Origin of the sequence: Streptomyces hokutonensis (assembly GCF_042751305.1) — a bacterium.
In the GTDB taxonomy this organism is placed as follows: Bacteria; Actinomycetota; Actinomycetes; order Streptomycetales; family Streptomycetaceae; genus Streptomyces; species Streptomyces hokutonensis_A.
Window position 1 is genome coordinate 290999 of record NZ_JBHYWD010000003.1, and the last position, 57671, is coordinate 348669.

A 57671-nucleotide genomic window follows, 5' to 3' on the forward strand; every position below is an offset into this window, starting at 1 on the left:
CGACGGTCGAGCAGAAGATGATCGTGCTCGACGTCGAGGAGAGCCGGATCGACTCGCTGGTGGAGGGCCTGGAGGCGCTCGGCCTCACCGCGAAGCCGTCCCCCTTCCGGCGCGGCACGATGGCCTGCACCGGCATCGAGTACTGCAAGCTCGCGATCGTCGAGACCAAGCAGCGCGGCATCACGCTCATCGACGAACTGGAGCGCCGCATCCCGGAGTTCGACGAGCCGATCACCATCAACATCAACGGCTGCCCGAACGCCTGCGCCCGTATCCAGGTCGCGGACATCGGCCTCAAGGGCCAGTTGGTCCTCAACGACAAGGGCGAGCAGGTCGAGGGCTTCCAGGTGCACCTCGGCGGCGCCCTCGGTCTGGAGGCCGGCTTCGGCCGCAAGGTCCGTGGCCTGAAGGTCACTTCGGAGGAGCTGCCCGACTACGTCGAGCGGGTCCTCACCCGGTTCCAGCAGGAGCGCGAGGACGGCGAGCGCTTCGCCACGTGGGCCACGCGCGCCAGCGAGGAGTCACTGTCGTGAGCGAGCGCGCCGCCCCCTTCTACTGCCCCTACTGCGGTGACGAGGACCTGCGTCCGAGCGAGCAGGGCCATGGCGCATGGGAATGCGCGGCATGCAATCGGGCCTTTCAGCTGAAGTTCCTCGGGCTCCTCGCCCGGGGTCTCCAGCAGACCGACGCAGGGGGAGAACAGATATGACGACGACTCAGAAAGCGCGCCCCACGGACGACTTGAAAGCCCTCGCCGAGCAGGCGGGCCGCGACCTGGAGGACGCCTCCGCGCTGGAGATCCTCCAGTGGGCGGTGAAGACCTTCGGCAAGCAGTTCTGCGTGACCTCCTCGATGGAGGACGCGGTGGTCGCCCACCTGGCCTCCCGCGCCATGCCCGGCGTCGACGTGGTGTTCCTCGACACCGGCTACCACTTCCCGGAGACCATCGGCACCCGTGACGCGGTCGAGGCCGTGATGGACGTCAACGTCATCACGCTCACCCCGCGCCAGACGGTCGCCGAGCAGGACGCCGAGTACGGCCCCAAGCTGCACGACCGCGACCCCGACTTGTGCTGCAAGCTGCGCAAGGTCCAGCCGCTTGAGCAGGGCCTCACCAAGTACGCGGCCTGGGCGACCGGACTGCGCCGCGACGAGTCCCCGACCCGGGCGAACACCCCGGTCGTCGGCTGGGACGAGAAGCGCCAGAAGGTCAAGATCTCCCCCATCGCCCGCTGGACCCAGGACGACGTGGACGCCTACGTCGCCGAACACGGCGTCCTCACCAACCCGTTGCTGATGGACGGCTACGCGTCCGTCGGCTGCGCCCCCTGCACCCGCCGGGTCCTGGCGGGCGAGGACGCGCGCGCCGGCCGCTGGGCGGGCCGCGGGAAGACCGAGTGCGGGCTGCACGAATGACCATCACCGAGAAGGAGTCGCACGTGACGACCGGAGCCACCGTCTGGCTCACGGGTCTGCCGAGTGCCGGCAAGACCACCATCGCGTACGAGCTGGCCGGCCGGCTGCGCGAGGAGGGCCACCTCGTAGAGGTGCTCGACGGCGACGAGATCCGCGAGTTCATCTCGGCGGGCCTCGGCTTCAGCCGCGAGGACCGGCACACCAACGTGCAGCGCATCGGCTTCCTCGCCGAACTGCTCGCCCGCAACGGCGTCAAGGCGCTGGTCCCGGTCATCGCGCCGTACGCCGACAGCCGCGAGGCCGTCCGCAAGCGGCACCAGGAGAGCGGCGCCGCCTATGTCGAGGTGCATGTGGCGACCCCGGTCGACGTGTGCTCCGTACGCGATGTGAAGGGTCTCTACGCCAAGCAGGCCGCCGGCGAACTCACCGGGCTCACCGGGGTCGACGACCCGTACGAGGAGCCCGAGTCGCCGGATCTGCGGATCGAGTCGCAGCACCAGACCGTGCAGGAGTCGGCAGCGGCACTCCACGCGCTGCTCACCGAGAGGGGACTGGCATGACGGCGACCGTCGCCACGACCGACGAGGGTACGGACACGCCGTACGCCCTCTCGCACCTGGACGCTCTGGAGTCCGAGGCGGTGCACATCTTCCGTGAGGTGGCGGGTGAGTTCGAGCGGCCGGTGATCCTCTTCTCCGGCGGCAAGGACTCCATCGTCATGCTGCACCTGGCGCTGAAGGCGTTCACGCCGGCGCCGGTTCCCTTCTCGCTGCTGCACGTGGACACGGGACACAACTTTCCCGAGGTCCTTGAGTACCGCGACCGTGTGGTCGCCGCACATGGGTTGCGGCTCCATGTGGCCTCCGTACAGGACTACATCGACCGCGGTGTGCTGCGCGAACGGCCCGACGGGACCCGCAACCCGCTCCAGACCGTGCCGTTGACGGAGAAGATCCAGAGCGAGCGTTTCGACGCCGTGTTCGGTGGCGGTCGCAGGGACGAGGAGAAGGCCCGCGCCAAGGAGCGGGTGTTCAGCCTTCGTGACGAGTTCTCGCAGTGGGACCCGCGTCGGCAGCGGCCGGAGCTGTGGAACCTCTACAACGGGCGTCACGCGCCCGGCGAGCACGTCCGCGTGTTCCCGCTGTCCAACTGGACCGAGCTGGACGTCTGGCAGTACATCGACCGCGAAGGCATCGAGCTCCCGCAGATCTACTTCGCCCACGAGCGTGAGGTGTTCAACCGCGGTGGCATGTGGCTGACCGCCGGTGAGTGGGGCGGGCCGAAGGCGGACGAGACCGTGGAGAAGCGGCTCGTCCGGTACCGGACCGTCGGTGACATGTCCTGCACCGGCGCGGTCGACTCCGACGCGGTGACGCTGGAGCAGGTCATCACCGAGATCGCGGCCTCCCGGCTGACCGAGCGGGGCGCCACGCGTGCCGACGACAAGATGTCCGAGGCCGCGATGGAAGACCGCAAGCGCGAGGGGTACTTCTAACCATGAGCACCATCACGGAACTCACCGAGACGACCCTCCTGAGGTTCGCGACGGCCGGCTCCGTCGACGACGGCAAGTCCACCCTCGTAGGACGGCTGCTGCACGACTCCAAGTCGGTCCTCACCGACCAACTGGAGGCGGTGCAGCGGGTGTCGGCCGACCGCGGCCAGGACGCGCCCGACCTCGCCCTCCTCACCGACGGCCTGCGCGCCGAGCGCGAACAGGGCATCACCATCGACGTGGCGTACCGCTACTTCGCCACCCCCCGCAGGCGGTTCATCCTCGCCGACACGCCCGGTCATGTGCAGTACACCCGCAACATGGTGACGGGTGCCTCCACGGCCGAGCTGACGGTGATCCTCGTCGACGCCCGCAACGGTGTCGTCGAACAGACCCGCCGCCACGCGGCGATCGCCGCGCTGCTGCGCGTCCCGCACGTGGTGCTCGCGGTCAACAAGATGGACCTCGTCGAGTACAAGGAGTCCGTCTTCGCGGCGATCGCCGAGGAGTTCACGGCGTACGCGAGCGAGCTGGGCGTCCCGGAGATCACCGCGATCCCGATCTCGGCGCTGGCCGGGGACAACGTGGTGGAGCCGTCCGCGCACATGGACTGGTACGGCGGGCCGACGTTCCTGGAGCACCTGGAGTCGGTGCCGGTCGCCCACGATCTGAGCCACTGCCACGCGCGGCTGCCCGTGCAGTACGTGATCCGGCCGCAGAGCGCCGAGCACCCCGACTACCGGGGGTACGCGGGTCAGATCGCGGCCGGCACGTTCCGCGTGGGTGAGGCCGTGACGGTCCTGCCGTCCGGACGGGCCACGAGGATCTCCGGCATCGACCTGCTCGGCAAGCCGGTCCGGACCGCCTGGACCACGCAGTCGGTGACCGTCCTCCTGGAGGACGACATCGACATCTCGCGCGGCGACCTGATCGTGCCCAGCAAGGACGCCCCGGCGACCACGCAGGACATCGAGGCGACCGTCTGCCATGTCGCCGACCAGCCGCTGACCGTGGGCCACCGGGTGCTCCTCAAGCACGGCACCCGCACGGTCAAGGCGATCGTCAAGGACATCCCGTCCCGCCTCACGCTCGACGACCTGTCCCTGCACCCGCATCCGGGACAGCTCGTCGCCAACGACATCGGCCGCGTGAAGATCCGCACCGCGGAGCCGCTGCCGGTGGACTCGTACGCGGACTCGCGCCGTACGGGCTCGTTCATCCTGATCGACCCGGCGGACGGCACCACGCTGACCGCCGGCATGGTCGGCGAGTCGTTCGCGGCGCCGGAGCCCGTCAAGGACGGTACGGACGACGACGGTTGGGACTTCTGACATGACGTCCAGGGACTTCTACTCCACGTTCGCGAAGGAGGGCGGCCGCGTCGGCAGCGGCGCCCTCGGCAGCGGGCAGGGCGGAGTGGCGCGATGTGCGGGCTGACGTACGCGCACCGCTTGCGCGCCCCGTCCCCCCACCCGCCGTCCCGGACACGACGAAAACGAAGACCTGCCGACCTCCCGGCCACGAACTGAGACCGTGACCGCCGGGCCAACGAGAGGAACACCTCCCGTGCCTGCCAACCGCTCAACACTTCTGCGCCGCGGCATAGCCGTGGTCGCCGCGCTCCCCCTGCTCACCCTCGCCGCCTGCGGCTACGGGTCGGACTCCAAGAGCACCAACTCCAAGGAGAAGGTCGCCGCCGGGTCCTCCAAGATCGACGGTCTCGCCTCCGTGAAGATCGGCTACTTCGGCAACCTGACCCACGGGACCGCCCTCGTCGGCCGTGAGCAGGGTCTGTTCCAGAAGGAACTGGGCGCCACCAAGGCCGAGTACGCCACGTTCAACGCCGGCCCGTCCGAGATCGAGGCGCTCAACTCGGGCTCCATCGACATCGGCTGGATCGGCCCCTCCCCCTCGATCAACGGCTACACCAAGTCCAACGGCAAGAGCCTGAAGATCATCGGCGGTTCGGCGTCCGGCGGGGTGAAACTGGTCGTCAACCCGAAGAAGATCAAGTCCCTGAAGGACGTCAAGGGCAAGAAGATCGCGACGCCCCAGCTGGGCAACACGCAGGACGTGGCGTTCCTCAACTGGATCGCGGACCAGGGCTGGAAGGTCGACGCGCAGAGCGGCAAGGGTGACGTCACCGTCGTCCGCACCGACAACAAGATCACCCCGGACGCCTACAAGGCCGGTTCGATCGACGGCGCGTGGGTGCCGGAGCCGACCGCGTCGAAGCTGGTCGCCGAGGGCGGCAAGGTACTGCTCGACGAGTCGACGCTGTGGCCCGACAAGAAGTTCGTGATCACGAACATCATCGTGTCGCAGAAGTTCCTGAAGGCGCACCCGAAGGTCGTCGAGGCGGTCCTGAAGGGCTCGGTCGCGGCCAACAAGTGGATCAACGCCAACCCGACGGAGGCGAAGGCCGCGGCGAACAAGCAGCTGGAGGCCGACTCCGGCAAGGCGCTGAAGGCCAACGTCCTCGACCCGGCGTGGAGTTCGATCCAGTTCACCAACGACCCGCTGGCCTCCACCCTCAGCACCGAGGCGGCGCACGCGGTGAAGGCCGGTCTGCTGGCGAAGCCCGACCTGAACGGCATCTACGACCTGACGATCCTCAACAAGGTCCTCAAGGCCGACGGCGAGAGCACGGTCGACGCCGCCGGTCTCGGCACGAGCTGATCGAGGGATCCCGATGACTTCCCAGGAGGTGACGACCATGGCCACGACCTTCGCCAAAGAGACCACCGAGTCGGTGGAGCACGCGGCGCGCCTTGAGCATGTCTCGAAGTCCTTCGCGACGCCGGGCGGGCAGCAGCTCGTCCTGGACGACATCACCATCGATGTCGCGCCCGGCGAGTTCGTCACCCTCCTGGGGGCCTCGGGCTGCGGCAAGTCCACCCTGCTGAACCTGGTGGCGGGCCTCGACAAGCCCACCACCGGGTCCATCACCACGGACGGCCGCCCCGCCCTGATGTTCCAGGAGCACGCCCTGTTCCCCTGGCTCACCGCGGGCAAGAACATCGAACTCGCCCTGAAACTCAGGGGAGTTCCGAAGGACGAGCGGCGCGGCCGGACCGAGGAGCTGCTCGAACTGGTCCGGCTGCCGGGCGCGTACGGCAAGCGGGTGCACGAGCTGTCGGGCGGTATGCGTCAGCGTGTCGCGATGGCCCGCGCGCTCGCCCAGGAGAGCCGCATCCTGCTGATGGACGAGCCGTTCGCGGCGCTCGACGCCATCACGCGGGACGTCCTGCACGACGAACTCACCCGTATCTGGGGCGAGACGGGGCTCTCGGTCCTGTTCGTCACGCACAACGTGCGGGAGGCGGTACGGCTCGCCCAGCGGGTGATCCTGCTGTCCTCCCGGCCCGGCCGGATCGCCCGCGAGTGGACGGTCGACATTCCGCAGCCGCGCCGTATCGAGGACGCGCCCGTGGCCGAACTGTCCCTTGAGATCACCGATGTACTGCGTGGGGAGATCCGCCGTCATGGCCAGCACTGAGACGACGACGGTCAAGGACGGCGGGAGCGTCGAGGCGGGCCTCGACGCCCTGGAGACCACGGTCACCGGCCGCCCGACCTTCCGGCAGACCTTCGTCAACAAGATCTTCCCGCCGATCGTCGCCCTCGCGGTGGTCATGGTCGTCTGGCTGATCCTGACCCCGGTCGTCGACGACCCGAGCAAGCTGCCCTCGCCGGGCGCCGTGGGCACCGAGTTCAAGAACGCCTGGCTGGCGGGCGATCTCCTCGGCTACATCTGGACCAGCGTCTCGCGCGGTCTGCTGGGCTTCTTCTTCGCGCTGCTCATCGGTACCCCGCTGGGCCTGGTGGTGGCGCGGGTGAAGTTCATCCGCGCGGCGATCGGCCCGATCCTGTCCGGCCTCCAGTCGCTGCCGTCGGTCGCCTGGGTGCCGCCGGCCGTGATCTGGCTGGGTCTGAACAACTCGATGATGTACGCGGTGATCCTGCTCGGCGCGGTCCCCTCGATCGCCAACGGCCTGGTGTCCGGCGTGGACCAGGTGCCACCGCTGTTCCTGCGGGCGGGCCGCACGATGGGCGCGACCGGCCTCCAGGGCATCTGGCACGTCACCCTGCCCGCGGCGCTCCCCGGCTATGTGGCGGGTCTGAAGCAGGGCTGGGCGTTCTCGTGGCGCTCGCTGATGGCGGCCGAAATCATCGCGCAGTTCCCGGACTTGGGCGTGGGCCTCGGCCAGCTGCTGGAGAACGGGCGCACCAACAGCGACATGGCGATGGTCTTCGAGGCCATCATCCTGATCCTGTTCGTCGGTATCGCCATCGACCTGCTGATCTTCAGTCCGCTGGAGCGGTGGGTGCTGCGCAGCCGGGGTCTGCTGGTGAAGAGCTGACGCCCATGTACGAAAGGCCCGTTCTCCTCGTCATCGCCCACGGCAGCCGCGATCCGCGGCACGCCGCGACCGTCCACGCCCTCGTCCGGCGGGTACGGTCGCGGCGGCCCGGGCTGCGCGTGGAGGTCGGCTTCCTGGACTTCAACGTCCCTTCCGTGCAAGGGGTGTTGGAGTCACTGGCGGCGGAGGGCGTCCGGGACGTCGTCGCCCTCCCCCTCCTCCTCACCCGCGCGTTCCACGCGAAGGCGGACATCCCCGCGGTCCTCGCGGGCGCGCCGCCACGGCTCAGGATCCGGCAGGCGGAGGTACTGGGACCGTCGCCGCTGCTCCTGTCAGCCCTCGAACGACGGCTCTACGAGGCCGGGTTGACGCCCGCCGACAAGTCCACGACCGGGATCGTGCTGGCCTCGGCGGGGTCGACGGACCCCGAGGCGATCGCGGTGATCGCGGACATCGCGCGGGAGTGGTGGGACACCGGCTGGTGTGCCGTGCGCCCCGCGTTCGCCTCGGCGGCCCTGCCCCGCACCGAGGACGCGGTCCGTGAACTGCGGTCCCTGGGCTGCCAACGGGTCGCGGTCGCGCCCTACGTCCTGGCCCCCGGCTTCCTCCCTGACCGGATCGCGCGGGGCGCGGCGGACGCGGATGTCCTCGCCGCTGTCCTGGGCCCGGCGCCGGAGGTGGCGCGGGTGCTGCTGCAGCGCTACGACGCGGCGGCCCTGGCTCCGACGCTCACGGCCGTCGGCGCGTAGCGCGCCCACGGTCCGACCTGCCCGGTTTCGCGAAAAAGGGTCCCCCTGGGGCCCCGGATCTGCTGGGATGGTTCCTCGCGGAGCTAGCGGGGGAGCAGTACACGTGACGGGTCGGGACTTCGGGCATCACTTGGGGCTGCCCCGGGCGCTGTCCGGTCTGCCGCTGAGCCCGCTCGTCGCGTCCTACGGCGAGCTCGTGGCCGCCCAACACGCGGCGGGGTTACGGCACTTGGGCGAGGTTCTGGTGCCGGCGGGCTCCGGCGGGCTGGGCGTTCTCGACGGGCTGTACGTGCCCTCCGGCGGGCGTGGCCGCCGTCGGGTGGACGTCCCGTACCTGGAGGACCTCGCCCGCGCCCCGGCTCCGGGCGCCGGACTCGCCCAGTTGCTGGCCGAGGTGCACCGGCACGATCCGCAGGCGCTGCGCCGGGTCGTGCTGTACCAGCTGATCGGGCTGCTGCAGGACCTGCCCGTGAAGCAACGACCGCGCGCGGCGGCCCAGTTGGGGGTGCGTGCCGACGAGGTCGCCGGGCTGGTGGCGGCGGCCCGGCTGCGGCCCCGCCTCGACCAGCGCGAACGACAGGCCGCCGAGTCCCTCGCCGGAGCCCGGGACCGGCACCGGCTGCACCGGGTCCGCACCCTGCTGGAACGGCTGCCGGCGGGTACCGACGACCCGGCTCTACGGTCGCTGCGCGCCGAGTTGGCCGCGCGGTTCGCGGTGGTCGACGCGGCGCTGCTCACGGCGCGGCGGGCCGAGGAAGCGCGGGACGCGGAAGCCGCGAGCGCCGAGTATCTGCGGGCGTTGCGCGAAGTCGCCGACGACCGGCGGGCGTTGCGCGGGCTGGTGCGGGTGGGCCGGCCCCGGCGTGCTGAGCGGGCGGCGCTGGATGCCGAACTCGGCCTGGATCATGTGCGGTTGACCTGGGACGAGTCGGGCGCCGACGACGGCTGGCGGCTGGTGTGTCTGCACCGCGACGAACAGGGTGCGCCGACCGTGCGCGAGGTCTCCGCGCGCGACGACGCCCTCGTGCTCGGGAGCACGGTCCGCTACGCCGCCCTCCCCCTGTCCGGCGGACTCGTGGCCGGCCCGCCGCTCGTGTCGTACCCGTTGCTGCTCGCCCCGGAGGTCGGCGAACTCACCCTGACGGACGGCCCGGAGCGCATCGAGGGCACCTGGAAGAGACCGCCCGGCGCCGCCGACGTCACGGTCGAGCGCACCGGACCGGACGGCGCCGTCGAGCAACTGGGCGCCCGCGAGGGCGGGTTCACCGCGAAGGGCCTGCCGGCCGGTACCCACACCCTCCGCGTCGTCTGCCACTACCGAACCCCCGGCGGACAACCGGTCGCCTCCCCCGGCATCCGCGCCACCCGCACCGTCCACCCCTGGCCCGCCCTCGTCCGCACCCTCACCGCCCAACCCCAGGGCGACGCCGTACGGTTCGCCTGGACCGGCGCCGAGGGCGCGGACGTCCGGCTGGTGGAGTGGCCCGGCGAGGCCCCGGCCCCCGGCACCGAACTGCGCACCCGGGACCTCCCGGCCGGGCTCGGCTGGCCCGAGCGGGACGGCGCGCTGTGTCCACCGCCCGGCCGGCATCTCCGGGTCGCTGCCGTCGCCGTACTCGGGGAGCGCGCGCTCGCCGGTCCCACGGTCGAGGTCGAGGTGCTCCGCCCGGTGACCGGGCTCGACGCGCGGCGGCTGCCGGGCGGGGAGGCGGACGTCACCCTGGAGTGGCCCGACAACACCGGCCATCTCAGGGTGAGTTGGGACACCGGCGAGCGGAGTGTCACCGCGCACGCCTACCGGCGGGGTGGGCTGCGGCTGTCCGTGGGTCCGGGGGCCGTACGGATCCGGGCCGCCGCCGTGCCGCAGGCGCCCGGAGCGGTCGTCGTGGCACCGGACGCGGCCGAGGTGCTGCTGCCGCCGGACACCGCCGTCGGCTATCAACTGGTGCGCCCGCCCCGCCGGTTGCTCGGCCGGGGCCGTCCCCTGCTGCGGGTCACCCTGTCGGCGCCGGAGGGCGGGGACCAGCACGGGGCCCCCGAATTCGTGTGCGTCGCGCGCAGCGGCACGCTCCGGCCCCGGAGCGCGGCCGACGGCACGACCCTGGTGCGGATCCCCGGCACCGACCTGCTCCGACTCGGCACGGTGGAGCGGGAGTTGCCCGCCGCGCCCTGCCCGGCGCCGTACACGCTGCGCGGCTTTCTGCTGGGCGAGCACGCGGCCTCGGTACGACTCGAAGAACCGTCCCCCGCGACCCTGGTGGTGCGCTGAGCCATGACGACCGTCATCTGCCCCTACTGCTTCGCCCGCACCTCGGCGGCCAAACTGCCCTACCGGTGCCTGATGACCCCGAACGGGGTGCGCGGGGGCTCGCCCTGCGGGCCCGAACGGGACGACGTCTGGGCCGGGTTCGTGGGCCCCGGCGTCAATCCGGCGGCCCTGCTGCGGGGGCCGGTGTTCGCCCCGGCACGCGGGATGGCCTCGCTGGCGTCCGGGCTGCGGCCCGGCTCCGGCAGCAGCGTGCCGTGTCCGGACTGCGGGGTGACCACCACGGTCCGCGTCTGCGCGTCCTGCCACAGCGACCTGCCCAGCGACTACTGCGACCAGGACAGCCGCATCATCGCGCTGGTCGGCGCGAAGGCCTCCGGCAAGAGCACCTATGTGTCCGTGCTGGTCAACGAGTTGAACCAGCGCGTGGGGCAGGCCTACCACGCCTCGCTGGCGGCGATGGGGCAGTCCACGCAGCAGCGGGACCGGGAGATGGCGGAGGACCTGTACGAGCGGCTGCGGCTGCCCGACGCGACCCGTCCGGCCGCGCTCGGCTTCAACGACCCGCTCCTGTACCGGCTCAGCGTGCCGCGCCGCAGCAGACTCGGCAACGGCACCCGGCACACCACCCTGGTCTTCTTCGACGCGGCGGGCGAGGACCTCGCGGGCGCCGAGGCGATGGACCGCTACACCCGCTACCTCAGCGCGGCCGACGGCATCGTCCTGCTGGTCGACCCGCTGCAACTGGGCTCCGTACGGGACCGGTTGCCGCTCCAGGACGGGCCGCCGCTGCCCATGGTGGAGACACCGCCGCAGCAGATCGCCGCCGATCTGGCGGCCCAGCTGCGCGCCCACGGCAAGGGCGGCGCGCGCGGCCGGGTGACCACGCCGATCGCGGTCGCGGTGACGAAGACGGACATGCTGAAGCCGCTGCTCGACCCGCACTCGCCGGTGCTGCGCAACGCCCCGCATCCGGAGGGCACGTTCGACGAGGACGACCGGCTCACCGTGCACGAGGAGATCCGGTCCCTGATGGCGGACTGGGACTCGGGCGCGCTGATGCGCCAACTGGAGCTGGACTTCGCCCAGTTGTCGATGTTCGGGCTCTCGGCGTTGGGTGCGCCGCCGCCCGCCGACGCGCCGGCCGACGTACCGAAGTCGGGGCCGCAGCCGGTGCGGGTGGAGGATCCGCTGCTGTGGCTGCTGGCGCTGCGCGGGGTGCTGCCGGTCCGTACCACCGCGAAGGGGCGAGCCAAGTGACCCTGGCCCAGCTGCACTACACCTCGGCGCCGCCCGGCCCCGACGGCTCCGGCTTCCGTTTCACCGCGGTCAGCGCGGGGGTTCCGCAGGGGCTGCTGCGGGAGGCCGAGCAGCTCATCGGGTACGAGCCGCCGCGCGACTGCCCGGCCCGGCCCGACGCCGAACAGCTCAAGGGCTTCCCGAAGGCCTTCAGTTTCAGCGAACTCGCCGACGGCGGACGGCTGTTGAGCCGCACGGTGTACATCGGCGCGGACTACAGCGGGCGGTGGGGGAACTTCCACGCACACGCCGTCCATCTGCCCTCGGGCACCCGGCTGCCGGACGGAGCACTGCCCATCACCGCCTGGGAGTCGCCGCGTTGGGCGGACGCGACGCCCTCGGACGGGAGGCCCGTGCCGCTGGACCGTATCGAGCCGTCCGGGGTGCTCCGCAAGGACGCGCTGGTCGCGTTCGCTCTGTCCCGGGCGGGCTGGCTCGCGCCGTTCTTCGCCGATCTGCGGGCGGTCGCGGCGGACCCGGGTGCCGGGCAGCTCGTGGTGGTGGAGCACGACAGCGCCGACGTGGCACAGTGGATCGCGCTCGCCTGCGCGGTCCTGCCCCGGGAGCAGGCGCACCGGCTCACCTTCACGACGTACACCCGCCGCCCCCAGCAGGCCCGCCAGCAGATCGTGGGCACGCTGCCGTCCTCGGAGTCGGTGGCCCACGACCACCGCTACCGCGTGCACGACTGCACCGGGCGGCAGCCGTCCGGTCCGGTCACGGACACCTGGGCCGAGGTGTGCGCCCGGATCTGGCGCGCGGGCCGCACCGACCTGTTCCACAACGACCCCGAGGATCTTGGGCAGTTGGCGGTGACCGCGCTGACGGCGGGCATCGAGCTGCGCGCCGACGCCCGTGCGACGGCGGCCCGTTGGGCGGCAGAGCACGCGGGCGCGCTGTCGGACGAGACGCTGACGGCGCTGGTCGCCGGGTTGTGCGGCGGCCCGCTGCCCGCCCCGGGCGCGGTGCCGGACGAGGCCGAACAGGTGGCGCTGGCCGCCCTGTTGGCCCGGCTGGACGGGCAGGTGCCGACCGTGGTGTCGGCACCGCTGGCCGCGCGGGTGCTGGCGTCGGCGGTGCTCGGCCGAGGGCCGGTGCCGACGCTGCGGGCCGGTTCGCTGACGCCCCGGGCGCACGACGAGCTGGCCCGCGATCTCGCGCCCACACTGCGGGCCGGCCTCGCGGACCCGCAGGAGCCGCCCGCCGGACGGCCGCTGGCCCTGCTGCGGGTGGCCGATCTGCTCGACATCGACTGCCAGGACCAACTGCCGGACCTGGCCGGACGGTTGGCCCGCGAGCTGGTGAGCGAACCGGCGGACCCGGCCGCGGCGGCCGGCGACGGGAAGCGGTCGCGGGACCTCCGTGCGCCGGGGCAGCCGGGCCCGGACCGACAGCCCCGCGCGGGCGGCGATCCGCTGCCCGCCCCGCCGCCGTACAGCCCCCGTGTGCCCGGCAGGCCGGAGCCCGCCGCGCTGCGGCCGGGCGAGGACCGTCCCCCCGTGGGCTGTCCGCCCGCGCTGCTCGACGCGGTGCACGCGCATCCCGGGCTGCGGGTGGCGCTGTTCGGGTCGCTCAACGCGCTGGCCGGGGCCGAACCGACCGCCGTGGCAAGGGTGTTGACGGGTTCCGGGCTGCCCGTCGCGATGAACCCCGGCTTCCCGCACCTGCGGATGTGCGTCACGCCCGCCCGGTCGGGCGACCGGCTCGCGCGGTTCCACGAGGTGGTTCGCACCGCCGGGGTCTCGCCGCACGCCGACCCGACCGTACTGCGCACGGCCCTCCGACTCACCTGGCCCGGCGAACTGCCCACCGGCCAGGAGGCGAGCCTGCTGCTGAACGAGCTGGGGTCCGACATCCACCGCGCGGCCGGCACCCGGGACGTGCTGATCGAGGCCGCGCTCGGCGCTCCCCGGGACGACCGTGACGTACCGGCCCTCGCGGTCGACCTGCTGCGCTGCTTCGGCACCGAGCTGCGGCCGGGGCAGCGGGCGGCGCTGCTCCTCCTGGAGTTCACCGGGCTGCTGGGCACCGAGGGCGAGGGCGAGGAGTGGGTGCGCCGGGTGCTGAACCTGCGCGACGGCGCCGCCGAACCGGTGCCCGACCCGGTCGTCGACCGCGCCTTCCGGGCTCTCGCGCGGCGGCTGCTCGACGGGGCCGTACCGGAGAACGAGCTGTACGCGCTGGCCCGTTCGGGTGAACCCGGGCTGCTCGCCGCGTACGAGCGGGCGGGCCGTTCGGACCGGGTGGGCGACCGGCTGCGGACCGTGCCGGGATATGTGGCCGCCCTGTTCTGCGACTGGAGCGCGTTCCCGGGAACCCATCCGGCCTGGGACGAGACCCGGACGTCCCTGCTGACGAAGGTGCTGCGGCCGATCGTGCGGGTGCTGCCCGCCGAGGACCTGGCCGAGGTCGAGGCGGCGCTCGGCCGGGCGGGCCGCGGCAAGCTCGACGCGTACCGCGCCTGGAACCGCCCCGGCGCCCTGGGGCGTCTCGCGGGACGGCTGTCCGGTCGCGGACGGCGCCCCGACCAGCCCGGCGTGTGGTCCGGGGACATGGAACCGCCGAGCGGGGGAGGCCGCCGATGACCGCCTTCTCGCCGCTGCTGCTCCTGGCCTTCTGGACCGGGATCATCGCGGCCGGACTCTGTCTGGGCCGGCTGCTGTGGGTGTTTCTGTGGATCGGCGCCCGGGCCGTCTGGCGGGGCCTCGGCCCCTGGCAGCCGGGCCGCGCCGACCAGCGGGTCCCGCGCATCGCACCGGGCGCCGAACCAGCCCAACTCGGCTACTACTGGCGGCAGTTGTGGGTCGACGCCGCATCGGCCGGGGGCTACGGGATACGGGTCGTATGGGCCGAGTTCGCCGATCCCTGGCTGCACCGGAACGTCCGCAGCCTGTTCCAGGGACGGAATCCGTCGGGCCTGCGCGGCCGGGCACCGATCAACCGCTTCGGGTACGCCGTCCTGCTGGCGCCCGGCGTCTTCCTCGGCGCCCTGCTCGGCGCGGCCCTCGCCACCCTCCTGCTCGGTGTGTCACTGCTGTTCTTCGCGCTGCTGGTCGGCCTGGTGTGGCTGGGCTGCGCGACGGCGGTGCCGGTGCTGCGCGGGGTGGAGCACGGCCGGGCGCTGGCCCGGGGCATCCGCGTCAAGTGCCCCTATCCCGGCTGCTATCTGCCGGTGCCGCTGGCCGTGCACCGCTGCCCCGGCTGCCGCGCCCCGCACGGTGCGCTGCGGCCCGGCCGCTACGGCGTGCTGTGGCACCACTGCACGTGCGGGCACCGACTGCCCACGACCCGCCTCGCCGGGCGCGGCGGGCTCACCGCCCTGTGCCCGCACTGCGACCGGGTGCTGCCCGGGACGGCCGGCTCCACCCGGGTCGTGCACGCCCCGCTGGTCGGCGGCACCTCCTCGGGCAAGACGATGCTGATGGCGGCCATGGTGGAGGGCCTGCACGCGTGGGCCCGGCACGGCGACCTGCGCGTCGAGTACGCCTCCGCCGACGACCGCCGCACCTTCAACGACCTCAACCAGGAGCTGAACAGCACCGGTTGGGCCCATGCGACCACCGGCGGCCAGCCGCGCGCCCTGATGCTGACGGTCACGCGCGGCCGACGGCGCCGGCTGCTCTACCTCTACGACCCGATGGGCGAGTCGGTGAGCGACGCCGAACGGATGCGCGCCCAGCAGTACTTGAAGCACACGGACGGCGTCGTCCTGGTCGCCGACGTACTGGCCGACCCCAAGGTGCGCGGCCGGCTCGGCCCCGAGGACACCGAGCGGGCCGGGGCCGCGCGGCCCTCCCCGCAGGGTCCGTGGGAGACGTACCAGAAACTCACCGGCGAGCTCAACGCGCTGACCGGTCGCCGCAAGCAGCTGTCCGTGGCCACCGTCGTCACCAAGCGGGACGTCCTGGACCAGCTGGTCACGCTGCCCGTCCCGGGGGCTCGGGTCGACTCCTGGCTGGCGGAGATCGGGCTCGGCGGGCTGGTCCGGGCCCTCGGACACGACTTCAAGGAAGCCCGCTACTGGGCGGTGAGCGCCCGGGCCGCCACCGGCACCGGACCGCTGGAGAGCGAGCAACGCCGTGCCGCCGAACCGGTGTTGTGGCTGCTCGCGGCCTCGGGCCTGAAGACGGCCCCGCTCCAGGCACCCGGCGCCGAACCGGAGAAGAGGTACACCCCGGCATGACGAAGGTGACCCCACCGATCGGACACGGACGGCGGCTGCTGGCGGGCCTGTTCGTCACTTCCCTGGTGCTCACGGCCGCCACCCTGGCCTACTTGGCCTACCTGTTACTCCCCCACTCGTAGCCCCACTCGTAGAAAGAAAGGACACGGAGTGAGCGACATTCCCGGCGGGCCGATGGCGAACCGGCCGGTCCACTTCATCTGGCTGCTCGACTGCTCGTACTCGATGCAGGGCGAGAAGATCGCCCGGCTCAACTACGCGATCAGAGAAGCGATTCCGGAGATGCGGTCGGTGGCGCACGACAACCCCGCGGCCCAACTGCTCCTGCGGACCGTCACGTTCTCCACCACCGCCCAGTGGCACCATCAGACCCCGGTCCCCGTCGACGACTTCACCTGGCAGGACGTCGAGGTGGACGGCATGACCAACCTCGGCGACGCCCTGCACCTGGTCTCACGCGAACTGCAGAGCCCCCCGATGCCGCAGCGCGCGCTGAAGCCGGTGCTGGCACTCGTGTCGGACGGAGGCCCCACCGACGACTGGCGGGCGGGCCTGAAGGCGATCGACGCAACACCCTGGGGCCGTAAGGCGGTTCGGGTCGCGATCGCGATCGGCGGTGACGCGGACCGCAGTGTGCTGCAGGAGTTCCTGGGCAATCCCGAGATGCAGCCGCTGGACGCCAACAGTCCCAAACAGCTTGCGGCGGCGATCCGTTGGGCGTCGACGGCGGCGGTGAAGGCGGCCTCGCAGCCGGTCGCGGGCGGCTCCTCCGGGCTGACCCTCACCAAGCAGCCGTACGCGCCGCCGGTCATCGACGACGACGATGACGACGACGTGTGGTGACGCTCGGGGTGCGACGCTGGGAGACACTGGCCGAGAGCGTGCAGGGCGTCGGCAAGAAACTGAACCAGGACTGGTACGCGTGTGAGGGCACCGGCTCCGGCGACGACCCGCTGCTGCTGGCGGTCGCCGACGGCCACGGCTCGGCCGCCCACGCCCGCAGTGAGATCGGCGCGCGCTTCGCCGTGGACCGCTTCCTCGGCCGGGCCGAACTGTTCGCCCGCGCGGCCCGCGACTGCCATGAACGGGGCCGCCTGACCCGGCTGATGACCTACGCCCGCGACGACTTCCCGCGCGCCCTCGTACAGGACTGGCGGGAGGAGGCCCTCGGCCACTGGTCCCGGCACCGCCCGGTCGCCGACACCGGCACCCCGGAACCGCGGCAGAGCGAGAAACTGCTGCTGTACGGCACCACGCTGATCGGCGCCGTCCTCACGCCGTGGCTGTTCGTGGCCTGGCAGATCGGCGACGGGGATCTCGCGGTGGTCGGGCACGACGGCACCCTGAGCCGGCCGCTGGCCCCCGCCGAGGAGGATCTCGGCGACGAGACGGAGTCGCTGTGCGGCAAGGAGGCCTGGAGCGCGGTGCGGATGCACTGGGCGCCGGTGTTCGACGAGGCCCGCACCCCGCGCCTGGTGGTGCTGTCGACGGACGGACTCTCGAAGAGCTTCGCCTCGGCCGACGGCTACCGGCAGTTCGTGGCGGGCCTGGACGGCCGGCTGACGGAGGAGGGCAGCGAGGGGGTGCGTGCCGTGCTCCCGGAGTGGCTGCGGCAGGCCTCGCAGTACTCGGGCGACGACACCACGCTGGCGGCGGCGCTGCGGCATCCGGTGGCGGCACCCATGGACACGGAACCGAAGACGGAGACATAGATGAGCGGCATGCTCGACAGCGGTACCCGGCTGACCGCGCAGAACGGCGAGGAGATCCAGATCGTCGACATGCTGGGCGCGGGCGGCCAGGGCGAGGTGTACCGGGCCAAGACTCCGGCCGGGGACATGGCCCTGAAGTGGTACTACCCGACCTGCGCGACGCCGGAACAGGACGCGATCGTACGGGAGTTGGTGGACCGCGACTTCGACGACGACCGGTTCCTGTGGCCCGAGGCGTATGTGCCCGAGTACCGGGGCTCGTTCGGGTATCTGATGGGCCTGCGCCCCGACCGCTTCAAGGGGCTGCCCGCGCTGTTCCGGCGCCAACTGCGCACCTCGCCGCGGGCGTTGCTGACGGCGTGCCTGTACACGGTGGAGGCGTACCAGGCGCTGCACTCGCGGGGCATCGCCTACCGGGACATCTCCTGGGGCAACATCTTCTTCGATCCGGCCACCGGTGAGGTACTGGTCTGCGACAACGACAACGCGGTGGTCGAGGGCGACGTCAGCGGCATCTCGGGCACGATGGAGTTCATGGCGCCCGAGCTGGTCCGCGCCGAGCCGGGGGCCCGTCCCGGCACCCAGTCCGACCTGCACTCCCTCGCGGTCCTGCTGTTCATGTTCCTGATGAACCATCACCCGCTCAAGGGCAAGCGGGAGTTGGGCATCCACTGCCTCGACGAGGCGGCCGAGCGCAAGCTGTACGGCAGGAGTCCGCTGTTCGTCTTCGACCCGGCCGACGACTCCAACGCGCCTGACCCGATGGAGCACGCGACCGTGCTGGCCACCTGGGACGCGGCGGCCGGGAAGCTCCAGGACCTGTTCCGGCGCGGCTTCACCGTCGGGCTGCGCGATCCGGCGTCCCGGGTCCGCGAGTCGGAGTGGCGGGACGCGCTGCGGGCCGTACTGGACTCGGTCGTGGAGTGCGCCGCGTGCGGGCGGGAGAACATGACGGAGCCGGGCGAGAACCCGCCGGCCCGCGCCTGCTGGGGCTGCGGAAGCCAACTCGTCCTCCCGCCGCGGCTGGTGGTGACCACTCCCCCGCCGCGCGCCGAGCACCACATCCGGCTGCGCCGGGCGGCCCGGGTGCAGGCCCACCACCTCCAGGCGGAGCCGACCCGGCACGACTGCTCGGACGCGAGCCTGGTCGCGGAACTGGTCGAACACCCTTCGAAACCGGGCCGGTTCGGCATCGCCAACCGCTCACAGCGGACCTGGACGGGGACCCGCTCCGACGGCGGCTCGCAGCAGATCGAGCCCGGCCAGACGGTTCCCCTGCGCTCGGGGCTCGAACTGGACCTCGGGGGCGGGGCGCGGGCGGTGGTCAGGGCCAAGTGAGTACGGAGGCGCCCTGCTGAGGCGGGGCGCCCCTACCGCCTCACAGGCCGAGCGCGTGCTTCAGCTGCTCGATGAGGGCGAGGCCGCCGGTGCCGGCCCCGACGCCGATGGTGATGGTCTCCAGCGCGGCCCGGACACGGCCCCGATTGACGGCCCGGCCCTCCTCGCCCGCCTGGGCCAACTCGCCCTGGATGACCTGTGCTTGGGGGACGAGCGCCGGGTGGTCGCCGCGCAGCCGGTCCACGAGCTGCTCGGCGAGGCGCACCACGTCGGCCGCGTCCGTGCCGTTGTTGATCTCGATGCGGCCGTGGTCCCCGAAGTTGGACGGCCCGCTGATGTTGCCGTTGAAGTTGTACGTGCTCATGTGCCGGCTCCTGTTCCGCGCCCGGTTCAGGGCTGGGGCTGTTGTGCCCCGCCCTGGCCCGGACCCCCGTGTCCCTGCTGTCCGTTGACGTTGATCTGTCCGTGGTTGCCGAAGTTGCTGTTGCCCGTGATGTCACCGGAGATGTTGTAGGTCTGGGTGTTGATGATCTGCTGCGCCTTGTCGAAGGAACTCGTGTCGACGTGATGGTCCTTCAGGAACCGCTCGGTGGCGATCAACACGCCCTGCTGCAGGCGGAAGAGGAAGTCCTGCGAGTCGATGCGCTCGGCGTAGCCCGCCTCGCTCCAGTCGCCGATCCACTCGCGCAGGCTGTCGGCGGCGCCGTAGTCGACGATCCAGTGCTGCTCGGTGATGTCCCGGCGCAGCTTCGTCAGGGCCTTCTCGGCGGTACGGCGGCGCCTGCTCCGGTCGCGGATCCGGCCGACGGCACCGCGCAGTTCGGGCCAGGTGCGTGAGGTGGCGTGCCGGAAGAGGCTCCGCCATCTCTCGGCGCCGGCCACCGGCAGCCGGTCCACCCGGTAGAAGCGGCCGTGCAGCGGCGGGATGGCGTAGGAAGCGACCTCCCAGGTGAGGCTGGGTCCGCTGAGGATCGCCCGCAGGTACATGGAGACAATGATCCGGCCGCCCTCGCCGACGCGCTCCAGGCACAGATGGGTGCGCATGCCCGCGCCGGGGCTCTGCAGCCCGGCCTGCACGAACTGCCGGGGGATCTGCGGGCGCGGCCGGGCGGTGCGGTCGGGCAGCAGTTCGGGGAGCATGTAGGCGTTGCTGCCGAGGACGTAGAGCCGGTTCTTGGCGCGCAGCCCCTCCAGACCGGCGATGCCCTCCATCTCCTTGGCGATGTAGGTGTGCAGGTCGACGGCGTCGAAGGGCAGGATCGTGAGTTTGCCGCCGTTCGGCGCTTCGGCGGGCTTGCTGACGTCGATGGGCTGCCAGACGACTTCCTTGATCTTGCTGCCGCTGCCCACGAACGGGTTGGTGAGGGCCGCCGCGTCCGCGTACGGCAGGACGTTGGCGCGCTTGAGCGAGTGCTCCTGCAGCCAGCTCTCCGCCTCCGGCTCCACGGGCGCGGCGAGCTTCTCGGCCTTGTCGGGGTTGCGGAACACCTCCTGCGCCGCGTCCCGCGCCTGCGCCTCCGCGCGGCGGACCAGCCACCAGGAGGCGCCGAGGATACCGAGCGGGCCGTAGACGCCGACCAGGACCACGGACCCGCGGCCTTCGATCAGGCCCCATACCGCGACGAGCAAGGACAGGACCAACGCGGCGAAGAGCCAGGCGAGTTGGCGGTCGAGTGACTCGCGCCGCAGCAGGGCCGCGCGGGCGTGCCGGGCCAGGGCGACGAAGTTGATGCCGAGGGTGAGGCCCAGGGCGGTGAGCCGGTCGCCCGTGAGACGGTGGTCGACCTCCCGGGCGAACGCCTCGTCGAGATGGACCGACGCGCACAGCCGTCGCGTCACCCCGTCCTTGCGGTACTGCGGCAACGACGGTAGGACCCTGCCCGCCACTGTCCCCCGCCCTTCCGTCCGAATTCGCGCACTTCACCCTAGGGACAACAAGCCTGGTTTGTCCCGGAGTTAGGGGAGGTGGCGCCCGAACGGTACACGGGAGCCGCCCGGTTCCGGCACTCCCCTGTGATGTCGGACCCGGACGGCCCGTCCGCACTCTGCACTGCGTTTCCTCCGGCGTTCTTGTCACTCCGTGACGACAACCCCGTGCACACTTCTGACTTTCAGTCGAACGACAGTCCCCCGGTACGGGTCCGCTTCAGCTCGAAGAGGTCCGGGTGCGTGGCCAACACCCGGAAGCTGTCGAAGAGTTCGGCGGCCTTCGCGCCGCGCGGAATCGCCCGCAGCACCGGGCCGAACCACACCGTCCCGTCGACGTGCAGGGTGGGCGTGCCCACGTATCCGCCCGACTCCTCCTCGATGCCCGCCTCATGGCTGCGGCGCACGGCGTCGTCGTACGACGGATCGTGGGCGGCGTCGGCGAGGGCGGCGGGGAGGCCGAGTTCGGCGAGGGATTCGGCGATCACGGCGTCGAAGGCGTCGTGGCGCCGCTCGTGGATGCGGACACCGAAGGCCGTGTACAGGTCGCGCAGGACCTTGTCGCCGTGCTGTTCGGCGGCGGCCACTGCGACGCGTACCGGGCCGATCGACTTGTCGACCAACTCCCGGTACCAGTCGGGGAGTTCGTTGCCGATGTTGTGGAGGTAGAGGCTCATCGCGTGGAAGTGGCGGTCGCGCGGGCGTTCGCGCTCGACCTCCAGCAGCCAGCGGGAGGTGATCCAGGCGAAGGGGCAGGCGGGGTCGAAGTAGAAGTCGACGCGGACGGCGGTGTCAGTGCTCATATACGGAACGCTAATCGCCGATTGGGCTGAACGCTCGGCCCAATCGCCTGGTCTCTCAGTGGTCCAATTTGATCGTGGCCTGTTGCCGGGGGTCCCGTCCGCTGGACGCGAGGGCGCGCTCGAAGACGGGGGCGTCGTCCGGTACCGGCACCGGGTCGGCGAAGCCGTCGTACTGGCGGTAGAGCTCGCCGTGCTTCTCGACCACGTCGAGGACGAGGCGGGCGGCGCCGTCCGAGACGCGGTACTCCTGGCCGGTGGCCGTGGCGACGTCCCAGCCGTGCACCGCGAGCTCCTTGATGATCATCGGGGCGAGTTCGTCGGCCGGCATCTTCGCCATGCCGAGGTCGACCTCGCCCTCCCACACCACAGGGTCGGCCCAGGCGGCGACGGCTCGGTCCAGCTGGGCGGCGTAGGCCTCGGCCCAGTCCGGGTCGGCGGTGAAGTCGCGGGCGGTGAGTTCCTCGGAGAGCTGCTTGCGCAGGGCGCGGTGCTCCAGGCCGTGCGAGGTGTAGAGGACCCAGTGGTTGACCATGGTGCGGACGTCCCAGTCGGGGCAGTGCGTGGGGTCGTCGAGCTGTGTCGCACGGACACCGCGGGCGACACGGGCCGCCTCGGCGGCGCATTCGATCATGTACGGGTGCAGGTCGTGGTTGCTCATGCACCCCACGCTAGGCAGCGCGTCGTCAGGACTCTTGAACAAACGCGACAGCCTCGTCGGCGAGGCGGACCAGCTCGTCGAACGGCAGCGAACCGGCCGCCCTTCGCTCACGCGCGAAGGAGTTCGCGAGCCGTTGCAGCAGGTCGTTGAGGGGGGTCGGTACGCCGTGCAGCCGCCCCAGCAGTGCGATCTCGCCGTTGAGGTAGTCGGCCTCGATGGTGCCGGTGCCCCGGTTCAGCGACTGCCAGGACGAACCGCCGCCGCGCGGTGCGCCCTCGATCTCCACCAGCTGCATCTTGTCGCCGCGCGCCTCCTTCTCCTCCTCCGCGCTCGCGTACGCGACACCGGCCGCGGCGAGCACGGCCGCGCCCTCGGCCCGCACCCGCCCGTAGAACGTGAAGCGCTCCTCGCCGCCGAGCGGCCCTGAGACCGCCTCGATCGCGTTGGCGAGGTTGCCGAGCAGTTTGGAGTACTGCCAGCGCGTGACGTCGGGCACGACCGGCGCCTCGAACCGCGACTTCTCCAGGTCGGCGGCGATCAGCCGGGCGGTCTCGTCCGTGCCGTGCGGATAGCGGCCGAGGTGCAGGATGCCGGTGAGGGGAGCGCCCTCGGCGGCGACCACGCCCGGCTCGACGAGGCTCGAGGGCAGCCAGACGCAGACGCCGTACACCCGCCGGAAGCGGCGCAGCGCCAGGCGCTGGCTCTCGACCCCGTTCTGCGCGCAGACGACGGGCAGCCGTTCGGCGGCCGTACCGCCGCCGGCGACCGGCGCGAGTCCCCAGGCGGCGAGCGCGGCCTCGCTGTCCTGCGTCTTGACGGCGAGCAGGAGTACGTCGTCGGGCCTCAACTCGCCCAGTTCCGCGGGCTCCTGGACAACAGGCAACCGGTACGTCGACTCACCGTCCGGCACCTTGAGCCGCAGCCCGTGCTCGGCCAGGGCCACCCGCTGCGCACCCCGCGCGACGAGGACGACCTCGCACCCCGCCCCGGCCAGCCGGCCACCGATGGCTCCGCCGACCGCCCCTGCTCCGATGATGATGTAGCGCATGGGGACGAGCCTCGCACAGGGTGGATCTCTCCCTCCAGAAGGGATCTCAACTGCCGGTCAGCTCCACGAGTTTGAGCACGGTGTTCCAGTTGCGGGTGGTGGCGATCAGCCCCTTGTTCAGGCGCGGCCTGGCCAGTTCGACGGCGAGCTTGGAGCGGCCGAGGCCGTCGGGGGCGTAGAGATACAGCGCGCGATCACCGAGGCGGAACTCCTCAGGGAGGAAGGCGGGTTGGTCGAGCCCCTCGAAGCGGTCCTCCGTGACCGGCAGCGAGTAGTACGTGACATGGAGCTGTTTCGCCTCCAACTCGGCCGCCGGGAAAGGGCAGTTGTCGGCGACGGCCTTCAGGTAGGCGTGGTCGCGGACGACGACGTCGACCGTGAAGCCGAACCGCTCCTCGATGGCCCGGGCGAGTTCCGCCGCGTGGGACTCCTCGTCCCCGTGGCCGCTCGTGAACACGGCCTGGCCGCTCTGGAGGTAGGTGCGGACGTCGTCGTGTCCGAGGCCTTCGAGGAGCGCCCGCAGTTCGGCCATCGGGAGCTTCTTGTTGCCGCCCACGTTGATCCCGCGCAGCAGCGCCGCATACGTCGTCGTCATCCGCACACCATAAAGCGGCCTTCGTGCCCCGTGGGGGTGGGCACGACGGCCGCTTTTCGTGATGCGCGGGTGCGCGGAAACTCTCGCGGATGAGGTGGCTCCGGATCAACAGTTATGGACACACCTACAAGCACCTGTGACTTGTTCAACAAGGTTTCTTAATAACAAAGCGGACCCCGGCCGACGCATCGGACACCCTGATCACCACCCCCGAGGCGCCCGGATAGATGTAAGGGGCCGCTGTCCTCCCCAGTGGTGAGGGCCCGGGGTCCGTGCGGAGGAGCCGGGCCGCCGGTACTTCACCGGTCAGCACGAGGGGACGTTCTTATTCCGCGCATACCTTCGATCCATGAGGTGGCGGCAGGGGGCCGTCACCGTGCACAAGGGGGCAAGCCCGTCATGGGGAACGGAGATTCGCGGGTGCGGGGCCTCGCCGCCCGGGCCGGCGGCTGGAGCGCCCGGCACCGGTGGGCCGCGGTCGGCATCTGGGTGCTGTTCGTGGTTCTGGCGATGGGAATCGGTTCGGCGGCGGGCCGGGTGGACGTCGCCGAGAGCGACCAGCTGAAGGGCGAGACGCACACCGCCGCCCAGATCATCGACGACGCCGGGATCAAGGAGCCGGCCAGTGAGACGATCCTGATCCAGTCGAAGGACGGGGCGCTCAAGTCCACCGACGCCGAGTTCCGCTCCGCGGTCTCCGCGGTCGTCACGGCGGTGAACGGCACCGGCAAGGTGACGGACGTGACCTCGCCGTACGACACGAAGACGATCTCGAAGGACGGCCGGAGCGCGCTCGTCCAGTTCGACATGCGGGGCGACTCGGACACCGCGGGTGACCGGGTGGAGCCGGTACTGAACGCCGTCGCCGGGGTGCAGAAGGACCACGGCTCGCTGCGGATCGAGGAGATCGGCGGCGCCAGCATGGCGAAGCAGTACAAGGACGCGTTCGGCGACGACTTCAAGAAGGCCGAGTACTCCGCCGTACCCGTGGCCCTCGGCATCCTCCTCATCGCTTTCGGCGCGCTGGTCGCGGCGCTGCTGCCGGTAGCTCTGGCCCTCACCGCGATCATCGCGACGATGGGCCTGATGGGCATCGTCAGCCACGTCCAGCCGATGAGCGACACCGCCAACTCCGTGATGCTGCTTGTCGGGTTGGCCGTCGGTGTCGACTACTGCCTGTTCTATCTGCGCCGCGAACGCGAGGAGCGCGAGGCCGGCCGGGACGCCGGGGCCGCGCTGCGGATCGCCGCCGCGACCAGTGGCCGCGCCATCATCGTCTCCGGTGTCACGGTGTGCGTGGCGATGGCGGGCATGCTGTTCACCGGGCTCGCCGAGTTCGAGGCGATGGGCCTGGCCTCGCTGATGGTCGTCGCGGTCGCCATGGTCGGCTCGGTGACCGTACTGCCCGCGCTGCTCTCGCTGTTGGGCGAGCGGGTGGAGAAGGGCCGTATCCCGTTCCTGCGCCGGCGCAGCCGCCGGGGCAACGGCGAGAGCCGGTTCTGGACCGCCGTCCTCAAGGGCGTGCTCGCCAAGCCGCTCGTCTCCGTCCTCGTCGCGGTCGGCGCGCTGCTGGCGATCGCCGCTCCCGCGGTCGGCATGAAGACCGAGAACCTCACCCTGGACCAGGAGTTCGGCAACTCCCTCCCGATCGTGGGGACTTACAACCGCGTCAACGACGCCTTCCCCGGCGGCTCCGAACCGGCCGAGGTGGTCGTCAAGGCGAAGGACATCAACTCCCCCGAGGTCAAGCAGGCGTTGGCCGACTTCAAGGCGCAGGCGGTCAGTTCGGGCGCCTCGCTCGGCCCGGTCGACATCAAGCTGCACGACGCGCAGAACGTCGCCTTCGTCTACGTCCCGCTCGTCGGCGGCTCCGACCAGGACAAGGCCGCGAAGAGCCTGGAGAAACTCCGCGACGACGTACGGCCCGCCACCCTCGGCAAGGTCGACGGCGTCCAGGCACCGATCACCGGACAGGTCGCCGGCTCGCACGACTTCAACGACCAGCTCCTCGGATCGGTCGTCCCGGTCTTCGCGTTCGTCGTGGTCTTCGCCTTCCTGCTGATGCTGTTGTCGTTCCGCTCGCTGACGGTCGCGATCACCTCGATCGTCCTCAACCTCCTTTCGGTGGGCGCGGCTTACGGCATCCTCGTCGCCGTGTTCCAACACGGCTGGGGCGCCTCACTGGTGGGCGCGGAGGGCGTCGGGGCGATCGTCACCTGGCTCCCACTGTTCCTCTTCGTGATCCTGTTCGGCCTGTCGATGGACTACCACGTGTTCGTCGTCTCCCGCATCCGCGAGGCCCGGCTGCGCGGCCGTACGACCCGGGACGCGATCCAGCACGGCGTGGTCACCACGGCCGGCGTCGTCACCAGCGCCGCGATCATCATGGTCGCCGTCTTCGCGATCTTCGGCACGCTGTCCATGCAGTCCATGAAGCAGATGGGCGTCGGCCTCGCGGCGGCGGTACTCATCGACGCGACGGTCATCCGGGGCGTCCTGCTCCCCGCGGTGATGGCGCTGCTGGGCGAACGCAACTGGTACTTCCCGAAGTGGCTGCACCGCCTTCCCGACCTCACGCACGACGAGTCACCGGAGGAGATCACGTCCACAGTGGCGGGCGAGGGCGAGCGGGTGCGGGTGTAACTCCCTTTGACTGAGGGCCTGTTGGTATCCCGGGGGAACCAACAGGCCCTCACTGCTGTCCTACGGCATCTCTGCTACGACGTCAGCTCCCTGTACAGCCGTAGCCAGTGGTCCGGAGACACCTCGCCGACGAGGACGTGCGGGTCGAGGCGCGCGGCACGGAACGCGGCGTCCACGCGGCGCCTCGGGTGTGCCCGGCGGAGCGAAGCGTGCAGTGAACCTCCCACCCCCGAGAAGCCCAGCTCGACCAGGTGCCGCCAGTCGCGCAGTTCGGCGGGTGCGAGGAGTGGGGTCCGGCGCCGTTCGATCCTTACGATCCCGGCGTCGACGCGCGGCACGGGGCTGAAGCGAGTCCGGTCGACCCGTCCGACGAGCCGCCACTCGTGGCGCGGCCAGCTGCGTACCGTCAGCAGGGTCCAACTCCCGTAGTCGCCGGTGCGTTTGCGGGCGTACTCCAGCTGGGTGAGCAGGGTGGCGTCGGTGAGGGCGGGGGCGCGCAGGCACCAGTCGACGATGTCGGCGGTGCGGGAGAAGGGCACGTTTCCGGCGACGGAGAACGGGACGCGTGGGGGTCGGGTGTCCATGAAGTCACCGGCGATGACGCGCACTTGGGGGGTGGTGGCGAAACGGGTGCGGAGCTTCGGCACGAGTCGGGGGTCGATCTCGTGGGCGTGCAGTTCGTGGCAGTGGGGCGCGAGTTTCGCGGTCAACGCGCCTTTTCCCGCGCCCACTTCGAGGAGGAGGGGGATCCGGCGTCTGTGCGGGACGGCGAGTCGGGCGACGTATTCGGCGGTGGCGCGGTCGGCGAGGAAGTTCTGCGAGAGCGCGCGCGAAACGTGGGTGGGGCGGGCCATGGCCTGCGGTCCTTGTCTTCCGTGAAGGGCATACGGGCAGACGAAGGCCCCGACCGGAAGAACAGGGAGAAGAGTCAGCGGGCGGGTGCGCCCGGGCCGGTCAGGGCACCGGGGCCGCGGCGCATGCGGGTCGCATACGTGCAGCTCCGGCCCAGACCGGAGTAAGTGATCGCGTTCGCGGCTGACATGCCGCTCACGCTAGGTGGGGCGGGTGGGGTGGGGCAACGGGATTTCTGTGCGGGAAGCGCATTCCGGGGAGGGCTGTGCGGTTGATTGGCGAGTGCGGGTGCGTTGGGGCTGGTCGCGCAGTTCCCCTCGCACCTAAAGGCCTCATCTCAGCGTTGGTATCTCGCCAGTACCAAGTTGCCGTCCTTCTCCAGGCGTTTCCGCAGTTCAGCGAGGGTGATTGCTCCGCTGTAGTACTCCTGGAACGCCGGCGTGGCCACCTTGTCCTTCCACTCGGGGTAGCCGCGTACGGACTGTGCGGGCGCCGAGACGAGGTCGTCGGCGAGTGCAGTACCGGTGGACCAGTCGTCCTTCGTGGTGTGCAGGGCCGGGTTCTTGAGGGCCTGCGTGCCGGTGGGGAGCATCCAGTCGCCGAGGGCCAGGCGGACCATGTTCTTGGGCTGGAGCAGGAAGTCGACGAACTCGGCGGCCTCCTTTTTGTGGGGGCTGTCCTCGGCTATGGACAGGGTCTGGGGGCTGACGCCCTGGGTGAGTCCGTCGGCGCCGGCCGGGGCGGGCAGCACCTGCCAGTCGAAGCCCTTCGGCGCCTGCTGCACGATCTGCTGGCGGTAGGAGAAGCCGAGCGGGACCATCGCGTACTTGCCGCCGAAGAACCCGGGCAGGGTGTCCGAGCCGCCGCTGCCGAGCGTTGTGGGCGAGGCGCTGTGGTCCACGTCCGCCTGGTCGTGGATCGTGCGCGGTACGACCTGGTCGGCCGCGTCGAAGCGGACGGTCACCTTGCCGTCCGCGGCCCGGTGGAACAGTTCGCCGCCCGTCGAGAGAGACAGGTTGAGCGTGGCGGACACCGGCTCCTTGAGCGGCCAGGCCACGCCGTACTTGCCGTCGCCGCTCAACCGGCGCGTGATGGCCCTGAACTCCGGCCAGGTCCAAGGGTGTTCGGGGGTCGGGATCCGTACGCCCGCTTTCTTCAGCCAGGTCGCGTTGGCGATCAGCACCCTCGGCTCCTGGAGGAACGGCACGCCGTAGATCCCGTCACCGAAGGACGTGGTCTCCCAACTGCGCTGCGGGATCTCGGACTTGAGCCGGGCCGGGAGCAGGTTCCGGAGGTCGGCGAGGTAGCCGCCGTAGGCGTAGTCCGCGAGGTCGTCGGAGGCGTCGTGGATGATGTCCGGCGCCTCACCGCCCTCGAAGGAGGTGAGCAGCTGGTCGTGGACGCTGTCCCAACTGCCCTGTACGTACTCGACCTTGACGTCCGGATGGGTGGCGTTCCACTCCTTCACCAACTCCTTGTTGGCGGTGACGGACTCCTCCTGCCAGGCGAGGGACTGGAAGCGGAGGGTGATCCTGCCGTTCGCGGAGTTGTTTCCGCCGCCGCTCGTGCAGCCGGCGAGGAGCAGGGTCAGGGCGAGCGCGAGGATCCAGCGGGGGCGCATCAGCTCTTCACCGCCCCGGTGAGCATGCCGCCCGTGATCCGGCGTTGGATCAGGGCGACGACGATCAGGGAGGGGAGGGTCGCGAGGAACGCGGCTGCGGCCAGGGGGCCGAGGTCGGCTACGCCCTCCGCGCCGATGAAGTGGGTGAGGACGACCGGCAGGGTCTGGTGCTGCGGGGTCTTGAGCAGGACCAGCGCGAAGAAGAACTCGTTCCACGCGGTGACGAACGCGAACAGTGCCGTCGCCACGATGCCCGGCGCGAGCAGCGGTGCCGTCACCGACACGAGGGTGCGGAGTCTCCCGGCGCCGTCGACCGCAGCCGCCTCCTCCAACTCGGCCGGTACCGCCCGCACATAGCCGACGAGCATCCAGAGCGCGAACGGCAGCGACCAGACCACGTAGACCAGCATCAGGCCGGCCAGGGAATCGATCAGCCGCAGGTTCTTGAGCACCAGGAACAGCGGGATGATCACCAGCACGAACGGGAACGCCTGACTGACCACCACCCACCCGGTAGCGGCCCGCGCGAGCAGCGTCCGGCGCCGCGCCATGACCCACGCCATCGGTGTCGCGATCACCACGGCGATCAGCGCGGCCCCGAGCGCGGCGAGCAGGGAGTTCAACGCGGCGTGCAGCAGCGGCTGTTCGTCGAAGGCCTGGCGGAAGTTGGCGAGGGTGGGGTGCCGGGGGATCCAGGTGGGGTGCAGACTGCCCAGTTCTCGCGGGGACTTGAAGGCGGTGGAGATCAACCAGAGGAAGGGGAAGGCCAAGAAGACGAGGTACGCGAGCAGGGCTATGTACTGCCCCGCGCGGGCACCGGTGCTCGTCCTCAGGCCTGTGGTGGTGCTGGTCCTGCTCCTCACGAGTCGTCTCCTCCCCGAAGTCGGCCTACGAGGAAGACGGCGAGGAGCACCGAGATCACCGCGACCATCAGGCATCCCATCGCCGCCGCGTACCCGAACTGGCCGTAGCGGAAGGCCTCTTCGTAGGCGAAGAGCATGGGCAGCCGGGTGCGGCCGCCGGGTCCGCCGCTGGTCAGGACGTAGACCAGGGCGAACGAGTTGAAGTTCCAGATCAGGTTGAGCGCCGTGATCGACAGCGCCACCGGTCTGAGGGCGGGCCAGGTGACCGTGCGGAAGCGGCGCCAGGCTCCGGCGCCGTCGACGGCAGCCGCCTCTTGGAGTTCGCGCGGGGTGTTCTGCAGCCCGGCGAGCAGGGCGACCGTCGTCTGGGGCATGCCGGCCCAGACGCCTACGACGATCACCGCGGGCAGCGCGGTCGACAGGCTGCTGAGCCAGTCGCGGCCGTTCCCGAGGCCGAGGTCGTGCAGGGTCTCGTTGAGGATGCCGGCGTCCGGGTTGTAGACGATCCGCCACATGATGCCGACGACGACCTCGGGCATCGCCCACGGGACGATCGCCAGCGCCCGGGCGAGCCATCTCAGCCGCAGGTCCTGGTTGAGCAGCAGGGCGAGGCCCAGGGCGAGGAGGAACTGCGGGACGGTTACCCCGACCGCCCACACCAGTCCGATCCGGAACGACTCCCAGAACAGGGTGTCGTGCAGCAGATCCCGGAAGTTGAGACCGCCGATCCACTGGGTGGGCGCGGTGCGGCCCGACTGGGAGTCGGTGAAGGCCAGCAGGACGCCGTAGAGGAGGGGACCGACGCTGAGCACGAGGATCGGGATCAGCGCGGGTAACACCAGGAACCAGGCCGCATGATCGGAGCCGCGCCCTTGCCGGCCCCGGCCCGGCGCGCGGCTCGGCGGCGTCCGCACCTCCGTGACCGCTACCCCCGTCACCGATGTCATGGAATCAGCCCCTTTGCACGGCCCGGTCGGGCCCCGTCATGGTCGTGAAGGCCGTGTGCCTCGTCAAGGCACCTCGCATGCCGTCCCACCTGTGCGAATGCGACACTGGCCGTCGGATGGCGGGAACCCGACGCCGTACGCACACGCACAGGGACACGCACAGGGACGACACGGAGGCGGACGATGGACGAGGCACGGGCGCGGGACGTACTGGCCGCGGCGGACGTGCTGCCCGGCCCGGCGCGGGACGCGCGGCTCCTCGCCCTCGGCGAGAACGCGGTGTTCGCCGCCGGTGACCTGGTCGTCAAGGTGGGCCGCGACGCCGAACTCCTCGACCGCGCCCGGCGCGAGCTGGAGGTCGCGGTGTGGCTGGCCGAAGCGGGCGTACCTGCGGTGCGGGCCGCCGACCCGAAGGCACGCCTCGTCGAGGGACACCCGGTGACCGTGTGGCACCGGCTGGCCGATTCGGTACGTCCCGCCGAACCCCGGGATTTGGCCGAACTGCTACGCCTCGTCCACGCGCTCCCCTCCCCCTCCTTCGAACTCCCGCCGCGCGAGCTGCTGGGCGGGGTGGAGCGCTGGCTGCGGCTCGCCGGTGATGCGATCGATCCGGCGGACGCGGCGTATCTGCGCGAGCGCCGCGACGGCTTCGCGGCTGCTGCCGCCGCGCTCACGCCTCATCTGCCGCCCGGCCCGATCCATGGCGACGCGCTGCCGCGCAATGTGCACGTCGGTCCGGACGGGCCGGTCCTGGTCGATCTGGAGACCTTCTCGGCGGATCTGCGCGAGCACGATCTGGTGGTGATGGCTCTGACCCGCGATCGCTATGCCTTCCCGGCCCGGGCGTACGACTCGTTCACCGAGGCGTATGGCTGGGACGTGCGCGAGTGGGACGGGTGCTCGGTGCTCCGCGGTGCTCGGGAGACGGCCAGCTGTGCGTGGGTCGCGCAGCATGCGCCGAGCAATCCCGAGGCGTTGGCCGAGTTCGAGCGGCGGGTGAGGTCCTTGCGGGTCGGGGACGAGACGGTGCGGTGGTATCCGTTCTGAACCGATAGCCCTGTTGAACCCGCCCGAGGCTCAGACCGTCTCGTCCTCCAACTCCCGCAGCGGCCACGTGCCGTCCACCACCGCGTCCTGGTCGCCCTTGCGGCGCAGGAAGCTCTGGAAGTCGGCGGCCCATTCGGCGTACCACTCGATCTGGCGGCGGTGGAGTTCGGCGGGGCCGAGGGCCGCGACCTTGGGGTGGCGGTCGGCTATCGCGCCGGCCAGGCGGGCGGCGGCGAGGGCGTCGGCCGAGGCGTCGTGGGCGGTGTCGAGTACCACGCCGTACTCCTGGCAGACCGCTTCGAGGTTGCGCTTGCCGCGGCGGTAGCGGTCGACGGAGCGGTCGATCGTGTACGGGTCGATGACCGGGGCGGGGTCGATGCCGCCCAGGCGGTCGCGCAGGGAGGGGAGTCCGTGCCGGCGCAACTCTGCGGAGAGCAGGGTGAGGTCGAAGGCCGCGTTGTAGGCGACGACGGGGACGCCGGTCTTCCAGTAGGTCGTGAGGACGTCCGCGATGGCGTCGGCGACCTCGTCGGCCGGGCGGCCCTCGGCGGTGGCGCGTTCGTTGGTGATGCCGTGCACGGCGACGGCGTCGGCCGGGATCTCCACGCCGGGATCCGCCAGCCACTCCCGACGGCCCGCCGGCCGTCCGCCCCTGACCTCTATGACGGCGCCGGTGACGATGCGCGCCTCGCGCGGCTCCGTGCCGGTCGTCTCCAGGTCGAAGCCGATGAGCAGCTCCTGGTGCCAGGCCATGACGGCCCCCCTTCTCGGTGGTGCTTTCCCCCAGTGGTCTCCACCTTCGCATGAGCCACTGACAATCCGAGGACCGCGTTCCGCTTACCGCCGGACCGGTCCCGGACAGGTCAGGACACCGGTCGCGAATCCGCCCACATCTGCTCGAACTCATCGCGGTAGGTGGGGAAAAGACCGCTCTCGTCCATTTCGTCCGACTTGACGAGTCGGCTTCCGTTGCGCAGCACCAGCACCGGCGCCTCCATGCCGCGGCTGCGGCGCAGATAGGACTGCACGACGGCTATGCCGTCCGAGCCGTCGCCGTCGACGAGGTACGCCGTGAAGCGGGGTGTCTCGTCGAAGACCTGGATCTCGAAGGCGCCCGGGTCGCGCAGCCGGGACCGCACTCGCCGCATGTGCAGGATGTTCATCTCGACGGCACGGCTCAACTCGCCCCGTTTTATGCCGAGTTCACGCTCGCGCCGCTTCACCGCGCTGGAGGCCGGGTTGAGGAACAGCAGTCGTACCCGGCAGCCCGACTCGGCCAGGCGGACCAGCCGGCGGCCGGAGAAGTTCTGTACGAGGAGGTTGAGGCCGATGCCGATGGCGTCGACGCGGCGGGCCCCGCCGAAGATGTCCTCGGCCGGAAACTGGCGCATCAGCCGCACCCGGTCGGGGTGGACGGCGACCACGTCGGCGAAGCGGTCGCCGATCAGCTCCTCGACCGCGTCGACGGGCAGCCGACGCGCGGACGGTACGTCGCTGCCCGCGCCGAGGGTCTCCAGGAGTTTCGCGGAGGCCCGCTCGGCCTGGTTGAGGACGGCCTCGGACAGGGCGCGGTTGCGGGAGACGACGTTGCGGGTCACCTCCAGCTCGTCCAGGGCGAGTTCGACGTCCCGGCGCTCGTCGAAGTACGGCTCGAAGCAGGGCCAGTGCTGCACCATCAGCTCGCGCAGCTGCGGCAGGGTCAGGAAGCTCAGGACGTTGTCGTCGGCCGGGTCGAGCAAGTAGCCCTTGCGGCGGCTGACTTCGCGGACGGCGACCGCGCGCTGCACCCACTCCTGGCCGGCCGGACCGGCCGCGGCGACGACCCATTCGTCGCCGTGGACGGGTTCGTAGATGGGACGCAGAACGGCGGCCACGACGGCGCGCAGCCGCTGTTCGACCAGGTTCAGCCAGATGTAGGCGCGGCCGGCTCGCTGGGCGCGCGTACGCACCTCGCGCCAGGCGTCGGCGTCCCAGTCCAACTCCGGCCCAATGGAACCAGCCGCGTCCATCGGACGTGCCAGGGACACCGCGCCGGGCGGGACTTCTGCGGAGTTCCCCTCGTGACTCTCGTCACCAGGGGGCAACTCCAGCCCTCCCGAGCCCACCCGTGCACCGCCTTCCGCTCCCCCGAGCTCTCCCCAGTCTCAACGATCAAGGAAGGGTACTCCGGGACCGGTCGGCGGTGCAGCCGGATGGACAGGGTCGTTTCTCAACTTCCGCCGTTCACATTGCCGTTCTGGTCGGCGAGGGCGGCGGGAGTGAGCGGATTCATAGCGGTGACGTCTCGCGGCGCGATGGAGAATCCCTGCCAGTGGACCGGCATCGGCTGCTGGTCCTCGTCGCGGGCGATGTGGTGGAAGCCGACGTTCACCCAGACCACGGGCTGTGTGAGGGTCTGGCCGTTGACCCACTTGTCGACCTGCTTCGGGTGCCCGGCACCGCAGTTGGGCAGGTTGTCGCTGGCGAACTGCTCGCACTTGTTGTACTGCGTGAAGTACACGTCGTGCTGGGTGAAGCTGCGGCCCGGGTACTTGGTGGTGGGGCCGGGGACTATCTCGTAGGACCGGGCGTGGTTGTCCTTGTTCTTGCCGGTCGCGCTGACGATGCGCCACCAGCGCATGTTCTTGGCGTCGCCCGCGAGTTCCTTGGTGACCTTGGTCAACGTGGTCTTGTTCGTGGGGGTGTTGGCGCCATGGGTGGTGACCGTGGAGTCGTACTGCTCGACGCGGCCCTTGGAGGAGCCGTCGAGGGCGAAGTCCAACTTCCAGAAGACGTCGTGCTGGTGGCTCGTCGCGTACGCCGTGGCGCCCTTGCCGAGCGGCCAGCCGCGGCCGTCGCCCGCGTCGTAGTCGTAGGGCGAAAGGCTGCCGGTGGCACCGACGTTCATGTTGATGGTGCCGTCGTCCTGGAAGCGCCACTCGGTGATGTACTCGTACCAGCCGACCTGGTTGACCGTGTAGACGAGGAAGTCCTTGCCCTGGGTCTGGAAGACCTTGTTGGCGCTGTCGCCCTGCATGCGGAAGGCGTGACCGCGTGAACGGGTCGTCGTACAGAGGCCCTTGACGTTCGGGTGGGCCGGGTCGATGGCGTCGGGGACCTTGACGGTCTTGATGGTGCCGCCGGGGCACTCGCCGGGCGCCATGTTCATCAGGCCCGTGCCGAAGCCGTACTGGGTGAGGTCGCTGTACTCGTTCTTCCCGTCGTCGTACGGGACATGGATCTGGGCGAGCTTCGCGTCGGCGAGCACCTTGATGGGGGCGGCCTCGCCGGGCGGCTGGTAGGAGATGTTCTCCAGGACGAGGCCGGCCTCGCGCTCGTAGTGCCAGCACATCCGCCAGGTGGTGCCGGTGGAGAGCTTCTGCTCGATGGTGTAGGCGGCGCTGCAGCCGGGGGCGGCGGCGCTCGGGGCGGCCTTCGGCTGGGCGACGGCCGGGCCCGCGCCCGCGGTGGCACCGGCGGCCAGGGCGGCCACCGTGAGGGCCACGGCCCCCCGACTGCGGGCACGGCTGATTCTGTTGACGCGCATGAAGAAGTGACTCCCTTACAGGAGAAGCAAGTTGGGACAGTGAACGAAGGAGGGCGCGATCCACGCGGGTCGGTGCGGACGGCGCGGTCGGCTCAGCCGGTGAGCTTGCCGACCTTGCGGGCGCTCAGGTCGATGACGAAGTCACGGGCGTCGATCCACGGCCCGTTCTTGACCTTCGGGAACAGCCGCACGCAGCGGTGCGTGCCGCACTGGTCGAGGACGCCGGACTGCCGTCCAGGAGTGGCCTTGTAGATCATGGCGGTCAGCAACAGCTGGTCCGGCGAGGTGAGTTCGTTGCCGGTGGCGTCCTTGTAGTCCGCCTTCAGGCCCGCGCCGAGCGGGTCCGCGAGGAGCAGCTGGGCCGCCTCGACGTCCTCGGCGTGGCTCGCCGGCGGCTGCACTCCGTGCTGGGTGCCGGTCTGTTCGACCTTGCCGGTGTCCAGGTTGACGGTCTTGGTGACGACCGTGTCGTCCTTGTAGTCGTAGAACGTCACGTCCGCGCGGCGCGGTGCGTTCGGGTTGTCGAGCTCGTCGGGGTTCGGGTCGGCGAGTTCGACGTCGAGGCGCTGCGGGCCGCGCTTCCCGTCCACGTTCTCACTGGAGTTGAGGAACTGCTGGTTCACCGCGAGCTGCTCGACGCGCTTGGTCTCGTCGTCGGTGAGCGGGTCGCGGCCCTTGCCCTTCGCGCCCTCGGCCGGGGCCTGTTGCACGACACCGGGTGCCGCGCCCACTCCGTCCGCCGCCTGCTGCGCGGACCCGGCGGCCTTTCCGGTGCCCCCCGACTCGTCGGCCCCCGCCGTGCCGGGCAGGGTGACGGCGACCATCACGGCGGTCCCGGCCACCGCTATGGCCGTACCCGCCACCACTTTGCCCAGGTGGCGGTGCACTGTCCTTCGCACATCTCCCCCTACTCCCCCTGGGTCCATCCCCGGACCGCTGGGAGTGGTGTCTGTCCCACTTGGTTCCGCATACGGCATACGTCGTATGCACTGGTCATTTGGTAAGAGGGATGTAAGTCATAGGTGGTTCCCTCACTTTCGGGGAGACTCAGGGGCAAGGCGCCCCGGTGGCGGGGCCCGGCTGAAAGAGTCGTGACCATGCAGGTCTGGCCTGGAGAGGCGTATCCACTCGGTGCCACGTACGACGGCGCCGGCACCAACTTCGCGGTCTTCACCGAGGCCGCGGACCGAGTAGAGCTGTGTCTGCTGCACGACGACGGCTCGGAGACGGCGGTGGAACTGCGGGAGAGCGACGCCTTCGTGCGGCACGCGTACGTGCCGGGCGTCATGCCCGGACAGCGCTACGGCTTCCGCGCGCACGGCCCGTACGCCCCCGAGCGCGGCCAGCGGTGCAACTCCGCGAAGCTGCTGCTCGACCCGTACGCGAAGGCGGTCAGCGGATCGATCACCTGGGGCGAGGAGGTGTACGGCTACCACTTCGACGCGCCCGACAAGCGCAACGACCTGGACTCGGCCCCGCACACGATGTCCTCGGTCGTGGTCAACCCGTACTTCGACTGGGGCGACGACCGGCGGCCCCGGCGCGGTTATCACGAAACGGTGCTCTACGAGGCTCACGTCAAGGGCCTGACCATGCTGCACCCGGGGCTGCCGGACGAGCTGCGCGGCACCTACGCGGCGCTCGCGCATCCGGCGGTGATCGAGCACCTGGTGGAGCTCGGGGTGACCGCCCTGGAGCTGATGCCGGTGCACCAGTTCGTGAACGACCACCGGCTGGTCGACATGGGGCTGAACAACTACTGGGGCTACAACACGATCGGTTTCTTCGCCCCGCACAACGCGTACGCCTCCTGGGGCGACCGCGGCCAGCAGGTCCTGGAGTTCAAGTCGGCGGTACGGGCCCTGCACGAGGCCGGTATCGAGGTCATCCTGGACGTCGTCTACAACCACACGGCCGAGGGCAACCACCTGGGCCCGACGCTGTCCTTCAGGGGCCTCGACAACCCCTCCTACTACCGGCTCGCGGACGATCCCCGCTACTACATGGACACCACGGGGACGGGCAACTCGCTGCTGATGCGGTCCCCGCACGTGCTCCAGCTGATCATGGACTCGCTGCGCTACTGGGTCACCGAGATGCACGTCGACGGCTTCCGCTTCGACCTAGCGGCCACCCTGGCCCGGCAGTTCCACGAGGTGGACCGGCTTTCGTCGTTCTTCGACCTCGTCCAGCAGGACCCGGTGGTCTCCCAGGTGAAGCTGATCGCGGAGCCCTGGGACGTCGGCGAGGGCGGCTACCAGGTGGGCAACTTCCCGCCGCTGTGGACCGAGTGGAACGGCAAGTACCGCGACACCGTGCGGGACTTGTGGCGGGGCGAGGGGCGGGCGCTCGCGGAGTTCGCGTCCCGGCTGACCGGCTCGTCCGACCTCTACCAGGACGACGGCCGTCGCCCCCTGGCCTCCATCAACTTCGTGACCTGCCACGACGGGTTCACGCTCAACGACCTGGTGTCGTACAACGACAAGCGCAACCAGGCCAACGGCGAGGACAACCGCGACGGCGAGAGCCACAACAGGTCCTGGAACTGCGGTGCCGAGGGCGAGACCGACGACCCGGCCGTCCTGGAGCTGCGCGCCCGCCAGATGCGCAACTTCGTGGCCACGCTGATGCTGTCCCAGGGTGTGCCGATGGTCAGCCACGGGGATGAGTTCGCGCGCACCCAGAGGGGCAACAACAACGCGTACTGCCAGGACAGCGAGCTGGCCTGGGTGAACTGGCCCGAGGAGGACGCCGAGCCGTCCCCGTTGCTGGCCTTCACGCGCGCGTTGGTGTGGCTGCGCAAGGAGCATCCCGTGTTCCGGCGCCGGCGCTTCTTCCACGGGCGGCCCGTGGAGGGCACCCACGACGAGCTGTCGGACATCGCCTGGTTCACCCCTGAGGGCAAGGAGATGACCCAGCGGGACTGGGACTCGGCCCAGGCGTCCGCGCTGTCGGTGTTCCTGAACGGCAACGCCATCTCGGAGCCCGGGCAGCGCGGGGAGCGCATCGCCGACGACTCCTTCCTGATGATGTTCAACGCCTCTCCCAAGACGCTGGACTTCGTGGTGCCGGTCAATCACGGCCGCCAGTGGGAGGTGATCGTGGACACGGGCCGCGCGGAGGGGGTGCCGGCGGGCACGGGCGCGAAGGTGAAGGCCGGGGACCGGCTGACCCTGGTGGACCGCAGCATGACGGTGCTGCAACGGCCCACCTAGGAGGGCTCCCGGTCGGTGGACCGGATGCCGGGGGCGATGACACGAAGGGCTGCCGGGCGGGTACACAGGTCTGCATGACACCTGAACGACCCGACCCGGCAGTGCCCACGGCCACCTACCGGCTGCAGCTGCAGCCCGAGTTCCCGTTCGCGGCGGCCGCGGCGGCCGTGCCGTACCTGGCGTCGCTCGGCGTCTCGCACCTGCACCTCTCCCCCGTCCTGGAGTCGGTGCCGGGTTCGACGCACGGCTACGACGTCGTGGACCACGCGCGCGTGCGGGACGAACTCGGCGGCGAGGAGGGTCTGCGGGCCCTCGCGCGCACCGCGCGGGAGCACGGTCTCGGTCTGGTGACGGACATCGTCCCGAACCACATGGCCATGGCTCCGCGCCACAACCACGCCCTGTGGGAGGTGCTCAGGGAGGGCCCCAAGTCGCCGTTCGCGCGCTGGTTCGACATCGACTGGGAGGCGCAGGGCGGGCGGTTGCTGCTGCCGGTGCTGGGCGGACCGGTCGGCTCCGAACTGGAGCACCTGGAGGTAGACGGTGACGTGCTGCGCTACTACGACCATGCGTTCCCGCTCCGCGCGGGCACCGGGGAGCTGCCGTTGCCGCGGCTCCTGGACGCGCAGTGGTACCGCCTCGGGTGGTGGCGGCTGGCCCGTACCGAGCTCAACTACCGGCGCTTCTTCAGCATTTCGGAGCTGATCGGGGTGCGTGTCGAGGACCCGGAGGTCTTCGACGCCACGCACGGCAAGATCCTGCAGCTGCTGCGCGAGGGCGTCGTGGACGGCCTGCGCGTCGACCACCCCGACGGCCTCGCCGACCCCGACGACTACCTCCGGCGGCTGCACGAGGCGACCGGAGGCCGCTGGACGGTCGTGGAGAAGATCCTCGCGGACGGGGAGCGACTGCCGGCGTCCTGGCCCGTCGCGGGCACCACCGGCTACGACGCCCTCAGGCACCTCGACGGGCTGTTCACGGACCCGGCGGGGGCGGGGGAACTCCTGGGCCAGTACCGGAGGTTCGCGGCCCCGCAGGCGGACCGTGGCGGGCACTGGGAGGCGACGGTGCGGCGGGCGGCGTACAAGGTGCTCACGCACGAGCTGGACGCCGAGACGGACCGGCTGACCCGGGTCGCGAGCCGCCTGTGCGCCGCGTCCCCGGAGCCCGCATTGCGCGACCGGGCCCCCTGGGCGCTGCGGACCGCGCTGGTGGAGCTCCTGGTGCGCATGGAGGTCTACCGGCCGTACACCTCGGGCGACGCCGCGGCCGTCGTCACCGAGGAGGCCGCCGCCGAGGCCCGGCAGGCGTTCGTCGTCCCGGAGGAGGCGGGCGCCGTCGACGTCGTACGGGAGCTGCTGCTGGGGCGGTACGGGGACGGGCCCGAGGAGGTCGAGTTCCGGGTCCGGTTCGCGCAGACGGCGTCCGCGCTGCGGGCCAAGTCCGTGGAGGACACGGCCTTCTACCGCTATGTGCCGCTGCTGTCGGCGACCGAGGTGGGCGGCGACCCGGGCAGCCCGGCGGTGTCCCCGGAGGACTTCCACGCGTACTGCGCGCGCGTGCAGCGCGACTGGCCCGTGGCGGGCACCGTGCTGTCGACCCACGACACCAAGCGCAGCGCCGACGTACGGGCCGCACTGGCCGTGCTCACCGAGGTGCCGGAGCGCTGGGCGGACGTGCTGACCGAAGTGACCCGTACCGGTGACGGTGTGCCGGACGCACAGCTGGCGTGGGCCGCCTGGCAGACGGTGTTCGGTCTCGGCCCGGCGGACGCGGAGCGCGTCCAGGGGGCCCTGTTGAAGCATGTGCGGGAGGCGGGTCTGCACACGAGCTGGACGGAGCAGCGGCCGTCGTACGAGGAGGCGGTGGCGGCCTTCGTCGCGGCGGGCCCGTGCGGACCGCCCGGTGAGCGTGTGGCCGCGTTCCGCGCGGCGCTGGAGCCGCACATCCGGGCGAACGTGCTGGGTGCCGCGCTGCTCCAGCTGACTATGCCGGGCGTGCCGGACCTCTACCAGGGCACGGAGGCCGAGTACCTGGCCCTGGTCGACCCCGACAACCGGCGGCCCGTACCGTTCCCGCCCCCGGAGGCGGGCGCCAAGGGCGCTGTGACGGCCGCCGCGCTGCGGCTGCGGGCCCGTCGCCCCGAGGCCTTCGGCGACGCGGCGACGTACGCCCCGCTGGCGGCTCAGGGCCCGGCGGCGGCGCATTGTGTGGCGTTCGCCCGCTCCGGGACCGCTGTCACGGCCGTGACCCGGCTGTCGTCACGCCTCGCGGAGGCGGGCGGCTGGCGCGACACGGTCCTCCCGCTGCCGCCGGGCCGGTGGGCCGATGTACTCGCTCCGGAGCGGCAGTTCACGGGGCACGCGCGCGTGGCGGAGCTTTTCGAGCTGTCGCCGGCGGTGCTGCTGGAGATCTCCGACTAGGTCCGTACCCGGAGGGTCCGGGGTGAGCGGCGGACCAGGTCGTCGGGCACGTGCGGGGCGCCCGGTGCGCGGCGCAGGCCGGGCAGTGCGGTCAGGAGTGCCCGCAGGCCGTGTTCGGCCGTGAGACGGGCCAGCAGGGCGTCGGGGCCGGTGCCGTGGGCGAGCGGTCCGGGGTCGGTGCGGAAGGCGTCGTAGCGGTCCGGGTCGGTGAAGCGTTCCGGGTCGCGGCCCGCGGCGCCGAGCAGACAGGCGACGGTGGCTCCGGCGGGTATCGCGCCGACGGGTGCGACGGCCCGGCGCAGCACGATGTGCAGCGGCGGATCGCGGCGCAGGGACTCCGCCCAGGCGCCCGGCGTGAGGTCGGGGCGGTCGCGCAGCACGTCCAACTGGCGTGGATGGTCGAGGAGGTTGGCGAGGAACGACGCGAGCGCCCGCGCGGTGCTCTCGCCGGCCGCGCCGAGCAGTGTGCCCACCAGCCCGGTGACGGTGTCGTCCGAGTGCGGGCCGCCGTCGCTCCGCGCGGTGCACAGCACGGACAGCAGGTCACCGCCCGGGTGGGCGCGGCGCCGGGCCGTCAACGGGCGCAGGAAGGCGCCCAGTTCGGGCCGGCCGCCCCCGGAGCGGCCCAGGCCCGTCCGGCACCAGCGGTGCACCCGCGCGGTCTCCTCGTACGGCAGCCCGAGCGCGGCCACGGCCGTGGCGGTGGGCAGCCAGTCGCAGAACTCGGCCACCAGGTCGGCGTGCTCGCGGGCGGCGAGGCGGCGGGCGAGGACGTGGGCGCTGCGTTCGACGGCGGCGGTCAGCGCGACCAGCGCGGGCCCGCGCAGGGCCCGCTCCAGGAGCCGTCCCGCCTCGGGTGCGGCCGGATGCCCGTCACCGGTCACGGCGACGAGCCGCGGGTCGGCGAGGGCCGCGCGGACGTCGTCGTAGCGGCTGAGGAGCCAGGCTCCGAACGGCTCGTCGTAGACCAGCGGATAGTGCGTGCGGAGGATGCGGTAGAGCGGATACGGGTGCCGTTCGGCCGTCCGCAGGCTCGGCGGTCCCGGTGGCCGGGCCGTGGCGCCCGCGGTCCGGGGGACGGTCACGTCCGTGAGACACAGCACCGCCGTCCGCTCCCGTGGTCGCAGCTGCGCCACGCGCCGTCCAGGAGGCGCGCGGCCGGTCGTCCGCGTCCTGCGCGCCCGCGGCTGTCCCCAGCCGACCACCGCACCGCGCGGACCGCAGCTCCCGTACGGCCGTTCGAGTGAAGGGGGTGCTCTCTGGTCCTACGGCGTGCGGCGGGTCCCCTGCCACCGGCTCGCACCCGCGTACGGACCCGGGGCGCGGGTCGAGCGGCGGGCGTGCGGTGGCGGGCCGGGAGGGCGGTGCTGGTGATGCGGGGGCACGCGCGTGTGCACGACGACGGCGTCACCGGGGTTGAGTGCCGGGCCCCGCGAAACCCTCTGGAAATCCCCGGCCCCCTGCTGGCACCAACGCGCCTACCGGCTGCCGGTAAATGCCACTGGGCGCCCCCTGGAGCCTCCCCCGCGGTCTTCTTGACAGTTCACAGAGGCCATGAAGTACTGCGGTTGCGAAGCCGGGGCGGAGTAGTCGGGGGTGAGTCTCCTGCCGGAGTTGCGATACCCCAGTGTGGCCGAACTGGTGTCGTCCGCCAGAGCGTTGGCCGCTCACCGGCCGGCCCTGTGCACCCTGCGCCAAGTAGGTGTCTCCCGCGCGGGCAGACCGCTTCATCTGCTGTCCGTGGGGCACGCCCGGCGCGCCGTCCTGGTGGTCGCGGGCGCCCACGCCAACGAGCCGACCGGTGGTTCCACACTCCTCGCGCTCGCCGAACGGGTGGTCCGTGAGCGGGAGTTGAGGTCGGACACCTCCTGGCACTTCCTGCTCTGCGCGGACCCGGACGGGGCGAGCCTGCACGTCACCCCGGCGCCGCGCAGCCTGTTCGACTACCACCTCGGCTTCTTCCGCCCGGCGGGCCCGGAGCAGCCCGAGTGGTCGCCCTCCCTGCTGCCGCCCGATCGACTGCCGCCCGAGACCAGGGCCTTGACCCGGGTGATCGACGAGCTGCGGCCCTATCTCCAGGTGACCCTGCACGGCACCGATCTGGGCGGCAGCTGGGTGCAGCTGACGAAGGACATACCGGGGCTCGCCGAACCGTTCGCCAAGTCGGCGGCGGAGCTGCACATCCCGGTGGAGACGGGCGCCTCGGACGCGGCGGGCTGGCCCGCCTCGGGGCCCGGGGTGCATGTGATGCCGGCGCCCGGTTCGGACGCGGCCTACCCGAGCATGCCGGACGACGCCCGGCACAGCACCTGGTACCACACACACCGCTACGGCGGCCTGACCGCGGTCGTGGAAGTCCCGATGTGGGCCAGCGACCTGGTGGACGACCCGGCACCGCATCCCGCCCCGGCGGCGGCGTTAAGGCGGCTGGCGCGCCGCCTGGTGCGGGACGGGCGGGAGGTGGAGCGGGTGCTCACCGAGGCGCTGCCGCGGCTCCAGGGCGTCGACGGGCCGCTGCTGCGGGCCGCCAAGTGGGCGCTGGAGCTGGTGCCCGGCCTGGCTGCGGACTGGACGCACACCGCGCCGGCCGACACGACGATGGCGTACGTCGGCAGTGTGGACGCGTTCGGACGGCGGCTGCCCTTACGGGCGGCGGCGATGCTGCTGCGGGTACTGCGGGAGACCGACGACCGCGCGGCGCCCGTCCTGGAGCATCTCGTCGCGTCCTGGAGCGATGCCTTCGCGGAGCGCTTCCGCGCCCGCTGGGTGCCGCTGGAGCACCAGGTGGAGCACCAGTCCCGCACGGTCGTGGCGGCGGCGCTGTACGCGCGCGAGCAGGCGGGGGAGCTCGGCGAGGACCCACGCGCGCGTGCCCGACGCTCGGCCTGACCCCGCCCGCGCCGCTCAGCCGTCCAGCGCGAAGACGTCTCCCGTCCTCGCCGCCAGGACACAGCGGTTCGAGAAGGTCCTCGTGTAGTCGACCTGACGGCCCTTCCACTCCCCGCGCGCGTGGGCGGTCACCGGGGCGTAGACCATCGGGCAGAACACGCCGGCGGCCGGGATGGCGTCGATGTCACCTCCCGCCGCGGCCAGTTCGGCACAGGCCTCCGCCGCGCGGGCGTGGCCCTGGGGCGGGTCGCACAGGAGCAGGGTCCCGCGTGTGTCACTGGACCGGCTGTCGCCGCGGGTGACGGTGAGGTAGAGCCAGTCGCCCTGGAGGCCGTGCCGGGGCGCCGCGTGTACGGGTGCCTGGCCGGCGGCGAGGAGTACGGCCGCGGCGAGCAGGGCACCCCGGAGGGTCTTCGTTCGGGAGGTGTACGTCATTCCAGATGCATCGGCACCGTCGCCTCCGTACCCCAGCCCGGCTCACCCGTACGGGAACGCACGGGCGGGTTCCGCCGGGCCAGTTCGAACGCGCTGAGCACCACGCGCGACTGGTACTCGACCTGGCGTGCGACGGAGATCCAGCGCGCCCCGAAGCCGTCCCGGTAGTCGGCGCACCACTCGTCGATCAGCCGGTCCAGCTCCGGCAGCGCACCGGCCGGGTCGCTCCCGGAGGCGACGACGAGCTGGTAAAGCAGCCCGGCCGTGCGCAGCGCGAGGCGCCGGCCCGCGATGCGCAGGGCCGCGAGATGCGCGGTGTTGAGCGGCGGCAGCGGGCGTGCGGCGCTGGTGTCGACATCGGGGTCCCACGCGTCGGCGAGCCCCGGGCACACCAGTAAGTAGTCGTCGACCGGCGCGAGCAGCCGCGCGGCGTCGGGCGCGAGAAGGCTTCGGGGCAGCAGGCCGGGCGTGGCCGCCGTTGCGGGAGCGGGACGGCCGGTGTCGTGCCGGGGGCGGCTGTCGGCCGCGTCCGCCGTCGGGGTTCCCGTCACGCCGGCGCGGGAGAGCGTCCCCGGCTCCGTCGCCCCCGCACCCTGTACGAACGGCCGTATCCGCGCGAGGAGTTGTTCCAGGATGCGGGTGTCGTGGCGCAGGGTGTGGCTCACGGTGCGCAGGACCGCGTCCGGGTCGGCGGGCGGGGTGCCGTCCTCGACGTCGGCCACACCCCACATCGGCGCCTCCACTACCGCGGTGACCGTGCCGTGCCGGTACGGGTGGAACCAGGTCGACTCGACGGCGGCCTCGGTGATGGCGGCGGCCAGATCGCCCCGGCGCGGTGGTGGGATGCGATAGACGGCGGGGCCGATGCTGGGCCAGTACAGGGTGTCGTACGGCCCGAGTTCGCGCGGGATGCCGAGGCGGGCCGCGGTGTGCGCGACGCGCTGGGCGAGGCCCGGGAGGTCGCGGGTCAGTTCGACGAAGCCGCCGCCCACGTCGACGCCGTGCAGGGAGCACTGGAGGAAGGGCCGCAGTTCGTCCTGGACCTCCAACAAGGCGCGCGTTTCCGGGAGTCGGGCCCCGGCCGCGCCGTCCGGCAGCCACTCGGGCTGTTCCAGGAAGCCGGGCCGGAAGAAGTTCCGGAAGTACCGGCCGAGGCTGTAGGGGCCGGACAGCCAGCCCTCGTTGCGGCGCGAGCCGTCGGGGTCGAGGGACAGCAGCAGGTTCCAGGTGACGTCGGCACCCTCGCTCAACCGCGGGTCGGCGAGGACCCGTTCGGCCAGGCGCAGCACCGTCGCGCCGCCCACGGGCTCGTTGGCGTGCGGTCCTGCGACCACGAGGGCGTGGCGGCTGCCGTGGCCCACGGAGAGCAGCCACAGGGGCGTGCCGGCGCGGGAGGTCCCGACACGGCGCAGCCGGGCGTCCCGGGGGCGGCGGGCGACGAGCGCGGCGGCCTGGGCCCCCAGCTCGTCCACGGACGGGTAGCGGAGGAGTGGTGGCAGGGCACACCTCCACGAAAGTGGTGCCGTCGGTTCACCTGATGTGCATGGTGTACGCACAGTCAGTCACGGCCTGAGAGGTACGTCAACACCGCCGTACGCAAAGGGATTTCACGCTGACCCAAGATCGCCACATCGGGTAAAGCCCAGGCCAGAGGTGAGGCAGGGCTGTGTCCGGGCTCAGTTCACGGCGAGCCGGAACGCCATCCGTCCGAAGCCGATCTGATCGCCCTCGCGGACGACGGCCGCGCCGATCACCCGACGGCCGTTGACCGTGGTGCCGTTGGTCGAACCGAGGTCACGCAGCACCCACATGCCGCCCTGGCGGCTGAGTTCGGCGTGCACCCGGGACACCGTCTCGTGGGTCAGCCGCAGCCCGTTGGCGGGGTCGCGGCCGATGCGCAGCGCGCGTCCTTCGCCCGGGTGGGGCAGCAGCAGCTTGGGGAGCCGCTCGGCCTGCCAGGCCCTGCGCACCCGTACGGTGAACCCGGAGACGGCCTCCACGGTGCCGAACAGGACGCGCGAGAGACGGCTTTCGGTGGGCAGGTCGGCGGTGAGCGCCACGAGTTCCTCCGACCGGCGGGCGGCGAGCGCCAGCTCCATGCGGCGGATGAACGTGTCGTGCGAGAGCCGTCCCATGGCGACGCCGTCATGGAGAACCTTGAGCGCCTTGTCGCGCTCCGCGTCGGACAGCCGCGCGGGGTACGTGTGGAACTCGAAGGACGACGTCACGCTCGTGATTGTCGGGCAGTGAACCCCGGGTGTCCAGAAGACGCGGAAACGGCCCGCACGCGCGCGAAGATGACGACACCTGCGCCAAAGGGGTGGATTCAAAAGCGGATTGATCTCGTTTGAAGCACGATGGACGGGCTACATCCCGGTGAGCAGACGAAGGGGAACCGTCCGTGCAGTTCGAGGTGTGGGCACCAGAGGCAGACCGTGTGACGCTCCATCGCGAGGGCACCACGCGCGCGTTGGAACGCGATCCGGAGCGCGTGGGGTGGTGGAGCGCCGAGGCGGAGGCGGGCGACGGCACCCGGTACGGGTTCGCGGTCGACGACGGCCCGCCGCTGCCCGACCCGCGCTCGCGCCGCCAGCCGGACGGCCCCGACGGCCTGAGCGCCGTCGTCGAGCACGAGCGGTACGCGTGGCGCACCGCCGCGTGGCCGGGGCGCCCGCTGCCGGGAGCGGTGCTCTACGAGCTGCACGTCGGCACGTACACGCCCGAGGGCACCCTGGACGCGGCGGCCGACCGGCTCGGCCACCTCGCCGAACTGGGCGTCACGCACGTCGAGTTGATGCCTCTGTGCCCGTTCCCCGGCCGGCACGGCTGGGGTTACGAGGGCGTGTCCCTGTGGGCGGTGCACGAGCCCTACGGCGGCCCCGAGGGACTGAAGCGGTTCGTCGACCGGGCCCACGAACTGGGTCTGGGCGTCGTGCTCGACGTGGTGCACAACCACCTTGGCCCGTCCGGGAATTACCTGCCCGCGTTCGGCCCGTACTTCACGGACACGCACCAGACCCCCTGGGGCAGCGCCGTGAACCTGGACGCGCCCGGCTCGGACGAGGTGCGCGCCTTCCTCCTGGGCAGCGCGCTGGCGTGGCTGAGGGACTACCGGATCGACGGGCTGCGGCTGGACGCGGTGCACGCGCTGCAGGACACGCGCGCGTGCCACTTCCTGGAGGAACTGTCCGCCGCCGTCGACGCGTTGGCCGCCGAGACGGGCCGGCCGCTCTTCCTGGTCGCCGAGTCCGACCTGAACGACCCGCGGGTGGTCACCCCCCGCGCGGAGGGCGGTCTCGGACTGCATGCCCAGTGGAACGACGACTTCCACCACTCGCTGCACACCGCGCTGACGGGTGAATCGCAGGGCTACTACGCGGACTTCGCACGGGCCCCGCTCTCGGCGGTCGCCAAGACGCTGACGGGCGGCTTCTTCCACGACGGCACCTATTCGAGCTTCCGGGGCCGTCACCACGGCCGCCGTCTCGACCGCACGCGCGTGGCCGCCCACCGGCTGCTCGGCTACAGCCAGACCCACGACCAGATCGGCAACCGCGCCCAGGGGGACCGCCTTTCGGCGACCCTCTCCCCCGGCCTGCTGGCCTGCGCGGCGGCGCTGACACTCACCGGCCCCTTCACGCCGATGCTCTTCATGGGCGAGGAATGGGCGGCCGGCACACCCTGGCAGTTCTTCACCGACCACACCGACCCGGACCTCGCGGAGGCCGTACGGCGGGGCAGGCGGCGGGAATTCGCGGCACACGGCTGGGCCGAGGAGGACGTACCCGACCCGCAGGACCCGGCGACCCGCGACCGCTCCTGCCTGAACTGGTCGGAACCGCAGAGCGAGCCCCACGCGCGCGTGCTGGCCTGGTACCGCCGACTCATCGCCCTCCGGCACGAGCAGCCCGACCTCACCGACCCGGACCTCAGCGACACCAAGGTGGCCTACGACGAGGACGCCCGCTGGCTCGCCCTCCGACGCGGCGACGTACGCCTCGCCGTGAACCTCGGCAAGGAACCGGCCGCGATTCCCCTGGGCACCCGCCCGGCGGAGATCCTGGCGGCCTGGGAACCGGTGGGGGTGCCCGGGGCGGACGGGCTGCTGCGGGTGCCCGGGGAGTCGTGCGTGGTGCTGGCACAGGCGTAAACGCTTGCGCAAAGGTTTGCGCAAGCGTTTACGCATACGCTTGCGTAGACGTTTGCGTAAGCGTTTACGCAGACGTTTACGCGCTACAACTCCCCGTCCCCGTCCCGCAGTTCCGTCACCCGTTCCAGCAGGATCGCCTCCCAGGTGCGGTGCAGTTGGGTCCTGAGGAGGGGAAGGGGTCCGGTGTCGCGGCCGTCGAGTTGCGCCGCGAGGCGGACGACCGTGTCGCAGCGGGCGAGCCAGAGGCCGCGCAGGCAGGGCCGGGCGCCGTAGCCGGCGAGGGTGGCGGCGCGTACCGCGGCGGGGGCACCGACGGCCAGCGCGAGCCCGGCGATGTCCTCGGCGGGGTCGCCGAGGGCCGCGTCGGTCCAGTCCAGGACGCCGCGCACCCGGCCGTCGGCGCTCACCACGAGGTGCTCGCCCTTGAGGTCGTGGTGGACGAGGACCGCGGTGGCGGACTGGGCGGCGAGCTGGACCGCGCCGGGCTGGGTGAGCTGGTGGAGGCGGGCGGCGTCGAACTCGTCGGCGGCGGCGAGGCGTTCGGCCGCCCGCTCGGCGGCGCGGCGCAGTGCCTCCAGGGAGCGCGGGGCGGTGCGCGGGACGCCGAGCGCCTCGGCCTGCCGGACGGGCACCTCCCGCAGCCCGGTGAGCAGCCCGGCGAGGTCGGCCTCGCCGACGGCGGAGACGTCCTGGTCCTCGCCGGACCGGCCGGGCACCTTGGTGTCCAGCGTGTAGGTGAGCCCGGGCGCCCACTCGCCGTGCGCCACGCTCGTCGGAACGGCGACGGGGAGGTACGGCCGTACGAGGTCGCGCAGACGCAGTTCGCGGCGTTGCCGCAGGGTGGCCTCGCGGTTCGGGGCGAGGCGCAGCACATGGCGGGCGCCGACCCACCACGTGGAGTGCTCGCCGCCCTCGGCGACGGGCCGGACCTCAAGTCCTGTGCTGTCGGCCGCACTGTCCTTGAGCAGGGAACGGACCAGTTGTCGGACGGTGTCCGCGGTGGGTGTCGGTGCCTGGGTCATGGTCGCGCCGTCGCCGTTCGGGGTGTCGGGGCTCCTGGTCGTCGTCAGTCCACCAGGGCCATCTCGCGGGCCGTGTTGTTGAGCCGTCGACCGCCGTCCTCGGTCACCGTGACGATGTCCTCGATGCGCACCCCGAAGCGGCCGGGCAGATAGATGCCGGGCTCCACGGAGAAGCACATCCCGGGCACGAGGGGCTGTTCCTCGCCCTCGATCATGTACGGCGGCTCGTGCGTGGTGACGCCGATGCCGTGGCCGGTGCGGTGGATGAAGTAGGGGCCGTACCCGGCGTCGTCGATGACCGCGCGGGCGGCCCGGTCGACCTCCTGGCAGGCGATTCCGGGGCGCACCGCGCGGAAGCCGGCCTCCTGGGCCTCGCGGACGAGGTCGTGGACACGCTGTTCCTCGTCGTCGGGTTCTCCGACGTGGACCGTGCGCGAGGTGTCGGAGCCGTAGCCGTCCTTGAGGCCGCCGAAGTCGAGGACGACCATGTCGCCCCGCTGGATGACACGGTCGCCCACCTCGTGGTGCGGGTTGGCGCCGTTGGGACCCGAGGCGACGATGGTGAAGTCGACCTGGGAGTGCCCGAACTGCCGTAGCAGATCGGCCAGATCGGCGCCGACGTCGGACTCGCGGCGGCCGGCGAAGGGAACCTTCCGGATCTCCTCGTACGTTGCGTCGGCAGCCGCCCCGGCGGCTGCCATGAGCCGCAGTTCCGCCGGGTCCTTCACGGCCCGGAGCATCGGCAGCGCGTCGGTGAGGGAGGCATAGGTGGTGTCGGGCAGCGTCCTCTGGAGTGCCAGCAGATGCATCGCCCAGGCGTTGTCACTGATACCGAAGCGGCCCGTCGCGTCGAGCAGCGCCGAGGTGGCCGCGTAGGGGTCCTTGCCGTCGGTCCAGTCGCGCAGGGTGAGTGCGTCGGCTCCGGGTGCCTTGGCGGCGTCGGGGGCCTCCAGGGTGGGGACGACGAGGACCGGGGAGCGTCCGGGGGCCAGGACGAGGACAGTGAGCCGTTCGGTGATCGCGGTGGGCGCGTAACCGGTGAACCACACCATGTCCGGTCCCGGAGCGACCAGCAGCCCCGCGAGACCGGCGTCGGCGGCGGCCCGCGCGGCGCGGTCCATCCGGGCCCGGTAGTCGGCGGAGGTGAAGGGCGCGGGCGTGCTACCGGTCATTCAGGCCTCCGAGAGCGGGCGAAAGGTGGCTACGGGCAGCATCCTGCCCGCACCCGGAGGCCCACGCGAGCCGATCGACGGGAACGGTGCGCCTGCGGCCCGTGCGCTCCCCGGCTCACGCGCGCTTCAGACGACGAAGCCGGGGACCACGGTGAACTGCTGGAAGCCGCCGCTGCGGTGGCGCACCGTGACGGTGACCCCCTTCCCCGGGTGGGCGTGGGCGACGGCACGCGCGAGGTCGGCCGCCGAGTCGATGCGGGCACCGCCGAACGTGAGCAGTACGTCGCCGCGGACCAGGCCCGCCGTGTACCCGGGACCGGGCAGGTGGACGCCGACGATCAGGGCGCCGGTCTGCTCGGCGTCCACGGCCTCCACGCCGAGCGTCGCGGTGGCCGGCGCGGCGAATGCGGGCGACATGGGCGATGTGGGCGACGACGCCGGGCTCGCGGCGGACGAGGACCGGTCGGCCGGGGTGTCTGGTGTGGCCGTCCGCGCGGGCTGCCGGGCCGCCGCCTGGCGCTGCATGTCGGCGAGTCTGCTCATGCCGATCACGGTGGCGCCGACCGTGCCGAGTCCGACCCCCGAGAGCACCAGGACGGTCCCGACGAACACGCTGAACAGCAGGGTGATGAGCCGTCGGCCGCGGCGCCGCGCGGCGTGCGGGCGCCGGGTGGTGCCGGGCTTGGTGCCGTCGCCGGGCTCCTGGCCGGGCATCGGCTTGGGACGCAACGCAGTCTGTTCCATGGATCGCCTCCGGCAGATGCTCTACCCGGCGCACGGGCGCCCGACGTGCCACGAACGAGTGAGACTGACCGACGGTCAGGAGAGGGAAGGCGGCCGTGCGTGAACCACGCGCGCGTGGTGTCTCACTCCCGTTCCCGTTCCACCAGCCGTCCCGCCAACCGCGCCGCCGCCCCGCGCGGCGCACCCCGGTAGACGAGTTCCGTCCGGTGCACGACCCGTGGTTCGGTGAGCGGGACGGCGACCGCGCCCGGTACCCCGGTGGCCGCCGAGCGGGGCAGCAGGGTCAGGCCGTGGCCCGCGGCGGCGAGGGCCGTGAGGACGCGGACGTCGGTGCCGTCGTAGCGCAGGGCGGGGCGGAAGGCGCCGCCGCCGTTCGCCGCGCGGAGGCGCGCCAGGGACACGCCCGCGTCAGGGGCGTCGAGCCAGCGGGCGGCGGCGAGATCACCTAGGCGCAGGGCGGAACGGCCCGCCAGGGGATGTGTGTCGGGGAGCAGGACGCACACGGGTTCCTCGGCGACGCCGTGGGTGGTCAGCGGGGCCACGTCGGGCAGCCGTAGCGGGTCGTTGGGGGCCGCGATCCCGTCGACCAGGCCCAGATCGGCGGTGCCGGTGGCCACGGCGGCCGGGATCTCGTCACGGGGGAGCACCCGGAGAGTGACGCCCGCGCGCGGGAGGGCGGCCAGGACACGTGGTGCGAGCGCGGTCGGTGCGGTGGCGAGGGTCAGTCCGCGCTCGGGTGCGGCGGCCATGCGTACGACGTCCGCGCGGGCCGCGTCCAGGCGCAGCAGCAGCGGGGCGGCGTGTTCGAGGAGCCGTTCGCCCGCGGCCGTGGGTGTGACCGGGCGGCGGGTGAGCAGCGGGGCGCCGAGGTCCTGTTCCAGGGCGGCGATGTGCTGGGACACCGCGGACTGGGTGTAGCCCAGCTCGCGCGCGGCCTCCGAGAAGGAGGCGCGCCGGGCCACGGTGACATAGGTGCGCAGCAGATGCGGGTCCATGCCGGACAGGATGCCCGGGCCGCATCAGCTCCGCTTATCGAGGGTGCACAAATCATCGTTGGACGTGAACCCCGGTCCGCGCCCAGGATGAGGGACATGACGAACACCGCAGCTCAGCCGGACCGGACCGCCCGTGTCGCCCTGGTCGGCGACCGCTCCCCCAACGTCGTCTCGCACACCCGTCTCCCCCTGATCCTGGACGCCCTCGCCGAACGCGACCGGCTAGTCCTCGACGCCTACTGGATCCCTTCCGAGGACGCCGGGGCCGAGGACGCGGTGCGCGGGTTCGACGCCGTGTGGGTGCTGCCGGGCAGCCCGTACCGCAGCGAGGCCGGTGTCCTGTCGGCGATCCGCACGGCGCGCGTGGAGGGCATCCCCTTCCTCGGCACCTGCGGCGGCTTCCAGCACGCGCTCCTGGAGTACGCCTGTGACGTGTGCGGACTGACCCGGGTCGCGCACGCCGAGAACGACCCCGGCGCCGAGGACTTCCTCATCGAACCGCTGGCCTGTTCACTCGTCGGCCACGAGGCGGTGGTCACGATCGCCCCGGACTCGCTCGCCGAATCGGTGATCGGCTCCGAGCGCACGGTCGAACGCTACTTCTGCTCCTACGGCCCCTCCCGCCACCTCGACACCCTGCGCGCCCACGGGCTGCGCTTCACCGGTCACGACGAGGACGGCCATGTCCGCATCGCCGAACTCCCCGGCCACCCCTTCTTCCTGGCAACCCTCTTCCAGCCCGAACTGTCCGGCGACGGCACCCGCCCGCACCCGGTGGTCCGAGCGCTGGCCCGGGCGGCGGTCGAGCACGCCTCGCGGACCGAGCACCAGCCCGCCTGACGAGGGGTTTCCGCAGCGGCCCGGCTCGTTGTCAGTGCCGCCTGTTACGTTCTGTGAGCATGACCGATCACGCCCTGCGGCTGCTCCGACAGCATGCCCACCTGGCCGAACTGGCCGCGTTCCCCTTCGACTTCGACCTGGACCGGACGGACCACGTCGAGCAGGTCCGGCTGGCCTCGGGCGCCCCGCTGCGGCCGGTCGCCGGTGACGGCGCGGGCGGTACGTACTTCGTGTGCGCGGACGGTTCCGTGCTGTACGCCGACTCCGAGGGCTCGGCCGGGATCATCGGCTCCAGTGTCGACGAGGCGCTGGAGCTCGTGATCGGTCTGCCGGGCTGGCGCGACCATCTGGACCTGTCCCCGTCCGACGGCCCGGAGAAGATCCTGGCGCAAGTCACGGAGACGGAGGACGAGTTCCGCGAGGACTACGGCCTCGACGAGGCACGGCCCCGACTCCGCGCCGCCCTGGGCCTGTCCGAGCGTTCCCCGGTCGAGCTGATCGGCATGCTGCACACGGCCCTGCTGCGCACGGAGCCCGACTTCCTGCTCCTGAACGAGGAGGAGGGCGGCGCCTACGACCTCCTCGACCAGCATCCCCGTCCCCCGCTGTGGGAGCCGGTGCTCGCCCAGGGGCGGGCGGACCTGGCGGCGCTGCGCGCGGGCGACCGTACGGCGTGGGACACGGTGGCCGGGGACCCCGTACGGCGTCGACTCGCCCTGCGGGCCGCGCAGTTCGACCGCGCGGACGGCGATCTGGAGCTGCTGCGGCACCTGCTGCGGCGCGAGGCTGAGTCGTCGATGACGGACGAACTGCGGCTCGCCGCCGTGCTGGTGGGGCTGCGCGGGCACACCGAGGATCTGCCGTTGCTGCACGAGGTGCGGGAGACGGACTTCGACACCGCGTGCGGGCTGAGCGAGCTGCCGGGACCGGACGCGGACGGAGCAGCCCTCCAGGAGTGGGCCCGGGAGCTCGACGAGTCGCTCTTCGGTACGGACCCCGCGGACGAACCCCCGTCCACCTGGACCGAGTTGGCGGCCGACCAGGGGCTCACCGAGTTGGCCCGGGTGGCTCTGATCCGCCGGCTGGACGAGATCGAGATGGACCAGAGCCTGCTGCGGCGGCCGGGTACCCCGAAGGCGCTGGACCCGTCTCCCCTGCACGGGCTGGCCTACGAGTTCGAGCAGTTGGGCGACCGCGTCCAGGCGCTGCGCGCCCAGCGCCTCCACGCCGCCCTCCAGCAGACGGCGTGGGACCGCGTCTCCGCCCGGCTGAGGCAGGCCCGACTGGAGCGGGAGACGGGTCAACTCGCCGAGGCCGGAAGGACGTTGGCGACCCTCCGGGACACGCTGACCAACCCCGGGGACGAGTCGCTGAGGCACTGGCAGGGCGTGAACCTCGGCCGCTTCATCGCCGAGGAGCACTACACCCTGACCCGCGCACTGGCCGACGCGAACCTCCCCGAGGAGGCCCAGGCGACCCTGGCCGCCGCCGACGCGATACTCGGCGAGCTCTCGGGCGCCGGCGCGACGGCCGTACGGGAGCTCGCCGAGGACGTGGCGGAGCGGGTCCGGGACCCCAGGGATCCCGGTTGACGGGTCGTCAGGCGAAGGGCATCGCCGGGATCCGGTCCGGTACGAAGCCGTGCGAACGGCGGGCCAGGTAGGCGGACTTGTAGCGGTCGACCTCGCGGTGCCAGTTCAGGATGCCCGCCATCCAGTGCTGGAGGTCGGTCACATAGCCGCGCATGATCTCGCGTGCCTCGTCCGAGAGGTCGAAGTCGTCGTAGACGACGGGCAGTTCGTTGGCGGCGACGTGCTCGAACTGGCGCATGCGCTGGGTCATGAGGTCGTGGACGACGCCGAGCGCGGTCGGGTAGTCGATGCCGAAGAAGTTCTGGACGACAAGGATGGCGTTGTGGACCTCACCCTCGTACTCGATCTCCTTCTGGTAGGAGAAGACGTCGTTGATGAGGCAGCCGTAGTCGATGGCCGCGTTCTCCAGGGCGCGGACCGGGCCGGTGCGGTAGACCTCGGGCGGGACCTTCGGGCCGTGGCCCATGCGGCACATGCTGAGGGTGAGGTCGGAGCCGAAGGTGGCGCGGCGCATCTCCAGGTAGTCGACGGGGTCGGGGATGCGGTGCTGGATCTGGTTGGAAAGCTCCCAGACCCAGCTCTCGGTCATCTTGTTGATCGAGTCCTTCAGGGTGTGCCGGTCGTCGACGGGCATCTCGGCGGTGGTGAGGGCCCACAGGTCGATGAGCCCGCGCTCCATCGCGTTGACCGGCACGACGACCGCCGGTCCCTCGACGGGCATGCAGTCGGAGAGACGGGCGGTGGTGACGCGGGCGGCGGCGAGGTCGCCCCGGACGCCGTAGACGAGGGGGTAGTAGTCGTCGCCGTAGGTGCCCCAGGCGAGCCAGCGGGAGCTGAGGTCGAGGGCCTCCTCGGTGGCGTCCGGGTCGATGCCGGCCGCGCAGAGCGGGAGGTCGGCGGCGGCGAGCTTCTCCTCGTCCCAGACGCCCTCCTCCAGCATGCCGACGGAGTGCATCCAGTCGACGAGGCGGTGCCGGGCGCCGTCGAGATGCGGGCTCAGTTCGACCTGGAACGGCATGTAGAAGTCCGGGAGTTGGGACGGTCCGACCTTCTGGAAGGGCACGTGGGTGTAGGCGCGCAGCCGTTCGGCGCCGGCGGAGGCGAGCAGGGCGCCGATGTCGGCGGCAGAGGTGCCGAGCCCGGTCGGTCCGTTCAGCGGCGAGTTGTCGAGGGCGCCTTCGTTCATGTAGCGGCTGGAGCGCAGGTGCCACTCGTGGCCCCCGGACTGCCAGTCCTGGAGGCCCTGGGTGTAGGCGGCGACCGCGCGGACCTCGTCCGGGGTGAGGCCGTTCTCCAGGGCCACGGCGGGCACTTCGGTGAACGCGGTGTGCTCGAACTGGTGGAGCCGGGAGGTGAGGACGTCGTTGACGGTGTCGGCGGCCTCCTGGGTGGTGCAGCCGAAGAAGGTCTCCAGGACGAGCACGCCGTTGCTGTTCTCCCCCTCCTCCTCGACCTCCCGCTGGTAGGAGAAGAGGTCGTTGCGCAGGTGGACGCCGTCGGAGAAGGTCTCCATCAGCACCCGCAGCGGCCTCGACCCGGCGACGGACGCGGGCACTTCGGCGGTCGCGTACTCCACGAGCCCCGCCGACCAGGGCGCGCCGCCCACCTTGCGGCGCATCTCGATGTACTCGACGGGGTTGGCGATCCGCCCCTCGTTGATGTTGGAGAGCTCCCACAGGGACTCGTTGAGGAGGTGCTCGGTGGCGACGGAGAAGCGGCGGCGCCAGTCGACGGACATCGACGGAACCGTGCGCGCCCACAGGTCGGCGAGTCCCGCCTCGACCGGATTCTCCGGCTCCGGTACGGGAGTCGCCAGGTCGAGCGGCATGAACAGCGGGAGCCGGTCCAGGTAGGCCTTGCCGCCGGCGCGGTCCTGGCTGCGCTTGAAGATCTCCAGGAAGTGGTCGTCGAAGAAGAACACCCACACGTACCAGTCGGTGATCAGCGAGAGGGCGGGCCCGTCGCAGTCAGGGTGGGTGTAGGCGCAGAGCAGGCCGTAGTCGTGCGCGTCGAGGTCGGCCTGCTCCCAGATCCCGGAGCCCTCCAGCATGCCCATCTCGCGTGCCCACGCGGAGGAGTGGGCGCGGGCCTCGTCCAGATGCGGGTTGAGGCGCGCGGGATACGGCATGTAGAAGTGCGGGAGTTCGAACGGCTGGGTCATGGCCGGGGCCCTACCCGCGCCCCTCAACGGCCATCCCGGGCAAGGGACATGATCACACCATCGCGTGAATCGGCGGTGAACCCATGAGTTTCGCCCGCATCTTGTGGCGTTCATTTCTACGCGCGCAGACTACGGGGGTTCACGTCCCCTCCCTCACCGGAGTCCCGATGAACCACTCCAGCTCCTTCTCCCGCCGCACCGCGCTCGCCTCCCTGGCCGGGGCGGCGCTGGCCGGCACGGCCGCGTTCCCGGCGTCGGCGTCCGGGCGGTACGGGTCCGGGCGGACCGTGCGGTTCGCCACGTTCAACGCCTCGCTGAACCGCGGCACGCAGGGCGCGCTGGTCACCGACCTGTCGACACCCGACAACGCCCAGGCGCAGAACGTCGCCGAGACGATCCAGCGGGTGAACCCGGACATCCTGCTGATCAACGAGTTCGACTACGTCGAAGGCGGCGGGGCGGTCCGGCTGTTCCTCGACAACTACCTGTCCCGGGGCCACAACGGCGCCCGCCCGATCCACTTCCCGCACCATTTCACCGGCCCGGTGAACACGGGCGTGCCGTCCGGTGTGGACCTCGACGGCAGGAACGGCGTGGTGACGACCCCGGGTTCGGACGCGTACGGGCAGGACGCGTTCGGCTACGGCTTCTTCCCGGGGCAGTACGGCATGGTCGTCCTCTC

General features: G+C 71.6%; 50 protein-coding genes (2 of these 50 running past the window's edge). 27 read left to right on the forward strand and 23 right to left on the reverse strand.

From position 1 onward, the window contains the following. The 18 genes from ACFXC1_RS11210 to ACFXC1_RS11295 form a co-directional block, all read left to right on the forward strand. Nucleotides 1-533 carry the final stretch of a nitrite/sulfite reductase gene (locus ACFXC1_RS11210; protein ID WP_381241540.1) on the forward strand. The gene continues 1165 nt to the left of window position 1, outside the view, so 533 of the gene's 1698 nt are visible here — the last part of the coding sequence; the start codon falls outside the window, past its left edge; the stop codon is at nt 531-533. Then, complete coding sequence (locus ACFXC1_RS11215) at nt 530-709, forward strand: hypothetical protein (protein ID WP_266886620.1); 180 nt, start codon at nt 530-532, stop codon at nt 707-709. Before ACFXC1_RS11210 ends, ACFXC1_RS11215 begins: the two co-directional genes overlap by 4 nt. Next, complete coding sequence (locus tag ACFXC1_RS11220; protein ID WP_381241542.1) at nt 706-1416, forward strand: phosphoadenylyl-sulfate reductase; 711 nt, start codon at nt 706-708, stop codon at nt 1414-1416. Before ACFXC1_RS11215 ends, ACFXC1_RS11220 begins: the two co-directional genes overlap by 4 nt. After that, the gene (cysC, locus tag ACFXC1_RS11225; protein WP_381241543.1) at nt 1413-1976 is read left to right on the forward strand and encodes an adenylyl-sulfate kinase; all 564 of its coding nucleotides are present in this window, start codon (nt 1413-1415) and stop codon (nt 1974-1976) included. The genes ACFXC1_RS11220 and cysC overlap by 4 nt, the downstream gene beginning before the upstream one ends. Further along, a complete protein-coding gene (cysD, locus tag ACFXC1_RS11230) occupies nt 1973-2911 on the forward strand; it encodes a sulfate adenylyltransferase subunit CysD (RefSeq protein ID WP_381241545.1) in 939 nt (312 codons plus the stop codon). The genes cysC and cysD overlap by 4 nt, the downstream gene beginning before the upstream one ends. 2 nt (nt 2912-2913) lie before the next feature. Beyond that, a complete protein-coding gene (locus tag ACFXC1_RS11235; RefSeq protein ID WP_381241546.1) occupies nt 2914-4242 on the forward strand; it encodes a sulfate adenylyltransferase subunit 1 in 1329 nt (442 codons plus the stop codon). 235 nt (nt 4243-4477) lie between these two features. Next, on the forward strand, nt 4478-5590 hold the full coding sequence (locus tag ACFXC1_RS11240) for an aliphatic sulfonate ABC transporter substrate-binding protein (protein WP_381241548.1): 1113 nt from the start codon (nt 4478-4480) through the stop codon (nt 5588-5590). Between the two features lie 13 nt (nt 5591-5603). Next, entirely contained in the window at nt 5604-6410 is an 807-nt protein-coding gene (locus ACFXC1_RS11245) for an ABC transporter ATP-binding protein (protein WP_381241549.1), read from the forward strand. After that, nucleotides 6397-7275, forward strand: coding sequence for an ABC transporter permease (locus ACFXC1_RS11250; RefSeq protein WP_381241551.1), 879 nt, complete (start codon nt 6397-6399; stop codon nt 7273-7275). Before ACFXC1_RS11245 ends, ACFXC1_RS11250 begins: the two co-directional genes overlap by 14 nt. A 5-nt stretch (nt 7276-7280) precedes the next feature. Continuing rightward, nucleotides 7281-8024 (forward strand): sirohydrochlorin chelatase, encoded by a 744-nt coding sequence (locus ACFXC1_RS11255; protein ID WP_381241552.1) that lies wholly within the window; start codon nt 7281-7283, stop codon nt 8022-8024. A gap of 103 nt (nt 8025-8127) precedes the next feature. Continuing rightward, complete coding sequence (locus tag ACFXC1_RS11260; RefSeq protein WP_381241554.1) at nt 8128-10293, forward strand: hypothetical protein; 2166 nt, start codon at nt 8128-8130, stop codon at nt 10291-10293. A gap of 3 nt (nt 10294-10296) precedes the next feature. Then, the gene (locus tag ACFXC1_RS11265) at nt 10297-11550 is read left to right on the forward strand and encodes a TRAFAC clade GTPase domain-containing protein (protein WP_381241556.1); all 1254 of its coding nucleotides are present in this window, start codon (nt 10297-10299) and stop codon (nt 11548-11550) included. Continuing rightward, on the forward strand, nt 11547-14174 hold the full coding sequence (locus tag ACFXC1_RS11270; protein WP_381241557.1) for a GTPase-associated protein 1-related protein: 2628 nt from the start codon (nt 11547-11549) through the stop codon (nt 14172-14174). The genes ACFXC1_RS11265 and ACFXC1_RS11270 overlap by 4 nt, the downstream gene beginning before the upstream one ends. Beyond that, nucleotides 14171-15772 (forward strand): TRAFAC clade GTPase domain-containing protein, encoded by a 1602-nt coding sequence (locus ACFXC1_RS11275; RefSeq protein ID WP_381241559.1) that lies wholly within the window; start codon nt 14171-14173, stop codon nt 15770-15772. Before ACFXC1_RS11270 ends, ACFXC1_RS11275 begins: the two co-directional genes overlap by 4 nt. Beyond that, nucleotides 15769-15894, forward strand: a complete 126-nt coding sequence (locus ACFXC1_RS11280) for a hypothetical protein (RefSeq protein WP_381241560.1) — start codon at nt 15769-15771, stop codon at nt 15892-15894. Before ACFXC1_RS11275 ends, ACFXC1_RS11280 begins: the two co-directional genes overlap by 4 nt. Nucleotides 15895-15946: 52 nt before the next feature. Beyond that, a complete protein-coding gene (locus ACFXC1_RS11285; protein ID WP_381241919.1) occupies nt 15947-16615 on the forward strand; it encodes a vWA domain-containing protein in 669 nt (222 codons plus the stop codon). After that, entirely contained in the window at nt 16609-17484 is an 876-nt protein-coding gene (locus ACFXC1_RS11290) for a PP2C family serine/threonine-protein phosphatase (protein ID WP_381241562.1), read from the forward strand. Before ACFXC1_RS11285 ends, ACFXC1_RS11290 begins: the two co-directional genes overlap by 7 nt. Then, nucleotides 17485-18822 (forward strand): protein kinase domain-containing protein, encoded by a 1338-nt coding sequence (locus ACFXC1_RS11295; protein WP_381241563.1) that lies wholly within the window; start codon nt 17485-17487, stop codon nt 18820-18822. It begins immediately after the preceding gene. Between the two features lie 40 nt (nt 18823-18862). Here the strand turns inward: ACFXC1_RS11295 and ACFXC1_RS11300 are convergent, their stop codons facing one another. The 6 genes from ACFXC1_RS11300 to ACFXC1_RS11325 all read right to left on the reverse strand — a co-directional run bounded on the left by ACFXC1_RS11300 (nt 18863) and on the right by ACFXC1_RS11325 (nt 23852). Beyond that, on the reverse strand, nt 18863-19186 hold the full coding sequence (locus ACFXC1_RS11300; protein ID WP_381241565.1) for a hypothetical protein: 324 nt from the start codon (nt 19184-19186) through the stop codon (nt 18863-18865). Nucleotides 19187-19212: 26 nt separating this feature from the next. Beyond that, nucleotides 19213-20685: a hypothetical protein gene (locus ACFXC1_RS11305; protein ID WP_381241567.1), complete on the reverse strand. Its 1473-nt coding sequence runs from the start codon at nt 20683-20685 to the stop codon at nt 19213-19215. Between the two features lie 248 nt (nt 20686-20933). Then, on the reverse strand, nt 20934-21551 hold the full coding sequence (locus ACFXC1_RS11310) for a mycothiol-dependent nitroreductase Rv2466c family protein (RefSeq protein ID WP_381241569.1): 618 nt from the start codon (nt 21549-21551) through the stop codon (nt 20934-20936). Nucleotides 21552-21606: 55 nt separating this feature from the next. Next, complete coding sequence (locus ACFXC1_RS11315; protein ID WP_381241570.1) at nt 21607-22209, reverse strand: TIGR03086 family metal-binding protein; 603 nt, start codon at nt 22207-22209, stop codon at nt 21607-21609. Nucleotides 22210-22234: 25 nt separating this feature from the next. Next, complete coding sequence (locus ACFXC1_RS11320; protein ID WP_381241572.1) at nt 22235-23257, reverse strand: ketopantoate reductase family protein; 1023 nt, start codon at nt 23255-23257, stop codon at nt 22235-22237. 46 nt (nt 23258-23303) lie between these two features. Beyond that, nucleotides 23304-23852, reverse strand: a complete 549-nt coding sequence (locus ACFXC1_RS11325) for a DUF1697 domain-containing protein (RefSeq protein ID WP_381241573.1) — start codon at nt 23850-23852, stop codon at nt 23304-23306. Between the two features lie 399 nt (nt 23853-24251). Between ACFXC1_RS11325 and ACFXC1_RS11330 the strand changes: the two genes are divergently transcribed. Then, complete coding sequence (locus ACFXC1_RS11330) at nt 24252-26495, forward strand: MMPL family transporter (RefSeq protein WP_381241575.1); 2244 nt, start codon at nt 24252-24254, stop codon at nt 26493-26495. A 74-nt stretch (nt 26496-26569) separates the two neighbouring features. Here ACFXC1_RS11330 and erm read toward each other — a convergent pair whose 3' ends face one another. The 4 genes from erm to ACFXC1_RS11350 all read right to left on the reverse strand — a co-directional run bounded on the left by erm (nt 26570) and on the right by ACFXC1_RS11350 (nt 30778). Then, on the reverse strand, nt 26570-27349 hold the full coding sequence (gene erm, locus ACFXC1_RS11335; protein ID WP_381241576.1) for an ErmE/ErmH/ErmO/ErmR family 23S rRNA (adenine(2058)-N(6))-methyltransferase: 780 nt from the start codon (nt 27347-27349) through the stop codon (nt 26570-26572). 335 nt (nt 27350-27684) lie between these two features. Beyond that, the gene (locus ACFXC1_RS11340; protein WP_381241578.1) at nt 27685-28968 is read right to left on the reverse strand and encodes an ABC transporter substrate-binding protein; all 1284 of its coding nucleotides are present in this window, start codon (nt 28966-28968) and stop codon (nt 27685-27687) included. Then, nucleotides 28968-29801 carry a carbohydrate ABC transporter permease gene (locus tag ACFXC1_RS11345; RefSeq protein WP_381241921.1) on the reverse strand — a complete coding sequence of 278 codons (834 nt, stop codon included), beginning with the start codon at nt 29799-29801 and terminating at the stop codon, nt 28968-28970. The genes ACFXC1_RS11340 and ACFXC1_RS11345 overlap by 1 nt, the downstream gene beginning before the upstream one ends. A 26-nt stretch (nt 29802-29827) precedes the next feature. Further along, nucleotides 29828-30778, reverse strand: a complete 951-nt coding sequence (locus ACFXC1_RS11350; protein WP_381241580.1) for a carbohydrate ABC transporter permease — start codon at nt 30776-30778, stop codon at nt 29828-29830. A gap of 183 nt (nt 30779-30961) precedes the next feature. Between ACFXC1_RS11350 and ACFXC1_RS11355 the strand changes: the two genes are divergently transcribed. Continuing rightward, on the forward strand, nt 30962-31825 hold the full coding sequence (locus ACFXC1_RS11355) for a phosphotransferase enzyme family protein (RefSeq protein WP_381241581.1): 864 nt from the start codon (nt 30962-30964) through the stop codon (nt 31823-31825). A 30-nt stretch (nt 31826-31855) separates the two neighbouring features. Here ACFXC1_RS11355 and ACFXC1_RS11360 read toward each other — a convergent pair whose 3' ends face one another. The 4 genes from ACFXC1_RS11360 to ACFXC1_RS11375 form a co-directional block, all read right to left on the reverse strand. Next, nucleotides 31856-32578 carry a 3'-5' exonuclease gene (locus ACFXC1_RS11360; protein ID WP_381241583.1) on the reverse strand — a complete coding sequence of 241 codons (723 nt, stop codon included), beginning with the start codon at nt 32576-32578 and terminating at the stop codon, nt 31856-31858. A gap of 110 nt (nt 32579-32688) precedes the next feature. After that, nucleotides 32689-33930, reverse strand: a complete 1242-nt coding sequence (locus tag ACFXC1_RS11365; protein WP_381241585.1) for an SAV2148 family HEPN domain-containing protein — start codon at nt 33928-33930, stop codon at nt 32689-32691. Nucleotides 33931-34034: 104 nt separating this feature from the next. After that, nucleotides 34035-35351, reverse strand: coding sequence for a copper amine oxidase (locus ACFXC1_RS11370; protein ID WP_381241586.1), 1317 nt, complete (start codon nt 35349-35351; stop codon nt 34035-34037). Nucleotides 35352-35443: 92 nt separating this feature from the next. Then, the gene (locus ACFXC1_RS11375; RefSeq protein ID WP_381241587.1) at nt 35444-36250 is read right to left on the reverse strand and encodes a Tat pathway signal sequence domain protein; all 807 of its coding nucleotides are present in this window, start codon (nt 36248-36250) and stop codon (nt 35444-35446) included. A gap of 198 nt (nt 36251-36448) precedes the next feature. Between ACFXC1_RS11375 and glgX the strand changes: the two genes are divergently transcribed. Then, complete coding sequence (glgX, locus tag ACFXC1_RS11380) at nt 36449-38566, forward strand: glycogen debranching protein GlgX (RefSeq protein ID WP_381241589.1); 2118 nt, start codon at nt 36449-36451, stop codon at nt 38564-38566. A 74-nt stretch (nt 38567-38640) separates the two neighbouring features. Beyond that, entirely contained in the window at nt 38641-40989 is a 2349-nt protein-coding gene (gene treY, locus ACFXC1_RS11385) for a malto-oligosyltrehalose synthase (RefSeq protein ID WP_381241590.1), read from the forward strand. Here treY and ACFXC1_RS11390 read toward each other — a convergent pair. After that, entirely contained in the window at nt 40986-42125 is a 1140-nt protein-coding gene (locus ACFXC1_RS11390; RefSeq protein WP_381241591.1) for a cytochrome P450, read from the reverse strand. The two genes, treY and ACFXC1_RS11390, sit on opposite strands and share 4 nt — an antisense overlap. 460 nt (nt 42126-42585) lie before the next feature. Here ACFXC1_RS11390 and ACFXC1_RS11395 point away from each other — a divergent pair, with 460 nt between their 5' ends. After that, complete coding sequence (locus ACFXC1_RS11395) at nt 42586-43878, forward strand: M14 family zinc carboxypeptidase (protein ID WP_381241592.1); 1293 nt, start codon at nt 42586-42588, stop codon at nt 43876-43878. 15 nt (nt 43879-43893) lie between these two features. On the opposite strand, the gene ACFXC1_RS11400 is transcribed toward ACFXC1_RS11395, so the two are convergent. From ACFXC1_RS11400 to ACFXC1_RS11410, 3 genes are all read right to left on the reverse strand, one after another. Continuing rightward, a complete protein-coding gene (locus ACFXC1_RS11400; RefSeq protein ID WP_381241593.1) occupies nt 43894-44313 on the reverse strand; it encodes an SSI family serine proteinase inhibitor in 420 nt (139 codons plus the stop codon). Next, complete coding sequence (locus ACFXC1_RS11405; protein WP_381241595.1) at nt 44310-45785, reverse strand: M14 family zinc carboxypeptidase; 1476 nt, start codon at nt 45783-45785, stop codon at nt 44310-44312. The genes ACFXC1_RS11400 and ACFXC1_RS11405 overlap by 4 nt, the downstream gene beginning before the upstream one ends. A gap of 204 nt (nt 45786-45989) precedes the next feature. After that, a complete protein-coding gene (locus ACFXC1_RS11410; RefSeq protein ID WP_381241597.1) occupies nt 45990-46541 on the reverse strand; it encodes an FHA domain-containing protein in 552 nt (183 codons plus the stop codon). A gap of 173 nt (nt 46542-46714) precedes the next feature. On the opposite strand from ACFXC1_RS11410, the gene treZ reads away from it, so the two are divergent. Next, entirely contained in the window at nt 46715-48463 is a 1749-nt protein-coding gene (gene treZ / locus ACFXC1_RS11415; RefSeq protein ID WP_381241599.1) for a malto-oligosyltrehalose trehalohydrolase, read from the forward strand. A gap of 83 nt (nt 48464-48546) precedes the next feature. Here treZ and ACFXC1_RS11420 read toward each other — a convergent pair whose 3' ends face one another. The 4 genes from ACFXC1_RS11420 to ACFXC1_RS11435 all read right to left on the reverse strand — a co-directional run bounded on the left by ACFXC1_RS11420 (nt 48547) and on the right by ACFXC1_RS11435 (nt 52396). After that, nucleotides 48547-49485 (reverse strand): phosphotransferase family protein, encoded by a 939-nt coding sequence (locus tag ACFXC1_RS11420; RefSeq protein ID WP_381241601.1) that lies wholly within the window; start codon nt 49483-49485, stop codon nt 48547-48549. A 44-nt stretch (nt 49486-49529) separates the two neighbouring features. Next, complete coding sequence (locus ACFXC1_RS11425) at nt 49530-50657, reverse strand: M24 family metallopeptidase (protein WP_381241603.1); 1128 nt, start codon at nt 50655-50657, stop codon at nt 49530-49532. Between the two features lie 126 nt (nt 50658-50783). Then, complete coding sequence (locus ACFXC1_RS11430) at nt 50784-51401, reverse strand: PDZ domain-containing protein (RefSeq protein WP_381241605.1); 618 nt, start codon at nt 51399-51401, stop codon at nt 50784-50786. 122 nt (nt 51402-51523) lie between these two features. Beyond that, a complete protein-coding gene (locus ACFXC1_RS11435) occupies nt 51524-52396 on the reverse strand; it encodes a LysR family transcriptional regulator (protein WP_381241607.1) in 873 nt (290 codons plus the stop codon). A 96-nt stretch (nt 52397-52492) separates the two neighbouring features. Between ACFXC1_RS11435 and ACFXC1_RS11440 the strand changes: the two genes are divergently transcribed. Next, on the forward strand, nt 52493-53236 hold the full coding sequence (locus ACFXC1_RS11440; RefSeq protein WP_381241609.1) for a CTP synthase C-terminal region-related (seleno)protein: 744 nt from the start codon (nt 52493-52495) through the stop codon (nt 53234-53236). A 59-nt stretch (nt 53237-53295) separates the two neighbouring features. After that, nucleotides 53296-54828 carry a hypothetical protein gene (locus ACFXC1_RS11445; protein WP_381241611.1) on the forward strand — a complete coding sequence of 511 codons (1533 nt, stop codon included), beginning with the start codon at nt 53296-53298 and terminating at the stop codon, nt 54826-54828. Nucleotides 54829-54835: 7 nt separating this feature from the next. On the opposite strand, the gene cyc2 is transcribed toward ACFXC1_RS11445, so the two are convergent. Beyond that, the gene (gene cyc2 / locus ACFXC1_RS11450) at nt 54836-56989 is read right to left on the reverse strand and encodes a germacradienol/geosmin synthase Cyc2 (protein ID WP_381241613.1); all 2154 of its coding nucleotides are present in this window, start codon (nt 56987-56989) and stop codon (nt 54836-54838) included. Nucleotides 56990-57156: 167 nt separating this feature from the next. On the opposite strand from cyc2, the gene ACFXC1_RS11455 reads away from it, so the two are divergent. Next, nucleotides 57157-57671: the beginning of an endonuclease/exonuclease/phosphatase family protein gene (locus tag ACFXC1_RS11455; RefSeq protein WP_381241615.1), read on the forward strand. It continues 730 nt past the right edge of the window; 515 of the gene's 1245 nt are visible here — the first part of the coding sequence; its start codon is at nt 57157-57159; its stop codon lies off the right edge, out of view.

Excerpts from the sequence above, each read along its gene's own strand:
- ACFXC1_RS11275 (WP_381241559.1), top strand. The coding sequence starts at position 14,171 with ATGACCGCCTTCTCGCCGCTGCTGCTCCTGGCCTTCTGGACCGGGATC.
- ACFXC1_RS11245 (WP_381241549.1), top strand. The coding sequence starts at position 5,604 with ATGACTTCCCAGGAGGTGACGACCATGGCCACGACCTTCGCCAAAGAG.
- ACFXC1_RS11360 (WP_381241583.1), bottom strand. The coding sequence starts at position 32,578 with ATGGCCTGGCACCAGGAGCTGCTCATCGGCTTCGACCTGGAGACGACC.
- ACFXC1_RS11355 (WP_381241581.1), top strand. The coding sequence starts at position 30,962 with ATGGACGAGGCACGGGCGCGGGACGTACTGGCCGCGGCGGACGTGCTG.
- erm (WP_381241576.1), bottom strand. The coding sequence starts at position 27,349 with ATGGCCCGCCCCACCCACGTTTCGCGCGCGCTCTCGCAGAACTTCCTC.
- ACFXC1_RS11310 (WP_381241569.1), bottom strand. The coding sequence starts at position 21,551 with ATGAGCACTGACACCGCCGTCCGCGTCGACTTCTACTTCGACCCCGCC.
- ACFXC1_RS11220 (WP_381241542.1), top strand. The coding sequence starts at position 706 with ATGACGACGACTCAGAAAGCGCGCCCCACGGACGACTTGAAAGCCCTC.
- ACFXC1_RS11440 (WP_381241609.1), top strand. The coding sequence starts at position 52,493 with ATGACGAACACCGCAGCTCAGCCGGACCGGACCGCCCGTGTCGCCCTG.
- ACFXC1_RS11425 (WP_381241603.1), bottom strand. The coding sequence starts at position 50,657 with ATGACCGGTAGCACGCCCGCGCCCTTCACCTCCGCCGACTACCGGGCC.
- ACFXC1_RS11445 (WP_381241611.1), top strand. The coding sequence starts at position 53,296 with ATGACCGATCACGCCCTGCGGCTGCTCCGACAGCATGCCCACCTGGCC.
- ACFXC1_RS11250 (WP_381241551.1), top strand. The coding sequence starts at position 6,397 with ATGGCCAGCACTGAGACGACGACGGTCAAGGACGGCGGGAGCGTCGAG.
- ACFXC1_RS11295 (WP_381241563.1), top strand. The coding sequence starts at position 17,485 with ATGAGCGGCATGCTCGACAGCGGTACCCGGCTGACCGCGCAGAACGGC.
- ACFXC1_RS11400 (WP_381241593.1), bottom strand. The coding sequence starts at position 44,313 with ATGACGTACACCTCCCGAACGAAGACCCTCCGGGGTGCCCTGCTCGCC.
- ACFXC1_RS11320 (WP_381241572.1), bottom strand. The coding sequence starts at position 23,257 with ATGCGCTACATCATCATCGGAGCAGGGGCGGTCGGCGGAGCCATCGGT.
- ACFXC1_RS11300 (WP_381241565.1), bottom strand. The coding sequence starts at position 19,186 with ATGAGCACGTACAACTTCAACGGCAACATCAGCGGGCCGTCCAACTTC.
- ACFXC1_RS11235 (WP_381241546.1), top strand. The coding sequence starts at position 2,914 with ATGAGCACCATCACGGAACTCACCGAGACGACCCTCCTGAGGTTCGCG.
- ACFXC1_RS11315 (WP_381241570.1), bottom strand. The coding sequence starts at position 22,209 with ATGAGCAACCACGACCTGCACCCGTACATGATCGAATGCGCCGCCGAG.
- ACFXC1_RS11285 (WP_381241919.1), top strand. The coding sequence starts at position 15,947 with ATGGCGAACCGGCCGGTCCACTTCATCTGGCTGCTCGACTGCTCGTAC.
- ACFXC1_RS11435 (WP_381241607.1), bottom strand. The coding sequence starts at position 52,396 with ATGGACCCGCATCTGCTGCGCACCTATGTCACCGTGGCCCGGCGCGCC.
- ACFXC1_RS11350 (WP_381241580.1), bottom strand. The coding sequence starts at position 30,778 with ATGACATCGGTGACGGGGGTAGCGGTCACGGAGGTGCGGACGCCGCCG.
- ACFXC1_RS11280 (WP_381241560.1), top strand. The coding sequence starts at position 15,769 with ATGACGAAGGTGACCCCACCGATCGGACACGGACGGCGGCTGCTGGCG.
- ACFXC1_RS11430 (WP_381241605.1), bottom strand. The coding sequence starts at position 51,401 with ATGGAACAGACTGCGTTGCGTCCCAAGCCGATGCCCGGCCAGGAGCCC.
- ACFXC1_RS11340 (WP_381241578.1), bottom strand. The coding sequence starts at position 28,968 with ATGCGCCCCCGCTGGATCCTCGCGCTCGCCCTGACCCTGCTCCTCGCC.
- ACFXC1_RS11265 (WP_381241556.1), top strand. The coding sequence starts at position 10,297 with ATGACGACCGTCATCTGCCCCTACTGCTTCGCCCGCACCTCGGCGGCC.
- ACFXC1_RS11325 (WP_381241573.1), bottom strand. The coding sequence starts at position 23,852 with ATGACGACGACGTATGCGGCGCTGCTGCGCGGGATCAACGTGGGCGGC.
- ACFXC1_RS11330 (WP_381241575.1), top strand. The coding sequence starts at position 24,252 with ATGGGGAACGGAGATTCGCGGGTGCGGGGCCTCGCCGCCCGGGCCGGC.
- glgX (WP_381241589.1), top strand. The coding sequence starts at position 36,449 with ATGCAGGTCTGGCCTGGAGAGGCGTATCCACTCGGTGCCACGTACGAC.
- ACFXC1_RS11370 (WP_381241586.1), bottom strand. The coding sequence starts at position 35,351 with ATGCGCGTCAACAGAATCAGCCGTGCCCGCAGTCGGGGGGCCGTGGCC.
- ACFXC1_RS11420 (WP_381241601.1), bottom strand. The coding sequence starts at position 49,485 with ATGACCCAGGCACCGACACCCACCGCGGACACCGTCCGACAACTGGTC.
- cyc2 (WP_381241613.1), bottom strand. The coding sequence starts at position 56,989 with ATGACCCAGCCGTTCGAACTCCCGCACTTCTACATGCCGTATCCCGCG.
- ACFXC1_RS11255 (WP_381241552.1), top strand. The coding sequence starts at position 7,281 with ATGTACGAAAGGCCCGTTCTCCTCGTCATCGCCCACGGCAGCCGCGAT.
- treY (WP_381241590.1), top strand. The coding sequence starts at position 38,641 with ATGACACCTGAACGACCCGACCCGGCAGTGCCCACGGCCACCTACCGG.
- cysC (WP_381241543.1), top strand. The coding sequence starts at position 1,413 with ATGACCATCACCGAGAAGGAGTCGCACGTGACGACCGGAGCCACCGTC.
- cysD (WP_381241545.1), top strand. The coding sequence starts at position 1,973 with ATGACGGCGACCGTCGCCACGACCGACGAGGGTACGGACACGCCGTAC.